48 protein-coding genes and 2 pseudogenes are annotated in these 52,914 nt (G+C 69.9%); 29 read left to right on the top strand and 21 right to left on the bottom strand.

Features of this window, described 5'->3' with window-relative positions:
* Positions 1 to 76: 76 nt before the first annotated feature.
* From QIS96_RS33995 to QIS96_RS34030, 8 genes are all read left to right on the top strand, one after another.
* Positions 77 to 721, top strand: coding sequence for an HAD family hydrolase (locus QIS96_RS33995; RefSeq protein WP_282546697.1), 645 nt, complete (start codon positions 77 to 79; stop codon positions 719 to 721).
* Between the two features lie 43 nt (positions 722 to 764).
* Positions 765 to 1,988, top strand: coding sequence for an MFS transporter (locus tag QIS96_RS34000; RefSeq protein ID WP_282546698.1), 1,224 nt, complete (start codon positions 765 to 767; stop codon positions 1,986 to 1,988).
* Positions 1,939 to 3,102: an acetoin utilization protein AcuC gene (locus tag QIS96_RS34005; RefSeq protein ID WP_282546699.1), complete on the top strand. Its 1,164-nt coding sequence runs from the start codon at positions 1,939 to 1,941 to the stop codon at positions 3,100 to 3,102. Before QIS96_RS34000 ends, QIS96_RS34005 begins: the two co-directional genes overlap by 50 nt.
* A 160-nt stretch (positions 3,103 to 3,262) precedes the next feature.
* Positions 3,263 to 4,078, top strand: a complete 816-nt coding sequence (locus QIS96_RS34010; protein ID WP_282546700.1) for a phosphatase — start codon at positions 3,263 to 3,265, stop codon at positions 4,076 to 4,078.
* A 157-nt stretch (positions 4,079 to 4,235) separates the two neighbouring features.
* Complete coding sequence (locus QIS96_RS34015) at positions 4,236 to 4,445, top strand: helix-turn-helix domain-containing protein (RefSeq protein ID WP_282517019.1); 210 nt, start codon at positions 4,236 to 4,238, stop codon at positions 4,443 to 4,445.
* Between the two features lie 131 nt (positions 4,446 to 4,576).
* Positions 4,577 to 4,675, top strand: a complete 99-nt coding sequence (locus QIS96_RS34020) for a 30S ribosomal protein bS22 (RefSeq protein ID WP_003948845.1) — start codon at positions 4,577 to 4,579, stop codon at positions 4,673 to 4,675.
* Between the two features lie 229 nt (positions 4,676 to 4,904).
* Positions 4,905 to 5,987, top strand: coding sequence for an NAD-dependent epimerase/dehydratase family protein (locus QIS96_RS34025; RefSeq protein ID WP_282546701.1), 1,083 nt, complete (start codon positions 4,905 to 4,907; stop codon positions 5,985 to 5,987).
* 14 nt (positions 5,988 to 6,001) lie between these two features.
* Positions 6,002 to 7,054, top strand: coding sequence for a lysophospholipid acyltransferase family protein (locus QIS96_RS34030; RefSeq protein WP_282546702.1), 1,053 nt, complete (start codon positions 6,002 to 6,004; stop codon positions 7,052 to 7,054).
* A gap of 92 nt (positions 7,055 to 7,146) precedes the next feature.
* On the opposite strand, the gene QIS96_RS34035 is transcribed toward QIS96_RS34030, so the two are convergent.
* The 3 genes from QIS96_RS34035 to QIS96_RS34045 form a co-directional block, all read right to left on the bottom strand.
* Positions 7,147 to 8,367 (bottom strand): DUF5667 domain-containing protein, encoded by a 1,221-nt coding sequence (locus QIS96_RS34035; protein ID WP_282546703.1) that lies wholly within the window; start codon positions 8,365 to 8,367, stop codon positions 7,147 to 7,149.
* 324 nt (positions 8,368 to 8,691) lie between these two features.
* Entirely contained in the window at positions 8,692 to 9,519 is an 828-nt protein-coding gene (locus QIS96_RS34040; RefSeq protein WP_282546704.1) for an ECF subfamily RNA polymerase sigma factor, BldN family, read from the bottom strand.
* Between the two features lie 409 nt (positions 9,520 to 9,928).
* Complete coding sequence (locus QIS96_RS34045) at positions 9,929 to 10,885, bottom strand: HAD family hydrolase (protein WP_282546705.1); 957 nt, start codon at positions 10,883 to 10,885, stop codon at positions 9,929 to 9,931.
* A 153-nt stretch (positions 10,886 to 11,038) separates the two neighbouring features.
* Between QIS96_RS34045 and QIS96_RS34050 the strand changes: the two genes are divergently transcribed.
* The 5 genes from QIS96_RS34050 to QIS96_RS34070 all read left to right on the top strand — a co-directional run bounded on the left by QIS96_RS34050 (position 11,039) and on the right by QIS96_RS34070 (position 16,794).
* Entirely contained in the window at positions 11,039 to 11,317 is a 279-nt protein-coding gene (locus tag QIS96_RS34050; RefSeq protein WP_282546706.1) for a glutaredoxin family protein, read from the top strand.
* A 344-nt stretch (positions 11,318 to 11,661) separates the two neighbouring features.
* Positions 11,662 to 12,489, top strand: coding sequence for a redox-sensing transcriptional repressor Rex (locus QIS96_RS34055; protein WP_282546707.1), 828 nt, complete (start codon positions 11,662 to 11,664; stop codon positions 12,487 to 12,489).
* Positions 12,486 to 14,156: a glutamyl-tRNA reductase gene (locus tag QIS96_RS34060; RefSeq protein WP_282546708.1), complete on the top strand. Its 1,671-nt coding sequence runs from the start codon at positions 12,486 to 12,488 to the stop codon at positions 14,154 to 14,156. Before QIS96_RS34055 ends, QIS96_RS34060 begins: the two co-directional genes overlap by 4 nt.
* A complete protein-coding gene (hemC, locus tag QIS96_RS34065) occupies positions 14,153 to 15,142 on the top strand; it encodes a hydroxymethylbilane synthase (protein ID WP_282546709.1) in 990 nt (329 codons plus the stop codon). The genes QIS96_RS34060 and hemC overlap by 4 nt, the downstream gene beginning before the upstream one ends.
* Positions 15,139 to 16,794 carry a bifunctional uroporphyrinogen-III C-methyltransferase/uroporphyrinogen-III synthase gene (locus QIS96_RS34070; protein ID WP_282546710.1) on the top strand — a complete coding sequence of 552 codons (1,656 nt, stop codon included), beginning with the start codon at positions 15,139 to 15,141 and terminating at the stop codon, positions 16,792 to 16,794. The genes hemC and QIS96_RS34070 overlap by 4 nt, the downstream gene beginning before the upstream one ends.
* Positions 16,795 to 16,867: 73 nt before the next feature.
* Here the strand turns inward: QIS96_RS34070 and QIS96_RS34075 are convergent, their stop codons facing one another.
* Positions 16,868 to 18,268, bottom strand: coding sequence for an FAD-binding oxidoreductase (locus QIS96_RS34075; protein WP_282546711.1), 1,401 nt, complete (start codon positions 18,266 to 18,268; stop codon positions 16,868 to 16,870).
* A 270-nt stretch (positions 18,269 to 18,538) separates the two neighbouring features.
* On the opposite strand from QIS96_RS34075, the gene hemB reads away from it, so the two are divergent.
* Entirely contained in the window at positions 18,539 to 19,531 is a 993-nt protein-coding gene (hemB, locus tag QIS96_RS34080) for a porphobilinogen synthase (RefSeq protein WP_282546712.1), read from the top strand.
* 33 nt (positions 19,532 to 19,564) lie between these two features.
* Here the strand turns inward: hemB and QIS96_RS34085 are convergent, their stop codons facing one another.
* Genes QIS96_RS34085 through QIS96_RS34095 form a run of 3 tightly spaced genes read right to left on the bottom strand, consistent with a single transcriptional unit; the run spans position 19,565 to position 21,653 of the window.
* Positions 19,565 to 19,963: a VOC family protein gene (locus QIS96_RS34085; RefSeq protein ID WP_282546713.1), complete on the bottom strand. Its 399-nt coding sequence runs from the start codon at positions 19,961 to 19,963 to the stop codon at positions 19,565 to 19,567.
* A gap of 50 nt (positions 19,964 to 20,013) precedes the next feature.
* Positions 20,014 to 21,330: a transglycosylase SLT domain-containing protein gene (locus tag QIS96_RS34090; protein ID WP_282546714.1), complete on the bottom strand. Its 1,317-nt coding sequence runs from the start codon at positions 21,328 to 21,330 to the stop codon at positions 20,014 to 20,016.
* A complete protein-coding gene (locus QIS96_RS34095; protein WP_282546715.1) occupies positions 21,327 to 21,653 on the bottom strand; it encodes a hypothetical protein in 327 nt (108 codons plus the stop codon). The genes QIS96_RS34090 and QIS96_RS34095 overlap by 4 nt, the downstream gene beginning before the upstream one ends.
* 132 nt (positions 21,654 to 21,785) lie before the next feature.
* Between QIS96_RS34095 and QIS96_RS34100 the strand changes: the two genes are divergently transcribed.
* Positions 21,786 to 22,994, top strand: coding sequence for an aminotransferase-like domain-containing protein (locus tag QIS96_RS34100; RefSeq protein WP_282546716.1), 1,209 nt, complete (start codon positions 21,786 to 21,788; stop codon positions 22,992 to 22,994).
* 259 nt (positions 22,995 to 23,253) lie between these two features.
* Here the strand turns inward: QIS96_RS34100 and argS are convergent, their stop codons facing one another.
* On the bottom strand, positions 23,254 to 25,017 hold the full coding sequence (argS, locus tag QIS96_RS34105; protein WP_282546717.1) for an arginine--tRNA ligase: 1,764 nt from the start codon (positions 25,015 to 25,017) through the stop codon (positions 23,254 to 23,256).
* 322 nt (positions 25,018 to 25,339) lie between these two features.
* On the opposite strand from argS, the gene lysS reads away from it, so the two are divergent.
* Complete coding sequence (gene lysS / locus QIS96_RS34110; RefSeq protein ID WP_282546718.1) at positions 25,340 to 27,133, top strand: lysine--tRNA ligase; 1,794 nt, start codon at positions 25,340 to 25,342, stop codon at positions 27,131 to 27,133.
* 99 nt (positions 27,134 to 27,232) lie between these two features.
* On the opposite strand, the gene QIS96_RS34115 is transcribed toward lysS, so the two are convergent.
* The 3 genes from QIS96_RS34115 to QIS96_RS34125 form a co-directional block, all read right to left on the bottom strand.
* Entirely contained in the window at positions 27,233 to 28,579 is a 1,347-nt protein-coding gene (locus QIS96_RS34115; protein WP_282546719.1) for a DUF2637 domain-containing protein, read from the bottom strand.
* A 222-nt stretch (positions 28,580 to 28,801) separates the two neighbouring features.
* Positions 28,802 to 29,689, bottom strand: a complete 888-nt coding sequence (locus QIS96_RS34120; RefSeq protein WP_282546720.1) for a DUF3558 domain-containing protein — start codon at positions 29,687 to 29,689, stop codon at positions 28,802 to 28,804.
* A gap of 165 nt (positions 29,690 to 29,854) precedes the next feature.
* Positions 29,855 to 30,865 carry a DUF3558 domain-containing protein gene (locus QIS96_RS34125; protein ID WP_282546721.1) on the bottom strand — a complete coding sequence of 337 codons (1,011 nt, stop codon included), beginning with the start codon at positions 30,863 to 30,865 and terminating at the stop codon, positions 29,855 to 29,857.
* Between the two features lie 294 nt (positions 30,866 to 31,159).
* Here QIS96_RS34125 and QIS96_RS34130 point away from each other — a divergent pair, with 294 nt between their 5' ends.
* Entirely contained in the window at positions 31,160 to 32,416 is a 1,257-nt protein-coding gene (locus QIS96_RS34130) for an RtcB family protein (protein ID WP_282546722.1), read from the top strand.
* Between the two features lie 307 nt (positions 32,417 to 32,723).
* Positions 32,724 to 33,122 (top strand): hypothetical protein, encoded by a 399-nt coding sequence (locus tag QIS96_RS34135; protein WP_282546723.1) that lies wholly within the window; start codon positions 32,724 to 32,726, stop codon positions 33,120 to 33,122.
* Positions 33,123 to 33,267: 145 nt separating this feature from the next.
* Here the strand turns inward: QIS96_RS34135 and QIS96_RS34140 are convergent, their stop codons facing one another.
* The gene (locus QIS96_RS34140; protein ID WP_282546724.1) at positions 33,268 to 33,480 is read right to left on the bottom strand and encodes a DUF397 domain-containing protein; all 213 of its coding nucleotides are present in this window, start codon (positions 33,478 to 33,480) and stop codon (positions 33,268 to 33,270) included.
* On the bottom strand, positions 33,473 to 34,312 hold the full coding sequence (locus QIS96_RS34145; protein WP_282546725.1) for a helix-turn-helix domain-containing protein: 840 nt from the start codon (positions 34,310 to 34,312) through the stop codon (positions 33,473 to 33,475). Before QIS96_RS34145 ends, QIS96_RS34140 begins: the two co-directional genes overlap by 8 nt.
* Positions 34,313 to 35,651: 1,339 nt before the next feature.
* On the opposite strand from QIS96_RS34145, the gene QIS96_RS34155 reads away from it, so the two are divergent.
* Together QIS96_RS34155 and QIS96_RS34160 are read left to right on the top strand one after the other, a co-directional pair.
* Positions 35,652 to 36,260 carry a DUF5753 domain-containing protein gene (locus tag QIS96_RS34155; RefSeq protein WP_282546726.1) on the top strand — a complete coding sequence of 203 codons (609 nt, stop codon included), beginning with the start codon at positions 35,652 to 35,654 and terminating at the stop codon, positions 36,258 to 36,260.
* A gap of 359 nt (positions 36,261 to 36,619) precedes the next feature.
* A complete protein-coding gene (locus tag QIS96_RS34160) occupies positions 36,620 to 37,003 on the top strand; it encodes a hypothetical protein (RefSeq protein ID WP_282546727.1) in 384 nt (127 codons plus the stop codon).
* A gap of 57 nt (positions 37,004 to 37,060) precedes the next feature.
* Here the strand turns inward: QIS96_RS34160 and QIS96_RS37945 are convergent.
* Together QIS96_RS37945 and QIS96_RS34165 are read right to left on the bottom strand one after the other, a co-directional pair.
* Positions 37,061 to 37,198, bottom strand: a pseudogene (locus QIS96_RS37945) (IS30 family transposase); the annotation flags it as partial.
* A 1,617-nt stretch (positions 37,199 to 38,815) separates the two neighbouring features.
* Entirely contained in the window at positions 38,816 to 39,274 is a 459-nt protein-coding gene (locus QIS96_RS34165) for a GntR family transcriptional regulator (RefSeq protein ID WP_282546728.1), read from the bottom strand.
* A 154-nt stretch (positions 39,275 to 39,428) separates the two neighbouring features.
* Between QIS96_RS34165 and QIS96_RS34170 the strand changes: the two genes are divergently transcribed.
* From QIS96_RS34170 to QIS96_RS34195, 6 genes are all read left to right on the top strand, one after another.
* Positions 39,429 to 39,899 (top strand): hypothetical protein, encoded by a 471-nt coding sequence (locus QIS96_RS34170; RefSeq protein WP_282546729.1) that lies wholly within the window; start codon positions 39,429 to 39,431, stop codon positions 39,897 to 39,899.
* A complete protein-coding gene (locus tag QIS96_RS34175; RefSeq protein WP_282546730.1) occupies positions 39,896 to 40,093 on the top strand; it encodes a hypothetical protein in 198 nt (65 codons plus the stop codon). Before QIS96_RS34170 ends, QIS96_RS34175 begins: the two co-directional genes overlap by 4 nt.
* The gene (locus QIS96_RS34180) at positions 40,090 to 41,517 is read left to right on the top strand and encodes an ATP-binding protein (protein WP_282546731.1); all 1,428 of its coding nucleotides are present in this window, start codon (positions 40,090 to 40,092) and stop codon (positions 41,515 to 41,517) included. Before QIS96_RS34175 ends, QIS96_RS34180 begins: the two co-directional genes overlap by 4 nt.
* A gap of 43 nt (positions 41,518 to 41,560) precedes the next feature.
* Positions 41,561 to 42,241 carry a SpdA protein gene (locus QIS96_RS34185; protein WP_282546732.1) on the top strand — a complete coding sequence of 227 codons (681 nt, stop codon included), beginning with the start codon at positions 41,561 to 41,563 and terminating at the stop codon, positions 42,239 to 42,241.
* Positions 42,242 to 42,460: 219 nt separating this feature from the next.
* On the top strand, positions 42,461 to 43,939 hold the full coding sequence (locus QIS96_RS34190) for a replication initiator (protein WP_282546733.1): 1,479 nt from the start codon (positions 42,461 to 42,463) through the stop codon (positions 43,937 to 43,939).
* The gene (locus tag QIS96_RS34195) at positions 43,936 to 44,157 is read left to right on the top strand and encodes a hypothetical protein (RefSeq protein ID WP_282546734.1); all 222 of its coding nucleotides are present in this window, start codon (positions 43,936 to 43,938) and stop codon (positions 44,155 to 44,157) included. The genes QIS96_RS34190 and QIS96_RS34195 overlap by 4 nt, the downstream gene beginning before the upstream one ends.
* Here QIS96_RS34195 and QIS96_RS34200 read toward each other — a convergent pair.
* Positions 44,150 to 45,751, bottom strand: coding sequence for a recombinase family protein (locus QIS96_RS34200; protein ID WP_282546735.1), 1,602 nt, complete (start codon positions 45,749 to 45,751; stop codon positions 44,150 to 44,152). The two genes, QIS96_RS34195 and QIS96_RS34200, sit on opposite strands and share 8 nt — an antisense overlap.
* A gap of 66 nt (positions 45,752 to 45,817) precedes the next feature.
* On the opposite strand from QIS96_RS34200, the pseudogene QIS96_RS34205 reads away from it, so the two are divergent.
* Positions 45,818 to 46,207 (top strand): annotated as a pseudogene (locus QIS96_RS34205) (RtcB family protein); the annotation flags it as partial.
* Positions 46,208 to 46,253: 46 nt separating this feature from the next.
* Here the strand turns inward: QIS96_RS34205 and QIS96_RS34210 are convergent.
* The 3 genes from QIS96_RS34210 to QIS96_RS34220 form a co-directional block, all read right to left on the bottom strand.
* Complete coding sequence (locus QIS96_RS34210) at positions 46,254 to 46,475, bottom strand: hypothetical protein (protein WP_282546736.1); 222 nt, start codon at positions 46,473 to 46,475, stop codon at positions 46,254 to 46,256.
* Positions 46,472 to 47,233, bottom strand: a complete 762-nt coding sequence (locus tag QIS96_RS34215) for an SDR family NAD(P)-dependent oxidoreductase (RefSeq protein ID WP_282546737.1) — start codon at positions 47,231 to 47,233, stop codon at positions 46,472 to 46,474. The genes QIS96_RS34210 and QIS96_RS34215 overlap by 4 nt, the downstream gene beginning before the upstream one ends.
* Before the next feature lie 369 nt (positions 47,234 to 47,602).
* On the bottom strand, positions 47,603 to 49,135 hold the full coding sequence (locus QIS96_RS34220; RefSeq protein WP_282546738.1) for an FAD-dependent oxidoreductase: 1,533 nt from the start codon (positions 49,133 to 49,135) through the stop codon (positions 47,603 to 47,605).
* A 169-nt stretch (positions 49,136 to 49,304) separates the two neighbouring features.
* Here QIS96_RS34220 and QIS96_RS34225 point away from each other — a divergent pair, with 169 nt between their 5' ends.
* Positions 49,305 to 49,973 (top strand): TetR/AcrR family transcriptional regulator, encoded by a 669-nt coding sequence (locus QIS96_RS34225; RefSeq protein WP_282546739.1) that lies wholly within the window; start codon positions 49,305 to 49,307, stop codon positions 49,971 to 49,973.
* 49 nt (positions 49,974 to 50,022) lie between these two features.
* On the opposite strand, the gene QIS96_RS34230 is transcribed toward QIS96_RS34225, so the two are convergent.
* Positions 50,023 to 50,859: a helix-turn-helix domain-containing protein gene (locus tag QIS96_RS34230; RefSeq protein WP_282546740.1), complete on the bottom strand. Its 837-nt coding sequence runs from the start codon at positions 50,857 to 50,859 to the stop codon at positions 50,023 to 50,025.
* Between the two features lie 88 nt (positions 50,860 to 50,947).
* Here QIS96_RS34230 and QIS96_RS34235 point away from each other — a divergent pair, with 88 nt between their 5' ends.
* On the top strand, positions 50,948 to 51,520 hold the full coding sequence (locus tag QIS96_RS34235; RefSeq protein ID WP_282546741.1) for a TIGR03086 family metal-binding protein: 573 nt from the start codon (positions 50,948 to 50,950) through the stop codon (positions 51,518 to 51,520).
* Positions 51,521 to 51,557: 37 nt separating this feature from the next.
* Here the strand turns inward: QIS96_RS34235 and QIS96_RS34240 are convergent, their stop codons facing one another.
* Positions 51,558 to 52,661 carry a magnesium and cobalt transport protein CorA gene (locus tag QIS96_RS34240; protein ID WP_282546743.1) on the bottom strand — a complete coding sequence of 368 codons (1,104 nt, stop codon included), beginning with the start codon at positions 52,659 to 52,661 and terminating at the stop codon, positions 51,558 to 51,560.
* Positions 52,662 to 52,914 lie beyond the last annotated feature (253 nt).

The raw sequence follows: 52,914 nt of genomic DNA on the forward strand, positions 1-52,914 counted from the left end.
ATTTGTTGGGGAAGCCCCGCACCTGATGGTGCGGGGCTTTCCTGTTTTCCGGGGTCTCAGGACTTACAGTCAAAGCATGCGCTATGACCTGGTGATCTTCGACAACGACGGCGTCCTCGTGGACAGCGAGCCCATCTCCAACGCCATTCTGGCCAGCTATCTCACCGAGTTGGGGCACCCCACGACGTACCAGGAGTCACTGCGGGACTACATGGGTGCCGCCATGCACCGGGTGCACGATCTCGTGGCCGAGAGAGGCGGAAAGCCGCTGCCGGAAGACTTCGAAGAGGCCTTCAACCGGCGCGTGTTCACCGCGTTCCAGGAGGAGTTGGAGCCCGTGCCGGGCGTCTCCGGCGTACTGGAGAAGCTCACGGCCGAAGGTGTTCCGTACTGTGTGGCGTCCTCCGGGAGTCACCAGAAGATTCGCGTCGGGCACCTCAAGACCGGGCTCGACGAGTGGTTCGAAGAAGAGTGGATCTTCAGCTCCGAGGACGTCGGGAAGGGAAAGCCGGCCCCGGACCTGTTTCTGCACGCGGCACAGCAGATGGACGTCCCGGCACACAAATGCGTTGTGGTCGAGGACAGTCCGCTCGGGCTTCAGGCGGCGCGGGCGGCCGGAATGGACGTGCTCGCGTTCACGTCGATGATGCCGCGCGACCGGCTCGAAGGGGCCACCGGCTACTTCTCCGACATGACCCAACTCCCGGAACTGCTCGGCTGATTCATCTACCGGTGGGTAGCGGGGCGTCGTACGCTGTGCCGCCATGACGGACGCGCGAATGCGGTACGGCAGGGGCGCCCTGGCGGTCAGTTTCTTCGTGCAGGGCGTGGCATTCGCGCTCCTGGTCACACGCATCCCGGCCATCCAGGACCGGTACGGGATATCCGACGGGCTGCTGCCCGTCTTCCTCGCTGCCGTGCCGATCCTGGCGGGGGCGGGCAGCGTACTCACCGAGCACCTCGTGAAAAGGGTCAGGCCCAGCGTCGTACTGCGGTGTTCGCAACCCCTCGTGCTGCTCGCCCTGCTCGGGGTCGGCGCAGGCAGCCGGATCTCGGAAGTCGCCCTCGCGCTCGGCCTGTTCGGGCTCGCCGTGGGCGCGCTCGACGCCTCCATGAACATGCTGGGCGTCAGCCTGCAGTCCGCGTACGGACGCAGCATCATGCTCGGGTTCCACGCCGCGTACAGCCTCGGCGGGATCGTCGGGGCCTCGCTCGCCTGGGTCGGGGCGCACTGGGAACTGACGCTGTTCCTGTCGTATCTGCCGGCCGTGGCCGTGGTGCTGCCCGCGGCGCTGATCGCCAGTCGGTGGTACGTGGACGGGGGAGAGTCGCCCAACAGCGTTGCTGTGGCGGGGAGTTCGGGGAAGCAGCCGGTCGTTTTCAAGGCGCTGTTGCCGCTGTGTCTGGTGATGACGTGTGCGTACATCGGGGACTCGACCGTCTCCAACTGGAGCGCCAAGTATCTGCAGGACGTCCTGGGGAGTTCGGAGCAGCTCGCGACCGTTCCGTACAACATCTACATGGTGACGACGCTGGTCGGGCGGGCCGTCGGGGACCGTGGGGTGCGGCGGTTCGGGGCGGTGGCCGTGGTGCGGGCCGGGACCGTGCTCGCGGCGCTCGGCTTCGCCGTCGTGGCTGTGGCCCCGGGGGCCTGGGTGGGGATGCTCGGGTTCACGTTCCTCGGGCTCGGGCTCTGCGTGGTGGTGCCGCAGACCTTCGCGGCCGCCGGCCGGCTGTTCCCGGGGGCCTCGGACACGGCCGTGGCGCGGTTGAACATCTTCAACTACGTGGGGTTTCTGATCGGTTCGCCGCTCGTCGGGGCGGTGGGGGACGCCTGGGACTACCGGGGCGCGATGCTCGTACCGATGGCCTTGGTGCTGGTGACGTTGGTGTACGCCCGGTCGTTCGCGTCCGAGGGCGACCGATACGGTGACGTGCATGAGCGGCCGCGCACAGCTGATGTGGGACGAGGCAGTAACGCGCTATGACTTCGGCGCCGGGCATCCGATGGACCCGGTGCGTCTGGCGCTGACCAGAGGGCTGGTCTCGGCGTACGGGCTCGACCGGGACCTGGAGGTCGTGGCGGCCAAGCCGGCCGGGGAGTCGACGCTGCGGCTGGTGCACCGGGAGGACTATGTGGACGCGGTGAAGGCCGCCTCCGCGGACCCCGGTGCGGCGACCGGTTCGTACGGGCTCGGGACCGTGGACGATCCGGCGTTCGCGGGGATGCACGACGTGTCGGCGCTGATCGCCGGGCAGTCGGTGGGGGCGGCCGAGGCGGTGTGGCGCGGGGAGGCCGTGCACGCGGTGAACTTCGCAGGTGGCCTGCACCACGCGATGCCCGGCGGAGCGTCCGGTTTCTGCATCTACAACGACGCGGCGCTCGCCATCGCGCGGCTCCTCGAACTCGGGGCGGAGCGCGTCGCGTACGTCGATGTGGACGTGCACCACGGGGACGGGGTGCAGGCGGCGTTCTGGGAGGACCCCAGGGTGCTGACGATCTCGCTGCACGAGCACCCGCGGACGCTGTTCCCGCAGACCGGCTGGCCCGAGGAGACGGGCGCCGCCGAGGGCAGTGCGGTGAACGTGGCGCTGCCGGCGGGCACGGGCGACGCCGGGTGGCTGCGGGCGTTCCACGCGGTCGTGCCCGAGCTGCTCGCCGAGTTCCGGCCGCAGGTCCTGGTCACGCAGCACGGCGCCGACACGCACTTCGAGGACCCGCTCGCGCACCTGGCCGTCTCGCTCGACGCGCAGCGGGCCGTGCAGCTCGCCTGCCACGACCTCGCGCACGAGCACGCGGACGGCCGCTGGGTGGCGCTCGGCGGTGGCGGCTACGCCGTGGTGGACGTCGTACCCCGCTCCTGGACGCATCTCGTGGCGATCGCCGCCGGGCGGGAGCTGGCGCCCGAGACGGAGATCCCCGAGGAGTGGCGGCAGGAAGTGTTCGCGCGTACGCGGGAGTCCGCGCCCCGGCGCATGACCGATGGGCGCACGCCGACCTGGGCCGACTGGGAGGCGGGGTACGACCCGGCCGACCGGCTCGACCAGGCGATCCTCGCCACCCGGCGGTCGGTGTTCCCGCTGCGGGGTCTTCTGCCGTAGCCCCGTACCGTACGGTCGAAAACTCCGTCCCGTACGGTCGAACTCGCTTGCCAGGGGCGGGAGTCGGGAGCCCCGGCGAAGTGGCGGAAGTTAGCCCGACGGTGGGGATTGTGCCGGGTTCCGCGGCCGCGGTGAGGGCGAATGCGCCAGCATCGCAGGCGTGTTGAGCACCGGCGCCCTGCGGGCGCACCTGCTGGCCGCCCGGCTCGCCGGGCCCGTGGCCACCTCGCGCGAGGAGAGCCTGCGCAGCTACCGCCTCTTCGCGGCCAGGGACCCCCGGGTGCTCCTCGGGCTCGATCCCCAATGGGCCTGGGACGACCGGGACTTGATCGCGCTCATGGCCGACAAGTGCGGAGTGTCGGCCGACCCTCGGCACACCAGCGGACCGGATGTGATCGATCCGGAACGGACGCTGGCCGGTCTGGACGCGTTCGCGGGCCGTCTGCGGCGGGCGGCCGAGCGGCGCGCGCCCGTGCTGTTCGGCACCGGTCACCCGCATCGACTGCTCGGTTTCTACGCCGAGTTGGCGGACGCGCTCTCGGCGGCCGGATGCAGGGTGCTCACCCCCGCGCAGGGCGTACGTGTCGACATAACGACCCGGTTCGGTCTACGCACGTATGCCCTGGACCATGTGCGAGGAGTTGCGTTGGTGCGCGATCCGGCCGGAGTGGGCGCGGGGCGCGCGGCGGGGGCGCACAGCCACTCGCCGCTCCCGGTGCGTACGGCGCTCGCGGCGGCGGTCGAGGCGGGCGGGCCGCTGCCCGAGCTGGTCGTCGGCGATCACGGCTGGGTCTGCGGTGCAGGTCAGCTCGGTGTGGAGGTGATCGGGCTCGCGGACACGGACGATCCGGCGCTGTTCGTGGGGGAGGCGGAGGGGCTGGTGTCCGTCGCCGTACCGCTCGACGATGCGGTGCGTTCCGACTACTACCGGCCGTTGACGCGCTATGTGCTGGGTCGGGCGGGTCTGTCACGGTAGGGGATCGAGGGGCCTGTCTGTCACGGTAGGCGGCCTGTCGCAGCACCTCTTCCCCACTCGTACCACCCGCCTCTACTCTGGGTGTGAGCGCGCAGCGACGAGGAGTTACCGGAAGGGGAAGCCGGTGCCCGTCATGTGCGGAAGGTTCAGGTGTGTCATGGCTGCTGAGCAGAGGCCTCTGAGCGAGGTGCAGTTTCTTACCGTGGCGGAAGTCGCCTCGGCGATGCGAGTGTCGAAGATGACCGTGTACCGCCTGGTGCACAGCGGTCATCTGCCGGCGATCCGGGTGGGGAGGTCCTTCCGGGTGCCTGAGAACTCGGTGCACGAATACCTTCGCGACTCTTACGTGGGGGTGGAGACGGCCTGAGCGGCCACCTCGATTACGGGCTCGGCGCTCGGGCGGGTAGGCTGTGCCGACGTAGGTCGTGTGGGCCCCGATTGCCCCGCACCGAGATTCCCGCGAAGCGGGGATGTTCCGAGAAGTGAGCGAGGGTAGTCGTGGGCTCTGTTATCAAGAAGCGGCGTAAGCGGATGGCGAAGAAGAAGCACCGCAAGCTGCTGAAGCGCACGCGCGTTCAGCGTCGCAACAAGAAGTAAGCGCAGTAGTACGCAGCGCCTGGCGAGGCCCTCCACCGGAGACCGGTGGGGGGCCTCGCCACATTCCGGAGCGGTGCGTCCGCCCGTGACGTACGTGTCCTCACTTCGTGCAGCGGCAGGTCATCACAGCGCAACATCCAGGCGCTAACGTGGCGCGTACGCGGATCGGGCAGGGCAGGCGCGGGCGCGGCGGGTCGTGGCGGTTCGGGGAAGAAGGAAGGCGCTGATCTTGGGCAAGGTCGTGCTCGTCACCGGGGTGGCCCGGCAACTCGGAGGCCGTTTCGTACGCCGGGTGCAGCGCGAGCCCGACGTGGACCGGGTGATCGCCGTGGACGCCGTGGCGCCGGAGCACCAGCTGGGCGACGCCGAGTTCGTGCGGGCCGACATCCGGCAGCCGACGATCGCGCGCGTCCTCGCGGAGCACTCCGTCGACACCGTGGTGCACATGGACGTCACCGGCACCCCGCTGGGCGGCGGCAGCCGTGGCTCGGTCAAGGAGACCAACGTCATCGGCACGATGCAGCTTCTCGGCGCCTGCCAGAAGTCGCCGTCGGTGCAGCGGCTCGTGGTCAAGTCCAGTACGAATGTGTACGGTTCGGCGCCCAGGGACCCGGCCGTGTTCACCGAGACGACGCCGCCGAAGTCGCTGCCGAGCGGCGGTTTCGCGAAGGACGCGGTGGAGGTCGAGGGGTACGTACGGGGCTTCGCGCGGCGCCGTCCGGACGTCGCCGTGTGCGTGCTGCGGTTCGCCAACATCCTCGGCCCGACGGCCGATTCACCGCTCGCGGACTACTTCTCGCTGCCGATCCTGCCGACCGTGCTCGGGTACGACCCGCGGCTGCAGTTCGTGCACGAGGACGACGTGATGGACGTGCTCAGGATCGCCGCGCGCGAGCCGGGGCGTGGCACGCTCAACAGCGGGACCTTCAACATCGCGGGGGACGGCGTGCTGCTGCTCTCGCAGTGCTCGCGGCGGCTCGGCCGGCCGACCGTGCCGGTGCTGCTTCCGGCCGTGAACTGGGCGGGCAGCGCGCTGCGCACCGTGGGCCTCACGGACTTCTCGCCCGAGCAGGTGCGGCTGCTCACCCACGGCCGGGTGGTGTCCACCCGGCAGATGCGCGAGACACTGGGATTCCGGCCGCACTTCACGACGGCGGAGACCTTCGCGGACTTCGCCCGCAGCCGGGATCCCGGACTGCTGCCTCCAGAGGCCCTGGCGAAGGCGGTCGACCGCCTCGCCGCGCTGCCCTTCGCGGGCGGCGCGACCACCGGCGACGAAGCCGCACAGCACCCGACGCAGAGCGCCAACTGAGGAGCGCAGCAACGATGGCGGACGCCAAGGTCATTCCGTTCGACGAGGGTGCGGGGGACCGCCCGCGCGCTGAGCGCAGGCCCCGGCAGCGGACCGCGGGCCGCCGGAGGTCCGAGCCGTCGGCCGTGCGCGAGGTGCGCGCCCTGCCGGGCCAGGACGAGGGAGGCACGGACGTGCGGGCCGCTGCGGAGGACCCCGAGAGCCGGGCGGGGCAGCCGCCGACCGGCTCCTCCTTGGAGCGCCGGATCGCGGGCGGCCTCTCCTTCCTGCGCCGCCGCCTCACCGGCGAGTACGAGGTGGACGAGTTCGGCTACGACCAGGAGCTGACCGACCAGGTCCTGATGTCGATGCTGCGGCCCGTGTACGAGAAGTACTTCCGGGTCGAGGTGAAGGGCATCGAGAACATCCCGGCGGACGGCGGCGCTCTGATCGTCGCCAACCACTCCGGGACGCTGCCGCTCGACGGGCTGATGCTGCAGGTCGCCGTGCACGACCGGCATCCGCAGCAGCGGCATCTGCGGCTGCTCGCCGCCGACCTGGTCTTCATGTTGCCGGTGGTGAACGAGCTGGCCCGCAAGGCCGGGCACACCCTGGCCTGCGCCGAGGACGCCCAACGGCTCCTGGAGAGCGGGGAGTTGGTGGGGGTGATGCCCGAGGGGTTCAAGGGCATCGGCAAGCCGTTCAGCGAGCGGTACAAGCTGCAGCGGTTCGGCCGCGGCGGCTTTGTGTCGACCGCGCTGCGGGCCGGCACCCCGATCGTGCCGTGCTCGATCGTCGGGGCCGAGGAGATCTACCCGATGATCGGCAACGCGAAGACGCTGGCGCGGGTGCTCGGCTTCCCGTACTTCCCGATCACGCCGACGTTCCCGTGGCTCGGTCCGCTGGGCGTGGTGCCGCTGCCGACGAAGTGGACGATCCAGTTCGGCGAGCCGATCGCGACGGACGGCTATCCGCCGGAGGCGGCGGAGGACCCGATGCTGATGTTCAACCTGACCGACCAGGTGCGGGAGCAGATCCAGCACACGCTGTACAAGCTGCTTGTGCAGCGCCGTTCGGTGTTCTTCTGAACGTTCTTCTGAGAGCCGCCGATGCGTGAGCCGATACGTGAGTGGGGGCGCCCTCCTGACCGGAGGGCGCCCCCACTCACGTACGGACTGCGCTATTTCGTGGTGTCCTCGCCTTCGATGCCGAGGCCGGGCAGGAGGCCCGGGAGGACCGGCGGGAGCGTGATGTCCGGCTTGTCCGGGGTGGCCTTGCCGTCGGACGGGCCGGCGCTGTCGCCCTCGCCGAGGGGCGGGTCGAGCAGGTCGCCCGCGCCGCCGCCGATGAGGCCTTCCTCCTCGCTGCTGCTGGAGGACGGCTTCGGCTTGCTGTCGCTGCTGCCGCTGGGGCTGCTGCCGGTGCCGTCGTCGGGTGACTGCTCGGCGTCGTCCTTGCCGGTGGCGCCGGTGTCCGGGCTGCTGGAACCGCTGGTGCTGCCGCCGGTCTCCGGGCTACGGGGGAACAGCGACTTCAGCGGTTCGACCTCTTCGTCTATGGCGTCGAAGACGGAGCTGACTTCGTCACCGACGTCGGACAGCTGCAGCGGCAGGCGGTCGCGCAGGGCGCTCCAACTGTCGCGGTGCGCCTGGGAGAAGCTGTTCAGGGCCTGGATCGGAGCGATCGACCCGTCGCGCTGGTACGCCGCGTGCAGCAGGCGGTGGCCTTCGCTGGCGTCGTTGCGCACGCCGCCGAGGGTGCGGCGGACCTCGCTGAGCGACTCGTGGTCGAGCTCGCCGACGCGGCCGCGTTCCATGAGGCGGCGGGCTTCCTGGAGGCGGGTGGAGGCCTGGTTGAGGTAGAGCTCGCCGCGGGCCGAGTCGTCGTCGGCCAGGTCGAGCTTGAGGTCCTCCATGCCGCGCTTCAGCCCGTACAGGGAGTCGCCGGGCAGGGCGTCGGAGCTGGCGGCGGCGACGCCGCTGAACGCCCCGGCGGCCACGCCGACGGTGAGTCCGCCGGCCGCGATGCCCTTGGACAGGCGGGAGCGGGGGCGCAACTTGCGCAGCGGTCCTGCCCGGTGGGAGCCCTTGCCCTCGCGTTGTTCGGGTACCGAGGGGCTCACTCCGTCGCCTCCGGCGGCGGTGCCCTCTTGCAGCATCGCCTCCATCGCGGCCATCAGCTGGGCCCGCTGGACCACCTTGACCTCGGGGTCCAACTCGGGCTTGGGCAGCTCGCCGAGACCGCCGGCCAAGGCCAACATGCGGCTCCGCGCTGCCTGTTCGGCAGCGGGGGAGTCCTCTGTACTCTCTGGCTGCTCGGCCGCCGCGGCCTGGTCGGACTGCTCCTCCAGGGCCTGGGCGAAGGCGTTCGCCCGCCGGTGTGCCGAAACATTCGCGATCACTGGCGGCACCTCCTCTCGTCATCACGTCCGACTCCCCAGGGGGTCCTGAAGGTTGCCCGGCCTTGAGTCCGTCCACTCGATCGAGTGAGTGGCGCGGGGCAGGGAGTGACCACAGGGAGCCTGCATCCCGCACAACGACGGTCTCGGCACTTGGGTTACGGACGAAAGATGATCCGACCGCTTTCGGCATCGCCCAGTCACGGGAGGTGAGTTGGGGGTCACGATGTGTTGTCGGAAGGGCCGGAGTGAGGGGTGTGGGGGACAGAGCGGCGTAAGCGGAAAGTGGGGGACAGAGTGGGGGACAGAAGGTGTGGGACGGTTCGGTCAGCGGGCGTCGTCCGGCAGGAGCCGGGCGAGGGTGCGCACCGCGCGGTACTGGAGGGTCTTGATCGCGCCCTCGTTCTTACCCATGACGCGGGCGGTCTCGGCGACCGAGAGGCCCTGCAGGAAGCGCAGCGTGACGCACTCCTGCTGTTGCGGGTTGAGTCGGCGCACGGCTTCGAGCAGTGCGGCGTTGGAGAGGGACTCCAGGACGGAGTCCTCGGGGCTGCGCTCGACCTCGTTCGCGTCGAGCATTTCGCCGGTGGTGACTTCCAGGCGGAAGCGGCTGGACTTGAAGTGGTCGGCGACGAGGTTGCGGGCGATCGTCACGAGCCAGGCGCCGAAGTCGCGGCCCTGCCAGGTGAAGGTGCCGATGCGGCGCAGGGCGCGCAGAAAAGTCTCGCTGGTCAGGTCCTCGGCAGTGGCTTTGCCGCCGACGCGGTAGTAGATGTAGCGGTAGACGGTGTCGCTGTACTGGTCGTAGAGGCGGCCGAAGGCGTCGGCCTCGCCGGCCTGGGCGCGTTCGACCAGGTCCATCATGCGGGCGCTGTCGCTGTCCGCGGCGGGGCGGCGGGCGGTGGTCGACGTGGCGCCGGAGCGGCCGCGTCTGCCGGCGGCATGCCGGCCGTCGGGGCGGCGCCCTTCGGCGACGGCGGTGCGCGTCGGCCCCTTCCCGAGGCCCTCGGCCAGCGCGTAGCAGGGGGCGGTTGGTGCAGGAACGGCGAATGCGGGTACGGCGTACGCGGTGGGGACGAAGCCGCGCAAGCGGTCGGCGACCGTTGCGCGCAGCGTAGCCAGGCCCGAGGTGTCAACCCCGACGTGTGGGTACACGGGACTCCCAGAGGCAGAGCTTCCATCACGTGCAGTGTGGGACCGTTCACCCGTCGTAGCGACGTGTGGGGTCCTTAATGCGTCTGAGGAGAATAACGCTTCGTGCAGGGAGCGCTACACCCAGTTGCTCAAATCATCGATTCCGTCGCTTCTGTTACGGATCTTCGCTGCTTCAAGTACCGCAGAGTGAGCAGTTGTTGATCGGATTAGACCGTGATCTGTCTGAGTGCGGGGCGTGTTGTGGTCGAGTTCCCCGAACAGGACTGGCGGGCCCGGCAGGCGGGTAACAGGTACCGATCGGCTCGTACGGAGCTCAGGAGCGCGCCGTGCACGGACCGTGCACGGCGGCCGGGCCCCGCCGGTCACGGGGAGTACGCGGAGGTCGCGGGGTTCGAGGGGCAGTTGGGGCTCAGCGGCGGCGGCGGTGCAGGGCGACGGCGGCGGCCGTGCCCCCGGCGATCGCGCCCACGCCGGCGGCGGCCGGGATGCCGATCTTGGCCGCCTTGCGACCGGTGCGATAGTCGCGCAGCCGCCAGTCCAGCTCGCGTGCGTGCTTGCGCAGTTTGGTGTCGGGGTTGATCGCGTACGGGTGGCCCACGAGCGACAGCATCGGGATGTCGTTGTGCGAGTCGCTGTACGCGGCGCAGCGGCCGAGGTCCAGGCCCTCCGCGGTGGCGAGGGCGCGCACCGCCTCGGCCTTCGCGGGGCCGTGCAGGGGTTCGCCGACGAGCTTTCCGGTGTAGACGCCGTCGACGGACTCGGCGACGGTGCCGAGCGCGCCGGTCAGGCCGAGGCGGCGGGCGATGATCGTCGCGGTCTCGACGGGGGCGGCGGTGACGAGCCAGACCTTCTGGCCCGCGTCCAGGTGCGCCTGGGCGAGGGCGCGGGTGCCCGGCCAGATGCGCTCCGCCATGTACTCGTCGTAGATCTCCTCGCCGATGGACATCAACTCGGCGACGCGGTGGCCCTTGACGATGGACAGGGCGCTGTCGCGGGCGTCCTGCATGTGCTCCGGGTCCTCGACGCCGGCGATCCTGAACCACGCCTGCTGCCAGGCGAATCGGGCCAGCTCCTGGCGCTGGAAGAACTTGCGCTTGTAGAGGCCGCGGCCGAAGTGGAAGAGGGCGGCGCCCTGCATGACGGTGTTGTCGAGGTCGAAGAAGGCTGCGGCCCGCTCGTCGCCCACGACCGGGAACTCCGGTTCCGCGGGCGCCGCCGTTTCGGCGGCCTCGGCGGACTCCAGGGATTCCTCGGCGAGTTGCTCCTGCGAGGACTTGCGCGCTGCCTCCGCCGAGGCCTCGCCTGCGAGCACGCTGCGCGCGGTGGCGGAGCGCCTACGGGGGGTGAGCCATCCGAGAGCGGCCATGTCCGTGAGCATAGCGATTCTGTTCGGTGACGACGGAGTCGAGCGCGTTCGGAGCCTGTGAACTCTCCGCTACCGCACCGTTAATCACTGTGACGGCGGCCGGGTGTGGCCCGGGTGGCTCCGGTCCGTGCGCGGGCGCGCGAGAATGGCCGTATGAGTCCCATTTTTCGGCGTGCGGAGAAGAAGCGGCCCGAGGATCGCGTGGTGACCTTGATCGGTAAGCCGGGCTGCCATCTGTGCGATACGGCACAGGAAGTGATCGAAAAGGTCTGCGGAGAGACGGGTGCCGCTTGGGAGAAGAAGGACATCACGCAGGACGAGGAGTTGCACCGCAAGTACTGGGAGCAGATTCCCGTGATCCTTGTGGACGGGGCCCAGCACGACTTCTGGCGCGTCAATGAAGATCGTCTACGGCGGGCTCTGACCGCTTAGTTGAGGGCGGCCCCGACGTGGGCTCGGGCGGTCGCGGGGCGGTGTGAGCCGGGTCGCGAACTGACCGGCCAGTCTGAAATTCGATTACGATCGAGGGCGATTTGGTCTCGGGGGCTGAGAAATCGTGAGGAGTGTGTGCGGTTTTGCCCCCTTCGGGTCTTCAACGACGCAAGCGGCGTGCTGGTTCCAGTTCCGCGCACAACTGGCGCGTGACCCCGGTCACTTTGGCCGGACAAAACGGACACCATCTTTGTGCACGCGTTCACAAAGACATAGCCTGCATTCGACGGGGCGGTCTGGGGACTTCTGGCCGCCTACAGCCCCGCTCTACCCGCAGGAGCACCGTGGCAACTGGCCGAACTCACCGACCGGCGACCCGCAGCCGAGGGATTCCCGAGGCCACCGTCGCCAGGCTTCCGCTGTACCTTCGCGCGCTGACCGCACTGTCGGAGCGCTCGGTTCCCACGGTCTCCTCCGAGGAGCTCGCGGCCGCCGCGGGGGTCAACTCCGCGAAGCTGCGCAAGGACTTCTCGTACCTCGGCTCGTACGGCACCCGCGGTGTCGGGTACGACGTCGAGTATCTCGTGTACCAGATCAGCCGTGAACTGGGGCTCACCCAGGACTGGCCGGTTGTGATCGTCGGTATCGGTAACCTCGGCGCGGCGCTTGCCAATTACGGCGGGTTCGCGTCCCGTGGCTTCCGGGTCGCCGCACTGATCGACGCCGACCCGAACATGGCCGGAACGCCGGTCGCGGGCATGCCCGTGCAGCACACCGACGAGCTCGAGAAGATCATCGCGGACAACGGCGTCTCCATCGGCGTGATCTCGACCCCCGCGGGCGCGGCCCAGCAGGTCTGCGACCGCCTGGTCGCCGCGGGCGTCACCTCGATCCTCAACTTCGCGCCGACCGTCCTGTCCGTCCCGGACGGCGTCGACGTGCGCAAGGTCGACCTCTCCATCGAGCTGCAGATCCTCGCCTTCCACGAGCAGCGCAAGGCCGGCGAGGAAGCCGGTGCCGAGGCCGTCGTCGCGGACGCCGTCGCCGAGGCCGCGGCCGCCGACGTGACGGCCGCCGGGAGCGCCGCGGAGGCCGCGCCGACCGCAGCCCGCGCCGAGAACACCGATCGCAAGGGACCCGACGGGGACGTGCCCGCCGTGATGCCGGCATGAGTCTCCTCGTCGTCGGCCTCAGCCACCGCAGCGCCCCGGTCAGCGTCCTGGAGCGCGCCGCGCTTCCTGCGGACGCCCAGGTCAAGCTCCTGCACGACACCGTCGCCGCCGAGCCCGCCACCGAGGCCGCGGTGCTCGCCACCTGCAACCGCATCGAGCTCTACGCCGACGTGGACAAGTTCCACGCGGGCGTCGCCGAGCTGTCCACGCTGCTCGCCCAGCACAGCGGCGTCGGCCTGGAGGAGCTCACTCCGTATCTGTACGTGCACTACGAGGACCGGGCCGTCCACCACCTGCTCTCGGTGGCGTGCGGGCTCGACTCCATGGTCGTCGGCGAGGGGCAGATCCTCGGCCAGATCAAGGACGCCCTGGCCACCTCGCAGGATCTGCACACCGCGGGCCGACTGCTGAACGACCTCTTCCAGCAGGCCCTGCGGGTCGGCAAGCGCGCGCACTCCGAGACCGGCATCGACCGCGCCGGGCAGTCCCTGGTCACCTTCGGCCTGGAGCAGCTCGCCGACGGGGCGCCGGTGGACGAGTGGGCGGCGGGCAAGCGGGCGCTTGTGATCGGCGCCGGGTCGATGTCGTCGCTCGCCGCGGCGACGCTCGCGCGGGTCGGCGTGGCCGAGATCGTGGTCGCGAACCGTACGCAGGCTCGGGCCGAACGCCTTGTGGAGATTCTTTCCGAGTCCGGTACGGGCTGCTCCGCGAGGGTTGCGGAGATGGGCGCCGTGGGCGAGGAGCTGACACGAGTCGACGTCGTCGTCTCCTGCACGGGGGCCACGGGGCTTGTCCTCACCGGTGAGGCGGTCGCTGCCGCGGTTGCCTCCGGGGCTCGGCCTGATTCGGGGGCCGAGGCGCCCAGCCTTCGGGCTCCGGATGGGTCGTTGGTGGCTCGGCTTGCGGCGGCGGCTGCGCGGGATGGTCGTATCCCCGACGCCGGGTCGACCGTCGATGCCCCCGGCGTGGACTCCCTTGAGTTGCATGGCACTTGGGCCGGTAACGGGGCGGTGCTCGACAGCCCGGAGACGGGGCTGGACTCGTCCTCGTCCTGCCCGGTACCGGGGGCTGTGCCCACCCGTTCCGCCCCGGCGGAACGCATGCCCACAGCGGTACCGAAGGCCCGCCAGACGACCGGTGCCCCCGTGAAGCTTGCTCTGCTTGATCTCGCCATGCCGCGGGACATCGACGCCGCCGTGCATCGGATCGACGGGGTGCGGCTTGTCGACATCGAGTCGCTCGCCGAGGCCTCCGCCGATGCGCCGATGGCCGCCGACGTGGACCAGGTGCGCACCATCGTCGCCGACGAGGTCGCCGCCTTCGGGGCCGCGCAGCGGGCCGCGCACATCACGCCGACCGTGGTCGCCCTGCGCACCATGGCCGCCGACGTCGTGCAGAGCGAACTGGCCCGGCTCCACGGCCGGTTGCCCGACCTGGACGAACGGCAGCAGGCCGAGATGACGCAGACCGTACGACGCGTCGTCGACAAACTCCTGCACGCTCCGACCGTGCGGGTCAAGCAGCTCGCGGCCGAGCCCGGCGGCGCCGAGTACGCGGACGCGCTGCGCACCCTCTTCGACCTCGACCCGCAGACGGTGGCCTCCGTATCCCGGGCGGACTCGAACAGCAACGACGACACCGATGCAAGGAACCGGGGGCGAGCATGACTCAGACCCAGAAGACGCAGAAGGCGCTTCGGCTCGGCACGCGCCGCAGCAAGCTCGCCATGGCGCAGTCCGGCCATGTCGCCGATGCCGTACGGGAGTTGACCGGACGGGACGTCGAGCTCGTCGAGATCACCACGTACGGCGACACCTCGCGTGAGCACCTCGCGCAGATCGGCGGCACCGGCGTCTTCGTCACCGCCCTGCGCGACGCGCTGCTGCGCGGCGACGTCGACTTCGCCGTGCACTCGCTCAAGGACCTGCCGACGACCCAGCCGGAGGACCTGGCGCTGGCGGCGATCCCGCGCCGCGAGGACCCGCGGGACGTGCTGATCGGCCGTGACGGGATGACCCTCGCCGAGCTCACCGAGGCCGCCGAGGGCGGCGTCGTGCGCATCGGCACCGGCTCCCCCCGCCGCATGGCGCAGCTGAACGCCTGCGCGCGCCACCGCGGCCTGCGCCTGGAGACCGTGCCGATCCGCGGCAACATCGACACCCGTATCGGGTTCGTACGCAACGGGGAGCTCGACGCCGTGGTGCTTGCCGCGGCCGGGCTCAACCGCAGCGGCAGGACGGACGAGGTGACCGAGTTCCTCGACCCGGACCACGTCCTGCCCGCCCCCGGCCAGGGTGCCCTGGCCATCGAGTGCACCGCGGCCAACGCGGAACTCGCCGCCACCCTCGCCGAGCTCGACGACCCGCTGACGCGCGTCGCCGTGACCGCCGAGCGTTCCCTGCTCGCCGCCCTGGAGGCCGGCTGCTCCGCACCCGTGGGAGCTCTCGCCGACTTGCTGGCCGACGACCAGGTTGTCAAGGAAATGCGCCTGCGCGGCGTCGTCGGTGCGACCGACGGCTCCTCGCTGGTGCAGCTGTCCACCACCGGTCCCGTACCCACCACCCAAGACCAGGCCGAAGCGCTCGGCCGCGAACTCGCGGACGAGATGCTGGCCAAGGGTGCGGCCGGTCTGATGGGGGAGCGAGCACATTGAGCCCCACCACCTCTGTACCTCAGGCGTCCTTCGGACCCGGACACGTCACCTTCCTCGGTGCCGGTCCGGGCGACCCGGGACTGCTCACACTGCGCGCCGTCGAGGCACTGGCAGGCGCGGACGTGCTGGTCGCCGAGCCCGAAGTGCTGGACGTCGTCCGTGCGCATGCGCGGGCCGGCGCGGAGCTCTCGGGCACGTCGCAGCAGGCCGAGGCTGACGAGTCATCAAGCCCCGCGGATGCCGCCAATCTTGTCATGGCGGCCGCACGCGGCGGCAAGCGGGTCGTCCGTGCCGTGAGCGGCGACCCGGGCCTGGACGCGGGCGTCGGCGAGGAGATGCTCGCCTGCGTCGCCGAGGGCATCCCCTTCGAGGTGGTGCCCGGCATCGCCGCCGCCGTGGGCGTGCCCGCGTACGCCGGTGTGCCGCTGCGGGACGAGCACGGCGCGGACGTCCGGTTCGTGGACGCCCGCACCGCCTCCGAGCGCTGCTGGACCGAGGTCGGCGCATCGGACGGCACGGTCGTCGTCTCCACCACCCTGGAGACCGTGGCCGCCGCCGCCGGCGAGCTGGTCGCCGCGGGCCGCAAGCCGGACACCCCGATGTCCGTCACCGTGGCCGGCACGACCACCCGCCAGCGCACCTGGAACGCCACGCTCGGCACGGTCGCGCAGGTCCTCAAGCAGGCCAAGGTGCTGCCCTCGCCGCAGGGCCACCAGCCCGTCATAGCCGTGGTCGGCGAGCGTTCCGCGGCCGCGCTGCGCGACCGTCTTTCGTGGTTCGAGTCCAAGCCGCTGTTCGGCTGGAAGGTGCTCGTGCCGCGCACGAAGGAGCAGGCGGCCTCGCTCTCCGACCAGCTCGTCTCGTACGGCGCCGTGCCGCACGAGGTGCCGACCATCGCCGTCGAGCCGCCGCGTACCCCCCAGCAGATGGAGCGGGCCGTCAAGGGCCTGGTCACCGGGCGGTACGAGTGGATCGCCTTCACGTCCGTCAACGCCGTCAAGGCGGTGCGGGAGAAGTTCGAGGAGTACGGGCTCGACGCCCGTGCCTTCGCCGGGATCAAGGTCGCCGCGGTCGGCGAGCAGACCGCCAAGGCGCTCATCGCCTTCGGCGTGAAGCCCGACCTGGTGCCGTCCGGCGAGCAGTCCGCCGCCGGTCTCCTGGAGGACTGGCCGCCGTACGACCCGGTCTTCGACCCGATCGACCGGGTGTTCCTGCCGCGCGCCGACATCGCCACCGAGACCCTGGTGGCCGGGCTGATCGAGCTGGGCTGGGAGGTCGACGACGTCACGGCCTACCGGACCGTGCGCGCCTCGCCGCCGCCGGCGGAGACCCGTGAGGCCATCAAGGGCGGTGGCTTCGACGCGGTGCTGTTCACGTCGTCGTCGACGGTGCGGAACCTCGTCGGCATCGCGGGCAAGCCGCACAACGTCACGGTGATCGCCTGTATCGGCCCGGCCACCGCGAAGACCGCGGAGGAGCACGGCCTGCGGGTCGACGTGATGGCGCCGGAGCCGTCCGTGCACAAGCTGGCCGAGGCGCTCGCCGAGTTCGGCGCCGCGCGTCGCGCCGCGGCCGTCGAGGCCGGCGAGGTCGTGACGCGGCCGAGCGAGCGCCGCCCCGGAGCACGGCGCCGGCGCGCGGCGACCAGCTGACGCGAGCAGGGTTCTTGGAGTCGGGCCCCGCATCCCTTCCCGGGGTGCGGGGCCCTTTCGCGTACCCGGTGCTCTATCCGGGCGTGACCGTGTGCCCGTAGCGCAGCAGGTCGGCCGGGTCGTAGGTGGCCTTGTCGTGGCGCAGGCGGTCGTAGACCTCCGCGGTCCAGGCGCGGGCGCGGTCCGGCTGGTCGTGCGGGGTGCCGTGCAGATTGACCATGGTGTGGCCGGTGCCGTACGGGGCCATGGCCGCGTACAGGGAGCTGAGCGCCGCCTGGACCGGGGCCGCGGCCTCCGGGACCGGCAGGACGGCGACGGCCTCCAGGAAGTACGCGGCGTCGCGGGCGCAGATCGCGTCCTCGGTCGGCGCGGGGCGGGCCAACGCGCCGCCCATGTGGCGCAGTTCGACCATCAGGAGCGGGCAGTCGGCGGCGCTCGGGCCCACCTGGGCGAGGAACGCGGCGCGCGCCTCCGGCGGCAGCTCGCGCAGGAGCGCGCACGACTCGGTCGCCGGGAGCGGGTCCTGCGGGTCCATGTAGATGCGGTCCATGGCCGCGTACGGCATCTCCTCGACCGTGTCGACCACGACGGGCGCGGCGGCGCGGATCGGGGCCAACAGGCGTTCGCCCGCGGCCGGTTCGCCGGTCCAGGCGAGGACGACGCGAGCCCAGAAGCCGCCGCGCAGCGGCTCGGGGATCTGCGGGATCGGCGGGAGGCGGAGCAGCCCGAAGGAGCTGCACATCTCGTCGGGGACCTGCTCGGTCCACTCGGCCCAGGCCTTCAGGAGCGCTTCGGCGTGCTCGCCGGGGCAGTAGATCCCGCCGCCGAGGACGCGCGCGAGGGGCAGCAGGCCGAAGGTCACGGAGGTGACGACGCCCACGTTGCCCTTGCCGCCGCGCAGCGCCCAGAACAGCTCAGGCTCGCTGGCGGCGGTCACCTCGCGCAGGGCGCCGTCGGGTGTGGCCAGCTCGAAGGAGCGGACCAGGTCGGCCGCGTAGCCGTAGGCGCGGCCGAGGACGGGCAGGCCGCCGCCGAGGGTGTAGCCGACGACGCCGGCGTCCGACGAGGAGCCGTTGAGCGTGGCGAGGCCGTGCGGGGCCGCGGCCTCCAGGACGTGCCGCCACTTCGCCCCGGCGGCGGCCGTCGCGGTGCGTGCGGCCGGGTCGACGCGTACGTCGGTCATGCGGGCGGTGCTGATCAGCAGGCCCTGGTCGATGGGGAAGTTGGCGCCGTGCCCGGTGGCCTGTACGGCGACGGGCGTGCCGGTGGCCGAGGCCCAGCGCAGCGCCGCCACGACGTCGTCGGCGCAGGTCGCACCGACGACCACGTCGGGGGTGTGCAGGGCGGCGAGGTTGAATCCGGTGACTTCCTCGGCGTAGCCGTCGTCGCCGGGGCGCAGCACGGGGCCGCGGATCTCCGTGAGGGCGGCCGGGGCGGGTTGCGCGGCCGGGGCCGGTTGGCGGGTGGTGGTCATCGCATCCTCCGCAGTGGTGCGTACGGAGGGCCGGGGCGGACTTCGGTCAGGCACCGGCGTGCGGTTCATGCGTCGACGTGCGGCCGAATCATGCCTCGGCGTGCGGCGGATGAGAGAGAGGCCGTCGAGGTCCCTTTCTCCCAGGATGACCCCGGGCGCGGGGGCGCGCATGCGGGGTGGCTCCCCTCGTCCCCCGGCGCCGGCGGCCGGCGTCCGGGTCCGACGGGCAGTCGGCAAATCGGGTGTCCGGGCGGGCGTAGCGTAGGCGGCATGACGAAGTACGGAGCCTTTCCGGGTTCGCGGCCGCGGCGGCTGCGGACCACGCCAGCGATGCGCCGCATGGTCGCCGAGACGCGGGTGCATCCGGCCGACCTGATCCTGCCCGCGTTCGTGCGCGAGGGGATCGACCAGCCGGTCCCGATCGAGGCCATGCCGGGGGTCGTGCAGCACACCCGCGAGACGCTGAAGAAGGCCGCCGTGGAGGCGGTCGAGGCCGGGGTCTCCGGGATCATGCTGTTCGGAGTGCCCGAGGACGCCAAGAAGGACGCCGCGGGCACGGTCGGCACCGACCCGGACGGCATCCTGCAGGTGGCGATCCGGGACGTGCGGGCCGAGGTCGGCGACGACCTGGTGATCATGTCCGACCTGTGCCTGGACGAGTACACGGACCACGGCCACTGCGGTGTCCTGGACGCCGACGGCCGGGTCGACAACGACGCGACGCTGGAGCGGTACGCGGAGATGGCCCAGGTCCAGGCCGACGCGGGCGTCCATGTGGTGGGCCCGAGCGGCATGATGGACGGCCAGGTCGGCGTCATCCGCGACGCCCTGGACCAGACCGGGCACGAGGACGTGTCGATCCTCGCGTACACCGCGAAGTACTCCTCGGCGTTCTACGGCCCGTTCCGCGAGGCCGTCGGCTCGTCCCTGAAGGGCGACCGCAAGACGTACCAGCAGGACCCGGCCAACGTCCGTGAGTCCATGCGGGAGTTGGCGCTCGACCTGGAGGAGGGCGCCGACATGGTGATGGTCAAGCCGGCCGGCCCCTACCTCGACATCCTCGCCAAGGTCGCCGAGTCGGTCGACGTGCCGGTCTCCGCGTACCAGATCTCCGGGGAGTACGCGATGGTCGAGGCCGCCGCGGAGAAGGGGTGGATCGAGCGGGACAAGGCGATCCTGGAGACCCTCACCGGCATCAAGCGCGCCGGTGCGAGCACGATCCTCACCTATTGGGCCGTGGAGGCCGCGCGCGCCCTGCGCTGAGCGGGCGCGCGCGACGCACGGGAGCCCGGAGGCTCAGGCCTCCGGGACCTCCTTGTGCACGGCCTCGATGTTGTTGCCGTCGGGGTCCGAGACGAAGGCGCAGTAGGCGCGGTACTCCGGCCACAGCCGGGGCGCGTGCCGCTCCTTGCCGCCGTTCGCGAGCGCCGCCTCGTAGAAGGCGTCCACGGCGGCCCGGTCCTTCGCGGTGAACGCGAGGTGCACCCCGCGCGTCACGTCCTCGCCCGGCTGTGCCGGTCCCACGGCGAAGGACGGGGTGTCGATGCCGTCCTCCCAGTACTCGATGCCGCCCGGGTCGCGGTCCCCCGCGATGACGCCGAGCGGTGCGAGCACCGCCGTGTAGAAGGGCTCGCTCGCGTCGAAGTCGCTCGCGAGTAAGGTGATGTGGTGGATGAAGGGGTACGGCGCGGTCATGACCCCGCACCCTAGGGCGTGAACTCCCGTGTCCGCCACAGCATTTGGACCTACAGCGCCCGGCGGGCCGAGTCCAGGTCGCGCATGAAGTCGCGGCCGTACCCTTGCGCGTCGTCGCTCTCCCAGTACGGGCCGCCGTTGTAGCGGGCCGCGAGCTCCTGGTACTGGGCGTCCGTCAGCTGCTCCGCCGGTACGTCCGCGAACTCGCTCTCCGCCTTGAGGCGTGACAGGTACTCGGAGGCGATGAACACGTTCTGCGTCGGGTCCCTGACGGCCGACTCGACCTCGTCGCGCTGAGCGTCGGTGAGCTCCGCCGGGTCGTAGCCGAGGACTTCGGCGGCGCGCCGGATCTGGATCTGCATCGGGCCCATCGACGTGCGGTCCGCGTCGCCGCCGATGCCCAACTGCCGGGCGGTGTCGGTGACATCGTCGATGACGCCCGGGTCGCCGTCGACCTCACGCCAGGCGATGCCCGCGATGACGTCCGGGGGCAGGCCGTTCTCCTTCGCGGCGGCGCGGATGGCGGCGCTGTTGGCGTCGATCCACTCGCGGCGCTTCTCGTCCGAGGAGCCGGGCAGCCAGTAGCCGGTGTCCTTGCCCTCGGGCAGGGACTCGCTCAGCTCGCGGATGCGGCGCAGGGCGGGCGAGACGGTGACGTCCGGGCCGACCCGCGGGAAGAAGTCCGTCTTCGAACCGCCGCCAGGCAGGCGGGTGTTGGGGTCTGAGCTCGCCTGCACGGCCTCCTCGCGCAGGTCGCCGACGCGGTCGAGGAGGGCGGCGGCGTCCTTGTGGTCGCTGCGGAACTCGGGGATCAGGGCGCGGGCCGCGTCCAGGTCCTTCATCGCGTCGTCGCGCACCGACTCCTCGGCGGCGCGGGCCCGCCGGAAGGCGTCCGAGGCGTCCTCGTACCAGCGGTTCGCCTCCTCGCGGATGTCGTCCACGTCGCCGGGCGCGGTGCGGTCCTGGACCCAGTCGACGACGCCGGAGGAGTCGCGCAGGTCCTCCCAGCGCTTCATGGCCTCGCCGTCGCCGTCCCCGACGAGCTTGCCGAGCCGCTCCGCGCAGTCCGTGCCGGTGTTCAGGTGCTTGTGCGCCTCCTCGACGGCGTCGGCGTACCGCAGGAGCGCCTTCCAGGCGGCCTCGAAGCCGTCCTTGAGCCCGGCGACCAGGGTGCGCACATCGCCGAGGCGGGCGTCGTACCGCTCGCGCGAGGCGCTGACCCAGTGCGTGTCCCCGGCCTTGGCGACGGCCGGGCCGACCGAGTCGAGCAGGTCGCGCATCCGCTTGAACTCGGCCGCGTTCCGCTCTATCAGCGCCGGGTTGCAGTCCTCCAGATACGCGACGTCCGCGTAGTACGTGACGCTCACTTGCTCAACTCCGCACCGTCGAGGAAGGACTTGAAGCCGTCACGGGTCGCGCGGTCCACCCGGGTGTACTCGCCGCCGGTGGTCCGCAGGGCCGTGGACAGGGCGGTGAGCAGGGTGACCAGGTCCTGGTGCTGGTCGGCCGCGTGCCGGGCGAACTGCTCGGTCTTCGCGCCGAGTTCGGGGTGCACGGCGGGGGTGCGGGCGAGGGTGCCGAGGTCGGCGTCGAGCCGGCCCTCATACAGCAACCCGGCTGTCTCGGTGAGGAGATGGGCGCTTCCGTCTATGGAGTGCGGGTCGGCGGCGAAGCCGCTTCCGTCCGTCATGGGGCTCCTCGTGGGGGGAAATCGTGGCGGGTCCGGGTGCGCAGCATCGTAGGCGTCCGTATGCCGAAACAGCGGGTGTAGGGGCCATCTACCTGTCTAGGGTGCGGGAACAGCCGCCCCGAAGGAGTCGCCGTGACCGTGACCGAAGTCCCCGCCGCCACCGCGCCCGTGCCCCCGCTCGCCGCGCGCGCCACCGCCGTCGGCGGTTCGCCGGTACGGGACATCCTGGCGGTCACCGCACGCCCCGAGGTGATCAACTTCGCGGGCGGCCTTCCCGCGCCGGGGCTCTTCGACCGCGAGGGCATCGCCGCCGCCTACCGCGCGGTGCTCGACGAAGTGCCCGAGCGGGCCCTGCAGTACTCCACCACCGAGGGCGAACCGACGCTGCGCGCCGCACTCGCCGCCCGTACGACCGTGCGCGGGCTCGCCACCGAGGCGGACGGCCTGGTCGTCACCACCGGTTCGCAGCAGGCCCTCTCGCTGCTCGCGACCGCGCTGATCGAGCCCGGCGACACCGTCCTGGTCGAGAACCCCTGCTATCTGGCGGCACTTCAGGTCTTCGCCTTCGCGGGCGCGCGCATCGTGCCCGTGCCCTGCGACGCGTCCGGCATCGACCCCGAGGCCCTGGACGAGCTGGTCGCCCGCGAGCGGCCCAAGCTGCTCTACACCGTGCCCACGTTCCAGAACCCCACCGGCCGCACCCTGCCCGCCGACCGCCGCGCCGCCGTCGCCGAGGTCGCCGCCCGCCGCGGCCTGTGGCTGATCGAGGACGACCCGTACGGCGAGCTGCGCTTCGAGGGGGAGCGGGTGCCGTGGCTCGCCTCGTACCCGGGGGCCGAGGACCGCACCGCGCTGCTCGGCAGCTTCTCCAAGGTGCTGGCGCCCGGCCTGCGCCTCGGCTGGCTGCGCGCCCCCGCCGCCCTGCGCCGCGCCTGCGCGGTCGCCAAGCAGGCCGCCGACCTGCACACCCCGACCGTCAACCAGCTAGCCACCGCACGGTACTTGGCCGACAGCGACCTGGACGCCCACGTGGCGCGCGTCGCCGCGGTCTACGGCGAACGCCGCGACGCGATGCTCGCGGGCCTCGCCGACGCCCTGCCGGAGGGCTCCCGTTGGGGGAGGCCCGAGGGCGGCATGTTCCTGTGGGTCCGCCTGCCCGAGGGGTACGACGCCACGGCCCTGCTGCCCGCAGTGGTGGAGCACGACGTGGCGTACGTCCCGGGCGCCCCGTTCCACGCCGCCGAGCCCGACGTGGCGACCCTGCGGTTGTGCTTCGTGACGCAGACCCCCGACGAGATCGCCGAGGGTCTGCGGAGGCTGCGCGCGGGCCTGGCCGGCTGAGGGCAACCCGCACGGGGTGCCGTCGTTAGGTTCGGGGGTACTCGGACGCGGGCTTCGGGGAGTCCGATGACTGGCTGGCCGACCCCGGTGACGTCGAGCTCGTCGTCGAGGTCGTGTCCAAGGGCAACAGCAGGACGTTCCGCTCGGCGGCCTCGTGAAGATCGCCACGACCGAGTTCGCCCGCTACGAGTGACCGAACGCCCGACGGCCCGCCGGAATGCACTGCCGGCGGGCCGTCGGCACGTATGCGGGCGCCGAGTCAGAGGCGCTCGGGCGTGCGGATGCCCAGGAGTGCCATGCCCTGGTGGAGGGTGCGGGCGGTCAGGTCGCAGAGGAACAGGCGGTTCTCCGCGACCTCCTGCGCCGGGCGCGGCTTGATGACCGGGCACTGGTCGTAGAACGTCGTGTACAGCGACGCCAGCTGGTACAGGTACGCGGCCAGCTTGTGCGGTGCGTACTCCGCCGTGGCCTCCGCGAGGAGCTCGCCGAACGCGTCCAGGTGCAGGCCCAACGCCCGCTCTGCCGGGGCGAGTTCGAGCTCCGGGTGGGCGACGGGGCTCGCGCCCTCGGCGAGCCGCAGGATCGACCGGATGCGGGCGTACGCGTACTGCAGGTACACGCTGGTGTCGCCGTTCAGGGACACCATCTGGTCCAGGTCGAACTTGTAGTCCCGGCTGGGCGAGGTGGAGAGGTCCGCGTACTTCACGGCGCCGATGCCGACGTACCGGCCGTTGGCGACGATCTCCTCCTCGGTCAGGCCGACCTTCTCCGCCTTCTCGCGCACCACCGCCGTGGCCCGCTCGACCGCCTCGTCGAGCAGGTCCTCCAGGCGGACCGACACGCCCTCACGGGTCTTGAACGGCTTGCCGTCCGCGCCGAGGACCGTGCCGTACGCCATGTTGTGCGCGGTCACGTCGTCGTTCAGCCACTCGGCCCGGCGGGCCGTCTCGAAGACCATCTTGAAGTGCAGCGACTGGCGCACGTCCACGACGTAGAGCAGCGACGTGGCGTCCAGGTCGAGGACACGGTCGCGGATCGCGGACAGGTCGGAGGCCGCGTAGCCGAAGCCGCCGTCCTTCTTCTGCACGATCAGCGGGACCGGCTGGTCGTCCTTGCCCTTGATGTCGTCGAAGAACACCACGAGCGCGCCTTCGGAGCGGACGGCGACGCCCTTCTCCTCCAGGATCCGGGCGGTCTCGGCCATCATGTCGTTGTACGCGGACTCGCCGACGATCTCGTCGTCCCGGATCTCCATGTCCAGCTTCTCGAAGACCGAGTAGAAGTAGACCTTCGACTCGTCCACGAACCGCTGCCACAGGTCGAGCGTCTCCTCGTCGCCGGACTGCAGCGCCACGACCCGCTTGCGGGCCCGCTCCTTGAACTCCTCGTCCGCGTCGAAGACGGCACGCGAGGCCTTGTAGATCCGGTTCAGCGTCGACATGGCCTGTTCGCCGTCGGCGTCCGTGGCGGCCGGCAGCTCGTCCGGGTGCTCGATGACGTACTGGATCAGCATGCCGAACTGGGTGCCCCAGTCGCCGATGTGGTGCCGGCCGATCGTCTTCTCGCCGGTGAAGTCGAGCATGCCGCGCAGGGCGTCGCCGATGACCGCCGAGCGCAGGTGGCCGACGTGCATCTCCTTCGCCACGTTCGGCTGGGCGTAGTCGACGACCGTGACGCCCGGGTTCTCCTTCAGCGGTACGCCGAGCCGGTCGCCGTCGGCGGCGCGCGCGGCGAGCGTCTCGATGATCGCCCGGTCGGTGACCGTGATGTTCAGGAAGCCCGGCCCGGAGACCTCGACCTCCTTGAGCAGGTCGGCCGCGTCCAGGGCGTCGGTGACCTTGGTGGCCAGCTCACGCGGGTTGCCCTTGGCCTTCTTGGCCAGGGCGAGGATGCCGTTGGCCTGGAAGTCGGCCCGGTCGCTTCGTCGCAGCAGGGGGTCCCCGACGGTCTCCGGCAGGGCGGCTGCGAGGGCGTCGGCGAGGCGCTGGTTGACGTTCGAAGCGATCGAGGTGACCGGTGCCATGGGTATGGGCTGCCGTTCTGGTCGGGGTCGGATTTCAGATTCCGGCCAGTATCCCACGGGGCGGCAAAGGGGTTTTTGGGCGCGTGGCCGGGTGCGGGTCTCGTCGTGGTCGCTCGCGCCCCGCGGCGGAGCCGCTGATGTCACAGCCCCGCGCCCCTGAAGACATGCGCTGCGCGCCGTCTTCCCGGGGAGATGCCGCACGGAGTGCGCATCTCAGGGGCGCGGGGAACTGCGCGCTCAGCCCCCACCGGGCCGCAGTCGCGTACGCACCGGCCGCCCCCTCTGGTAACGCGTTTTCGCCGAGCCCCGGTTAACTGGGACAATGGGACGGCGGGAGGACCCCGCCCCACACCCCGATCACGGAGAGAAGGACGAACCCACCGTGGCCCAGAGCACCGGAGCGGAGACCCAGGACTGGGTCTCCCGATTCGCGGACGATGTCATCGCCGAGTCGGAACGTCGCGCCCCGGGCAAACCCGTCGTGGTCGCGTCCGGCCTCTCCCCGTCCGGCCCCATCCACCTGGGCAACCTGCGCGAGGTCATGACCCCGCACCTGGTCGCCGACGAGATCCGCCGCCGCGGGTACGAGGTGCGGCACGTCCTGTCCTGGGACGACTACGACCGGTACCGCAAGGTCCCGGCCGGCGTCGCCGGCACCGACGAGTCCTGGGCCGAGCACATCGGCAAGCCCCTGACCTCCGTCCCCGCCCCGGCCGGCTCCGCGTACCCGAACTGGGCGGAGCACTTCAAGGCCGCCATGGTGGACGCCCTGGAGCAGCTCGGCGTCGAGTACGACGGCATCAGCCAGACCGAGCAGTACACCTCGGGCGTCTACCGCGAGCAGGTCCTGTTCGCGATGAAGCACCGCGGCGACATCGACGCGGTCCTCGCCCAGTACCGCACGAAGCCCAAGGCCCAGAAGAAGTCCCAGAAGCCGCTCGACGAGGCCGAGTTGGAGGCCGCCGAGGGCTCCGGCGCCGCCGCCGAGGACGACGGCTCGGGCTCCGGCGCGGAGTACTTCCCGTACAAGCCGTACTGCGGCGCCTGCGAGAAGGACCTGACGACGGTCACCGCGTACGACGACGCCACCACCGAGCTGTCGTACGTCTGCCAGTGCGGCCACGCCGAGACGGTCCGGCTCTCCGAGTACGACCGCGGCAAGCTGGTGTGGAAGGTCGACTGGCCGATGCGCTGGGCGTACGAGGGCGTGATCTTCGAGCCGTCCGGCGTGGACCACTCCTCGCCCGGCTCGTCGTTCCAGGTCGGCGGGCAGATCGTCGGGATCTTCGGCGGCAAGCAGCCGATCGGCCCGATGTACGCCTTCGTCGGCATCTCCGGCATGGCCAAGATGTCGTCCAGCAAGGGCGGCGTCCCCACCCCCGGCGACGCGCTGCAGATCATGGAGCCCCAGCTGCTCCGCTGGCTGTACGCGCGCCGCAAGCCCAACCAGTCCTTCAAGATCGCCTTCGACCAGGAGATCCAGCGGCTCTACGACGAGTGGGACAAGCTGGAGGCCAAGGTCGCCGACGGCACGGTCCTGCCCGCCGACCAGTCCGCCTGGTCCCGCGCGGTGCGCACCGCCGGGCGTGAGCTGCCGCGCACCCCGCGCCCGCTGCCGTACCGCACGCTCGCCTCGGTCGCCGACATCACCGCAGGACACGAGGACCAGGCGCTGCGCATCCTCTCCGACCTGGACCCGGCCAACCCGCTGGCGTCCCTGGACGAGGCACGGCCGCGGTTCGACCGCGCCGAGTCCTGGATCAACACCCAGGTCCCGGCCGACCAGCGCACGATCGTGCGGGACTCGGCCGACACCGAGCTGCTCGCCGGCCTCGACGAGCAGTCCCGCGAATCGCTGCGCCTGCTCCTCGAAGGCCTGGACGAGCACTGGTCCCTGGACGGCCTGACCCACCTCGTGTACGGCGTGCCGAAGGTCCAGGCCGGCTTCTCGGCGGACGCGACCGCCAAGGAGCTGCCGCCGGAGATCAAGGTCGCGCAGCGCACCTTCTTCGCGCTGCTCTACCAGCTCCTGGTCTCCCGCGACACCGGCCCGCGCCTGCCCACGCTGCTGCTCGCGGTCGGCGCGGACCGGGTGCGCAAGCTGCTCGGCGCGTAAGCGCGTCGGTCTTCGGCTTTCGGTTTTCGGTTTTTCGGCTTACGACGAGGGCCCCCTCCCGGTGCGGGAGGGGGCCCTCGTCTGTGCGGTGCGGGCCGGTTACGCGATGTGCTCCGCGTCCAGCTCTTCCTGGTAGCGCCTGCGGAATTCCTTGACGTACGGGCGCAGCGTCGACTCGCTCAAGGGGCCGCCGGTCTGGCCGGTGACCCCGTAGAGGTCGACCAGATAGGTGCCGAGCTGGCGGGCGTTGGGCATGTCCTGGTACTCGCTGACGTACTTGCGGAACGCCCCGAAGTACGCCTCCTCCCGGCTGATGTCCTCCGGGAGCTCGTAGGGCGAGGGGGCGGGGCCGTCGAAGCGGGGTTCCTCCTCGGGCTCTTGCTCGGGTTCCGGTTCGGGTTCCGGTTCGGATTCCGGTTCCGGCAGCTCCTCGGCGCGCGGGCCGGGGATGGTCAGGGCGCGGGTGCGACCGGGCCCGGCGGGCACGGGGAACTGCGGGTCGGTGGCCTGCCCGTGCGGCTCGCCGCTCTCCTGCGCGTACTCGGGGTCGTAGTCCGGGTCGTAGCCGCCCTCGTACGGGACCTGCTCCGGGGGAGGGGCCTGGAACCAGGGGCTGGGCTCGGGCTCGGCCCCGTCCGCGGCGGGGGCCGGCGCAGGGGCGGCAGGGTCTTCCGGTACGGGTTCCGCTTCGATGGACTTCCGTAGTACGGGGGCGAGTTGGCGCTGTTCCGGGGCCGACTGCACGGGCGCGGGCGGGAGCAGCGTCGGCTCGATCCCGGCGGCGGCGAGGCCCGCTGGCGCGGTGTCGGCGAGCGGCACCCCGTACTTCGCGAGGCGCAGCGGCATCAGGGACTCGACGGGGGCCTTGCGGCGCCAGTTGCGGCCGTAGCGGGAGCGCAACCTCGCCTGGTAGACGAGGCGTTCCTGTTCGAGCTTGATGACCTGCTCGTAACTGCGCAGCTCCCAGAGCTTCATGCGGCGCCAGAGCAGGAAGGTCGGGCCGGGGGAGAGCAGCCAGCGCGTGATGCGGACGCCCTCCATGTGCTTGTCGGCGGTGATGTCCGCGATCCGGCCGATGGCGTGCCGCGCGGCCTCGACGGCGACGACGAACAGGACCGGGATGACCGCGTGCATGCCGACGCCGAGCGGATCGGGCCACGCGGCCGCGCCGTTGAACGCGATCGTCGCCGCGGTGAGCAGCCACGCGGTCTGCCGAAGCAGCGGGAACGGGATCCGGATCCAGGTCAGCAGCAGATCGAGGGCGAGCAGCACGCAGATGCCCGCGTCGATGCCGATCGGGAAGACGTAACTGAAGTTGCCGAAGCCCTTCTTCAACGCCAGTTCACGCACGGCCGCGTAGGACCCCGCGAAGCCGATGCCGGCGATGACCACCGCTCCGGCGATCACGACACCGATGAGTATCCGGTGCGTGCGTGTCAGTTGCATCGCGGCCACCCGCGAACCCCTCCCTGTTCGGCTTGTTGCGTCGCACAGCCTGGCACATGCGTACGAGCGGTCGCGGGCGGGTAGGCGGCGGGCCGGTCCGTTGAGGTTCTGGGGTGGGCGTGCGAGGAGCCCGGACGCTTCCGCGTGTCCGGGCTCCTCGGGGTTTCGCGTGGCCCGGCCGTGCTGCTGCCGACGCTGCTGCCGACCGGGCGTGACGCGGCGTCAGTGCTTGCTGGGCCGCTTCGTGGTCTTGCCCGAGTCGCTGTCGCTGTCGCTGTCGTCGTCGGAGCCGGAGCTGCCGCCCGAGCCCGAGTCGCCCGAACTGCCCGCGGACGAACCGGTCTTGGAGCCGCTGCCCGTGCCGCTCTTGTCGCTCTTGTTGGCGTCCTTGACGGCGGCGATGGCCTCCTCGGCCGCCTCCTGCGCGTCCTTCGCCATCTCCTTGGAGTCGGGGGCGCCGGCGCCGGCCAGGCCCGCACCGTTGTAGTCGATGACGACGACGGCGTTCTCGACCCGGGCGACCACACGGTGGTTCTTGAAGTCGCCCTCCTTCTTCTTCTGGTCGAAGGTCACCAGGGTGGCCTCGTCGCCGACGCCGTCGAGGACCTTCGTCTTCACGTCCTTGGCACCGTCGAGGTTCTTGGCCTCGTCGATCTTCTTGGTGAGCTGCGTCTGCGCGAGCTTGTCACCGGTGCCGAGGGTGGCGTTGGAGTCGTAGCGCACCAGGCCGACGTTGAGCCAGCGGAACTGTGAGCCCTTCGTGCCGTTGCTGTCGAGGCCCGTCCAGGAGCAGGAGGAGCGCGCCGAGGCGTCCTCGGAGCTGGCCGACTTGCCCGACTTGTCGTCGACCTCGGGGACGAGGTCCTCGATCGTGTCGCCCTTCAGCGTCTCGCAGGCGTCGGGCAGCTCGCTGAACGCGGCCTTCTCGACGGTCGCGGGCTTGTTCTTGCCGCTCGCCGCGGAGGAGGAGCTGCTGCCGGAGTCGCTCTTGCCTCCGCCGTCGCCCTTGCTCGCGTCCGTGTCGGAGGAGCAGGCAGCTGCCGTGAGGATCACGGGCACGGCTGCGCAGGCGGCGAGTATGCGGGTGAATCGCGGTCCTTTTCGGTGCATGGTTCCTTCGCTCATCAGTCGTGCAGTTCGGTGCCGGTACGTGCGGCGGCTCCGGTTCCGTGCGGATTCCGCTCAGCCACGGTACGCGGAAGGTGCGTGGGTCGTGAGGGATACGTAAAGGCGGCAGGGGGTGCGGGGGTGGTTCCGGGGCGGGCCGCGGGAGGGTCAGTCGGCGAATTCCTCGGCGAGCCTGCCCGCCAGTTCCCGGGCCTTGTCCTGCAGTTCCTTGCTGTCGGGCAGCTCCGTGCCACGCGCCGGCTGCTCGTCGTACTGGACGGTCACGACGACGTTGGACGTGCGGAACACCACAGTCACGGTCCGGTTCCGAACCGTCGAACCGGCCGACGTGAGGCGGTCGTCGACGAACGCCTCGTCGCCCAGGCCGTTCAGGACGCGGGGCAGCAATTCGTCCGGAACGACCGCTTCACCCTCGCCGTTGGCCCCATCTGTCCCGTCGGTCCCGTCTGTTCCGCCTGTTCCGTCTGTTCCGTCTGGTCCGGCGGTGTCGTCGGCGGCGGATGCGTTCTCGCCGTCGCTGTTCTTGCCGTCGTTCTTGCCGGGGGTCTTACCAGGGTTCTTGCCGTCGCCGGTCTTGTCGGCGGAGTTCTCGGGGGACTTGGCGTCGTCCGCCGCGTCCGCGGCCGTGCCGCCGGAGGAGGATGAGGCGCCGCCGGAGGGGGAGTCGGACTCGCCGTTTCCGTCGGTCTCGGCGGTCTCCGTGCCGGGGGACGGCTCAGGCAGGTCGGCGGCCTTCTCCTTCTGCCCGTACACCTCCATCGCCCGCGCGTCGTCGCTGACCGCGCCGTCGTACGACACCACGCGCTCGAAGTCGACGTCGAGGTGGTGCGTGGAGTCCGGCGACTCGACCTTCCACGAGCAGCCCACGCGCCGGTCCGTGTCGTACGTGACGGCGGCGGAGCCCTCGTACGCCTTCGCCCGCTGCTCCCGGTCGAGTTGGCTGAGGCCGGGCAGCATGCGGTCGAGCGTGCTGTGGTCGACGGCGCGGCAGGCGTCCGGCAGCGTGCGGTACCGGCCGGGCTCGGCGGTCTGCGTCGCGGAGACCTCGCCGGGCTTGGCGTCGTCGGTCGGGTCGTCGGCCCCGGTCGCGCCCGAACATGCGGTGAGCAGTACCGCGAGGAGAGCGGCTGCGCCCGGGACGTACCCCCTACGCTGCACGGTCGCGGCTCCCTTCGGGTCGGTTCGGGTCGGTCGGGTCTGGTCGCGCGTGGTGATGCCTGGTCGTGCGCGGGTCCTGCCCGGCCGGACGAAAAACGGTTGCCGCCGGGAGGCGGCCGGTGAACACAATGTGTATCGCAAGCGCAGCCGCGAACGCCGGTCGGGCGTCCTGTTTGCAGGCTTTCAGCCGGGTTTTTGCGCGCACAGACTTTTCGGCCCCGGCAGGCCGTCGGACGAGTGGACCTCTCCATGACTCCGCACTGCCGCTGGGGATTTCGGGGGATTGAGGTAGCTATGTCTTATGTAGAGGTTCCCGGCGCGAAGGTGCCGATCCGGATGTGGACGGACCCGGCGTCCGTCGAGGACGTCGCGCTCCAGCAGCTGCAGAACGTCGCGACGCTCCCGTGGATCAAGGGCCTCGCCGTCATGCCCGATGTGCACTACGGCAAGGGCGCCACGGTCGGCTCCGTGATCGCGATGCACGGCGCGGTCTGCCCGGCGGCGGTCGGCGTGGACATCGGCTGCGGGATGTCCGCGGTCAAGACGTCCCTGACGGCCAATGACCTGCCCGGCGATCTGTCGCGGCTGCGCTCGAAGATCGAGCAGGCCATTCCGGTCGGCCGCGGCATGCACGACGACGCGGTCGACCCGGGCCGGCTGCACGGCTTCCCGACCTCCGGCTGGGGCGACTTCTGGGCGCGATTCGACGGCATCGCCGACGCGGTCAAGTTCCGCCAGGAGCGGGCCACCAAGCAGATGGGCACGCTCGGCGGCGGCAACCACTTCATCGAGTTCTGCCTCGACGAGTCCGGCGCGGTCTGGCTGATGCTGCACTCCGGTTCGCGGAACATCGGCAAGGAGCTCGCCGAGTTCCACATCGGCGTGGCCCAGAAGCTGCCGCACAACCAGGGCCTGGTCGACCGCGACCTCGCCGTCTTCGTCACGGACACCCCGCAGATGGCGGCGTACCGCAACGACCTCTTCTGGGCCCAGGAGTACGCCAAGTACAACCGGGCGATCATGATGGGCCTCTTCCAGGACGTCGTCCGCAAGGAGTTCAAGAAGGCCAGGCCGACCTTCGAGCCGGTCATCTCCTGCCAGCAGGAAGATGCCGAAGGTCAGATGAGGACGGTCGAGTACCGCCCTGGTGTCATCAGCTGTCACCACAACTATGTCAGCGAAGAGCGGTACGACGGGATGGATCTCCTTGTCACCCGTAAGGGAGCGATCAGCGCGGGCTCGGGGGAGTGGGGCATCATCCCCGGCTCCATGGGCACGGAGTCCTACATCGTGCGCGGCCTGGGCAACCCGAAGTCCTTCAACTCGGCCTCGCACGGTGCCGGCCGCCGGATGAGCCGGAACGCGGCCAAGCGGAAGTACTCGGCGCGGGACCTGGAGGAGCAGACGCGGGGTGTGGAGTGCCGTAAGGACTCCGGCGTCGTGGACGAGATCCCGGGCGCGTACAAGCCGATCAGCCAAGTCATCGAGCAGCAGCGGGACTTGGTGCAGGTGGTGGCGAAGCTCAAGCAGGTCATCTGCGTGAAGGGCTGAGCGCAGCACTACAGGTGAACGACAGGCCCCGGACCGGGCGAGGTCCGGGGCTTTGTGCTTGCAGCCGGGCGGCAAGGGTCTTGTGCCGTCAGGACAGAGCAAGATCATTCACTACTTGGTGGCGACGCAACGTTTCGGCATGTCCCGGTTTGCGACCCGTTCTGCGATCGTCACTGTCGTCGTCGGGCGTCCGGGTTGTAGACACCCAGAGCCCGTAGGCGCCCTGATCACTCACCTCGCCCCCGACTCGCGGCGCAACCCCCGTGCCCGCTGTCTTCGGGCTTCCTCTGATGCTCTCTGGAGTGCCATGTTCCTCACCACGCTGGCCCGTTCCGCCGCCCTTGGCGTCGGCTCGATCGCACTCGTCGCCACGTCGGCAACAGCTGCTTCCGCCGACGCTTACGCCCCGTACGCCCAGGCCGCCGCCCATGTGTCGTCGAACGGCACGCTCCTGAAGTCCAAGAACATCGACAACGTGACCTGGAGCGGCGGTGGCGTCTACTGCGTGCACGTCTCCGACCCCCGCATCGACCTTTCCGAGAGCGTCTTCACCGCGACCCTCGGAAGGTTCGCCAGCCGGGGCGGAACCGTGCAGGTCTCCATGGGCCGCTCCGAGTGCGGCAACGACCCGCGCACGATTCCCGTGATCAGCGGTGACACCAACGGGAACTTCGCGCCCAACGAGTTCTACCTCACCATCCAGTAGTGCTGCGCCCGCCGGGGCGACCTGCTCGCGGCCTGCGGGCTCCCGCGCTCAAGGGCGGGACATGACGAAGCCCCGCCGTACTCCCAACTCGGGTGTATGGCGGGGCTTTTGATGTGAAGCAGTGGGCCGGCATTCACGAGGGCGACTAGGAAGTGCCCAACTCTCCACCCTTGACGCCCATCACGAAGGACGCGAACGCACCAGTGGCGAACATCAGGTTCGGGCCGTGAGGGTTCTTCGAGTCACGGACAGGAACCTTGCCAGTGGCGGACGCGTAGCTCGGTGCCCACTCCACACAGGAACCACCGTTGTTGCTGTAGGAGGATTTGACCCAGCGCAGGGTCTCGGGCTCAGTCATCGGTACCTCGTAACTGGTGAATCATGTCCACAGACGCAGTCTGCGACAGCGAAACGGCCTGTAGTTGATGGTAGGCCTTCACTAGTGGCAGCACGGAAGCCAGTGTCCGGTCCAGGTTCCCTTGGGTCTCTGATTCGACGTAGGAGACTACGGACCGGTCTTGCAGGGTGAGCAGGTTCACCAAGCGGTCAAGAGGCCGGTACTCGCCGACCGCGTAGGGCACGATCTGGAGCATGGTGTGCGGCTGCTCCGCGAACTCGGTCAGACTCGCCAACTGCGCGTCCATCACGGCCGAACCGCCGACGGGACGACGGACACAGCTCTCGTCCAGCACCGCGATCACCAGGGGCGGCTGCGGGCGCACCAGCTTGGCCTGGCGTTTCATGAGAAGCGAGACTCGTTCGTCGGCTTGATCGGGCGTGATGAGCCCCCGCTTCACGGCACTGTCGGCCAGTGCCTGTGCGTACTCCCGTGTCTGTAGCGGACCGGGAATCAGTCCCACTTCAAACAGCCTGACCTCCGCTGCGTGGGCCTCTTGCCCCAGGTACTCGGGAAAGCCCTCCAGCAAGATGCCGGTGCGGATCTCTCCCCAGGTGCGCTCGAACGACTCTGCGGTCCCGGTGAACCCGAAGGCGGCATCAAGGGCGCGCGAAAATCGCAGAGTTGGAGGTCGCCGACCAGTTTCGGTGGCGGATATGTGCTTGTCCGAGTAGCCCGTTCGCTCGGCCAACTCGTCCTGTCTCCAGCCCCGTTCCTCCCGCGACTTGCGCAGTCGGGCACCGAACGCGGCTTGCGGACTCGCCTCGGGGTTCAGCTCCCTGACGTTGGACAAGGTGCTCTCCTCCGCTCGTACGTTGAAGACGCTCTGACTGTAGGTCACTCTGAATCGCCCCGGTAGCGGAATGGCTACAGAGAGGAGTGGTCGTCATGCGCGCCAAGAGCAGTGCCGCCTCGAAGGAGCACCCCCACGCCCTCGACGGAGCGCCCGAAGTCGGAACCCTTGTGGTCGACACCGTTCGCGATCAACTCGGCTTGTACTGCGGCGAGTTGGGTGAACGCTGGACGTTGCGGCCTGTCGTGGGCAATGCGACGTGGCAGGCCGACCCCAGGAGCGTTCGGACGCCCACCATGCGGGAGCGGCTGAGGGCTGGCACCGTACGCGCGAACGCCCGAAGCCGCGGTGAGCGACTGTGAATCCGGGCCTGATCCCGGATCAGCCGGCCAGCTTCGCCTGCGTGGTCCTGGCGGTGGGCCCCGTATACGGCAGTCGCGAAGTCGTCTCGTACGTCCTCGACAACTTCGAGACGATCTCGCCCGTACTCGCCGTGCGTTGGCTCCGCAGTCAGGCTCGACGGATCGCGGACCGCCTCGACCCCGACCCGGTGCGATCGATGTGGGTGCAGCCTCACATGCAGAGACCTGCCGGGCCCGACTCCGACGGCCCCGAGCGGCTTCGCGCCTGGCTGATCGACAACACCGAACGCGCCGCCCGCGAACGCATCAAGGCGGGGGACGCGCTGTCTCTCGCCGCGCAGGACGCCGGTTGCCTCTACGCCTTCACCATCCAGCCCACCGGCGAAATCCGAAACCAGCAACCACGCTTACGGAGCGGCGGACATGACGACGCAGAAACCGATGGATCACCGCGAGACGTGCGCAACCGTCGCGGAAACCGAGGCAGCTCGTGGAGAGTTGGCGGAAGCTCTCGCGGCTGTGGGAGTCCAGCTGCCCTCGCTGAGGGTCGACACGGTCCCGTACGCCAATGAACCGTCCTTCCCGCTGGTCGATTTGGGGCGCTGCAACGCGGAGACCGCCCTCGCGCTCGCCGCCGCACTGAGGGGCAGGCAGGGGTAGGCGCACGAGCCCCGCTGCTACCGACTGCTTCTCCGCGCGAACACCCCCATGCGTTCGTGCGGAGAAGCGCCCGCCTGCCCCGTGACGGTCCCCCCGGCCTGATCTGGGCAGGCGGGCAACCCAATCTCTCGTGCAGCCCTACCGAGCCGGGGTGCACGAGGGGCGCCGCCCTCTTGACTGGGGAGCAGAGGGGAGCGGCGCGCCCTGCCATGGCCGCACCCGGACGGTTCAGTCCGCCTGTTCCTGAACCGACTGCGCGGAGCGGCCTGGCAGGGCCTGAGATGCAGATCAACCCCACTGATGACAAGGAGAATCCCGTGACCACTACGCAGCCTTGGTCCACGATGCTGGCTGAGGGCGTCGACACGGTGCAGGACAACTTCCTGAACCTCACCCGCCGCACCACGACGAGTAGGCACTACCTGACGGGTGTGGTCTGGGGGAATCTCCAGACGGCCGACTACGCGCGGGCCATGTTCCGGGCCTGCGAAACGATCTTCCCCGTGCCTGGTGACATTGAGGCTGCCGTGGCCAAGCGAGTTGCGCGGGGTGACCTGATCGGTAAGGACGGCCGCGAATACCACGTGGTCATGCGCGCCCCGGCGCTCAAGACTCGCTTTGCCGGGATGGACGACGACGTGGTGCGCGGGCAGCTCACGCGCCTGAGTGAGGCTCTCGACCTCCCCGGGCTGCGTCTGGGCATCATCCCCGACCGTGCCGATCTCAAGACCTTCCCCGGAACGTCGTTCTCGATCCTTCTGGACGGCAGGCAGGTGCAGATCGAGACGCACAGTGCCATCCACATCATCAGCGACCCGGACGAGATCGGCGTGTACGAGCGGGCCCATGCCGGCCTCGCGGAATCCGCTGTGTACGGCGACGAGGCCCGTGCGCTGATCGACGCCGAACTCGCGGCCATCGCCTGACCCTTATCGCACACGCACAGCGCCGTTCCCCGCCTGGGGAGGCAGCAAGAAGCCCCGTCGCTCCGGCGAATTCCAGGGGTCGTTGCAACACAAGTGATCAACTGGCTGGCCAGGAGCTTAGCCGGACGTTCGGCTGGGGCTTCCCAGCCGAACGTTTTGCGCGGTCGCCCCTTGAGTTCGGCGCGGACGACGGTGGCCACCGGCTCGACCTGTGTGATTCCCCCGCTCGGGTTGAAATCGACGAACTCGACGACGGCAGACCGGTCTGTTGTTGATCTTGTCTTGCCTCTTGATCATTCTGGGCCGCATCGCTCCGCCGTCGGGAAGGCCCGGCGGGGAGTCTGGTCAAGGAGAAGATCGTGCGAAAGATCGCCATGGTCGTCGCGGCCGCTGCCGCTCTCGTCGGTGCCGCCGGTGTTCCGGCCGTCGCCGACCAGGACCCGATGAACACGCCGAACGCGCAGGCCGCCGCGCGGGTCTCCAGCGCGGGTGAGCTGCTGTCGGACAAGAACATCGTGAAGAGCTGGAAGGCGGACACGGGCAAGTACTGCGTGACGGTCGCGGACTGGATCGACACCGGCAAGACCATGGCTGTGGCCAACACGGTTTCTGGCAACAACACCAACGCGTGGACGAGGCCCACCTCGGTGTGCGGCAACGCCGAGCACACGGTGACCGTCTATGTCACCAAGACTTCAACGGATGAGTACAGGGACTCCGCGTTCCAGCTGGCAGTCCTCTGACGTCTGAATAACGAAGCCCCCTCCCTTGGTAAATTCGAGGGGTCATTGCAACGGTGATCAACTGGCTGTGGCCAGGAGCTTAGCGAGACGCTCGGCTGGGGTTTCCCAGCCGAGCGTTTTGCGTGGTCGGCTGTTCAGCTCAAGCTCCTGGGCGGGGTTCCTGTGTGCCGCAGATGACAACGCGGGCGGCCGGAACGGCTTTGGCCGGTGTCCTGTTCGGGTTGGGGTCGGGCATGGTCAGGGGGCCGTACGCTTCCCGGCAACTCGGGCAGGCTTTGGTGCCTGCCCTTGTTTGGCACGAGTGGCCCCCTGTCCTTGCCCGACGCGGGCCCCGGCCCGAACAGGTGGCTAAAGCCGTGGAGGCCGTCCGCCCCAGCCACGGAGCCTCGGCTGTCATGAGTGGGCAACTTGGCTGGTGGGCCTGGCTGTTCGGTCCTCTGGGCGTGCGCGGCCTGGTCGTGCCGAGCCTCGATGGTGTGGCTGGCTGCGGGGTGTCGTGCTGTCTGGCTGCGGACTGTCGTAGCTCTCTCTACTCGAACTGGTGTACGTATCGCATGGCTTGCGGCGCGAGCGGCGGGGCCGTCGCGGAGCGGGGCGCGAGACAGGAGCGGTGCGGCGGTACGGCCGCCGCGCCGCGCGGCCCGCGATAGCGGGCCGCCTTGATCAAGTAGAGAAAGTCTTAACAGCCCTGCTCGCTTGGCGGCTTCGGCTCCGCCGCTCGCCTGCCGCTCCGGCGTGGTCGGCATCGTCACTGTGCTTGCGCAGCCAGAGAGATCCGCCTAAGGCGCGGCCCTGTTGGGCCTGTTGGTGTCGATTCATGAGTATTTGCGGTGTCCTGTTCTTCGGGTCGCCGAAACTTATCCACAGCCCGTGCCTGGTGAAGTGGCCTCAGTCGCGTTCGGCGAGGGAGCTGCCCGAAGTCGTCCGCAGAGAAGGGGCGTTAGTGATGCGGGTCACATCTCACGTGGGGCGGTCACGTACGACGGCCTCTGGCTCCTTGGGGCTGTTGTACGCGCGAAAACGTGAAGGTGAAATGAGACAAGGGTGGCTAAAAAGCGCTATTGAGCGAGTTGCCTGGTAGTCGTGAGACTTCCATTCCAGGAAGCAAGTTCCGTCTTGGGCCCGCTAGTTCGCATCGTCCGCGCACTTGTGCCTTGTATGGGCGCGACGGGCGGCTGGCGTGCGACAGGGCGACCGAGATTTCTGAATCGCCGCGCCGAACGGACTGCTCGGCGGGCCTTTATCACGGAAGTCCCGGTTACCGAAACCGGGGATTGTCCGGATGGTTGTGGTCACGAGCGCGGCCGGTCGGCCTCGTGGTGAGCGAAAGGGGGAGGTGCGAAATGGCGGCGAAACATACCCGACGATCGCCGGTTGGCCCAACCGGCCTTTCTCCGGACCCTGGTTCCTGTCGATGCGGGGTGTCCGGCCCCGTGGTGAGCGGAAGGAGGCGGCGTGTGGTCCGCCAGGCGGGACGTGGAGGCAAGTCGTTGTGCCGTGGGGCGGGATATCCGCGTGCTTCAGGGCCGGTGTCCGCTTTCGCGGCCAGGGTGGTGAGTGCGGCCGTGGGCGTCACTCACCACAGCACTTACCGAGGCCGCCGTAACTGAACTGTCATGCGCCAGGCCGGATTTCGGTGAGCGGGGTGGTGAGTGCACCGAGCTGGAATGGCGCGCATATCGAGCAGGACGCGTAGCAAAAGGGAGACGAACGCGGTGAGTGAGGAAGTGGCGGGACTGCTGGCGCAGATCTCGGAGCGGGTCGGGGTCTTGCGCAGTCAGATGTGGGAGATCCACGAACAGGCGGAAGAACTCAACGCTCGTCTTGGCGCTCTAGCTCCTCGACCTTCCCTTCAAGAGCGGACACCTGATGCCTGAGCTGTCCGACCTCCGAGGTCAGCTCGTCCAATTGGCCCAGCACATTCCGAAGAGTCTCGGTGAGGGGCGTGTCCTGAGGGGCCTGGTCCTCCGACGTGGACGGGCCCTTGGTCGGCGCAGCGCTCGCGGTCCACCACGCGGGCTGCCCGCCCTTGGTGGTGGCGGGGTCCATGACGAAACTGCCCCGCCCCTGGACGGTGTAGATCAGTCCGTCCTCGCGCAGGACCCGCAGGGCACTGCGAGCGGTCATGTTGGCGATCTCGAACCGCTCTTGCAGCTCGCGGTAGGACGGCATCTGGTCGCCCGGCTTGAGTCGGCCGGCGGCGATCTCTTGCCGTAGGACGTCAGCGACCCGCTTGTAGGGCGGGCGGTCGTCCGTCGTCGGCTTCGTCATGCGCTCAGAGTAGCCGCGCCTAGCCGACCTAGCACAGCCATTCCCTGAATCCACACAGCTAAGCGACAGAGCCCACTTGACACTGCTAGCAGTGCTGGGTATTACTTGATCTCGCTCCGGTCGAACAAGCGGCCGGTGAACGAAGGAGTTACTCATGCCCATGCCTCGTATCCCCTACCGCCTCTCCTCGCTGGCGATGGCCGTGGTCGGCACAGCGCCCTCTCCGCGCATGGCGGACCGCGAGAACGGCGTGATCGCCACCGACTGGGAGACGGGTGCCGAGTTCTGGCAGCTCACGGTGATGATCATTGATGAGGGCCGAGCGGAGTCCATGCAGATCCAGGTCCCCAACACGGGCCTGCCGCAGGGAATGACGGTCGGTTCCACGGTGCGGCTGACGAACCTTGTGGCCTCCCCGTGGGCGCGGGCGAGCCTGGACAACCGGGGCCAGGCCCGGCTGTCGGAGGGCTGCAACTACCGGGCGGACAGGCTGGACCTGCTTGCCGCTGCTCCGATCCAGGCCGGTGCCCCGGCTGCTGCGGCATCCGCCCCGGACACCTCTGCTGAGGCGGCCCCGACTGCGAACGCCGACACCACGTCGACCTCGAAGAAGGCGGCGTGGTGACGGCCGACATGAAGGTGTATCCCCTCGTGCAGGGTTGCGGGTCCCGCTTCACGGTCGGGCTGCTGCACGACGTGCGCACGGTCCTTGAGGACCACGGCTACCCGGAGATCTCCAACGGCCTGGACCTTCTCGATCTCCAGATGGCTCTGTACGGATTCCTGTATGGCAACGGTGAAAGGAGGGCGGGGGAGTGAACCCCATCGACCTCATGGACACCTACGGCCCCGTGGTCGTGGGGCTGGGCCTCGCGTTCTTCGCCGTGTGGGGCCTGGTGCTGGCCGTGCGCTACGTGCGGGCCGATACGGACCTGCGGGCGAGCATGCGTCAGGCCGTACGGGTGCGGCGGACCTGGCCGCGTCTGGCGGAGATGGCGGGCCTGTGCGTCGTCGACCGGAAGCCCACGCTTTCCGCGCAGATAGCTAGGGAGTTCAGCACCGAGCAGACACGTCCGATCGAGCCGCGCACGCTGACGCCAACGATCAAGGTCAGGCCGGACCGGTTCGGTGTGGTCGTCACAGCGAAGTGCCTGCCGAAGGTCTCGTTGAAGGAGTTCCAGAAGGCAGCCGAGTACCTGGCCGATGCGTGGGGCTGTGTGCGGATCTCCGTCACCCCCGCCAAGAAGCCCGGTCAGGTCGTCATCCGTGGTGTGCGGCATGACCCGCTCGCGGAAATGACCACGCATGTGCCCACAGGGGAGCCGCCGGCCAACATCACCCGCATGATCCTGGGCCTGGACGAGTACGGCGTTACCGCCTTCCTGGCGCTGAAAGAGGTGTCGGGCGTGGTCGGTGCCGGTCGGCCCGGCACGGGCAAGTCCTCAGTGATCAACAAAGCAATCGCGGACTTCAGCCCCTCACCGCTGGTGCAGTTCGCTGTCGTGGACGGCAAGGCCGAAGCCGTCGGCGAAGGCGACTACGCCGAAGTCGCCGACCGCCTGTTCCGCTACGTCGGCGATGACGTGACAGCAGCGAACCGCTTCTTCAGGGAGATGGTCGAGCTGCGCCGTGCCCGCGTGAAGGCCGCGCGGGGCGTCTTCGGTACGCAGGACATGTGGCACAAGGGCCCCACCGCGGAATGGCCGATCGTGGTCCTGATCATTGATGAGGCGCACACGTTCTTCCGCGACTACAAGGGCAGCGACCGGGAGACCAAGCGTCTGGCCGCGCTCACAGCGGAGAACGCTCGGCTGGTTGAGGACCTGGTCAAGAAGGGGCGCTCCGCAGGAATCATCACGTTCGTGATCACGCAGAAGGCGACGGGGGACGCGATCCCGACGTTCATCCGCGACAACTGCGCGGTCGGCTTCTCCTTCGCCCAGCGCACCACCGAAGCCTCCGTTGCGGCCCTCGGTGACAACATCCGCGAGTACCCCGACATGGACCCGGTCGAGCTTCAGGACCCCATGTTCACCGGCGTCCTGGTGATGAAGGCCCCGAACTCCAAGGGCTTCATCCGCGTACGTACGCCCTACGTGTCGGCTGAGCACGCGGCCCAGGTAGCTGCCGAGACGGCGCACCTGATGCGCGACCCGTTCCAACTCCTCGCGGCTCTCACCGGAAGGCGCATCACCGTCCGCCTCGACAAGCCCGAGCCTGGCACGGATGGCCTCGCAGCCTGAACTCCCCTCAACCATCGATGACTTGGAATGGAGGTGATTCCCCATGGGTGAAGAACGGGTGACGCAGCGGACCGTAACGGTCGTGATGGCGACGATTGCCGCCCTGGCCTTCGTGTTCTCCTTCGGCAACGTCTGGTCCCTGGCGCTCCGCCTCGGCGTCCCCCGCCCCATCGCACCCTTGATCGCCCCCATGGTCGACCTGTCCGTCCTCGGGCTCCTTGTCGGCCTGCGGCACCTGTCCCTTAAAGGGGTGGACCCCGCAGAGCTCAAGGGCGCGGTGCGGCTGATGCACCTGTCCGGGCTGCTCACCCTCGCCCTCAACATTGCCGAACCCATCGCCGCCGAACACTATGGCCGCGCCGCCCTCGACGCCGTGGCGCCGCTCCTGCTGCTCGGCTGGGGTGCCGTCGGGCCGCAGATGCTCCGCCACTTCCACACCCTCACCGCCCCCGAGCCTCGCTCCGTCACAGTGGAAATCCCGGGTACTGAACCGGTCCCCGAGACGGTCCCGGCTCCTGACTCAACCCCGACGAGACAGCCTGCCGAGTCTGCGGCCCCGGCTCCGTCGTCGGCCCCGTCTGTCCCGGCTTCGCTCCTGGAAGCGGCCCGCACCATCGCCGCCCAGCACCACACCGCGACCGGACAGACCATCACCCCCGCGCAGCTCAAGACTCGCCTGGGCGTCCCCATGCCCCTCGCGTCCGCCGCGCACGCCCAGCTCTGAACCTGGGCTCTTTCCTCCGCCGGCCTCCCGGCGCGATTCCTGACCATAGCCCTGCCTGGGCTCGGTCACCCATGACCCGAACCGCACCCTCAACTCACCCTTGCCCGGGTGCGGTTCGGGGCCCCACCCCCTGTCCTCCTGTGTCACGAGAGGACCACCGCCTTGCCCGCCCCCTCCACCGTGGCGACCCCAGCCCGCTCCAGTGCCCCGGACAAGCGCGTGGACCTGTCCCACGTGGCTAGCCCCGCCCTGCGCGAGCTGCTCACTCACCTCAACGACGGCACCTTCGATGCCGTACGCCACGGGGTCGAGCAAGCCCGTGGCTGCACCGCACCGATCCAGCTCGCCGGATGGACCGAAACCGTCCACGCCGTTACTGGCCGGGCCTTGCGCTCCTTCAACACGGCCGACACTCCCACCGGCCGCATCCTCATCGCTTGCAACAACCGCCGCGCCTCACGCTGCCCCTCCTGCGCGCGTCTGTACGCAGGTGACACCTACCAGCTCATCCGTGCCGGAGTCGTCGGCGGTAAGAACACCCCCGAGCAAGTCCGCACCCACCCAAGGGTGTTCGCCACCTTGACTGCCCCTAGCTTCGGGACCGTCCATGGTCGCGTCTGGCGTAACCGCCCTGGCTGCGTCTGCGGCACCCACCACGCCGACGATGACCCCGTACTCGGCACTCCCCTTCACCCGAGTCGCTACGACTACACCGGGTCCGTCCTCTTCAACGCTCACGCCGGACAGCTCTGGGGACGCTTCACCACGTACCTGCGCCGCTACCTTGCCCGCCTCCTGCACATGACGCAGAAGGATCTGGCCGCAGAGCTGCGCGTCTCCTTCGCCAAGGTCGCCGAGTATCAAAAGCGCGGCGTAGTCCACTACCACGCGATCATCCGCCTCGACGGTCCCGACGGCGGCACCACGCCCCCGCCCGACTACGCCACCGCCGCCCTGCTGGCCAAAGCCGTCAAGCTCGCTGCGCGCCACGTCACCCTCACCGTGCACGCCACTCAGCTCGGCGAGCGGACCTTCAAGTGGGGGCGGCAGATCGACGTACGCCAGATCGCCGCAGACGACGGCAAAGGCCGGCTGACCGCCGAAGCTGTCGCCGGATACATCGCCAAGTACGCCACCAAGGGTGCCGAAGACTCCGGCATGGTCGACCGCCCCGTCCGCTGCGGAACCTGCAAGGGAACTGGCACCACAACCACCCCGCACGATGACGTCACCGACCCGTGCGACGCATGCACGGGGACTGGCCGTGAAGCCCTCACGGACTTGCCCGTCGACACCCACGTCCGGCAGATGATCCGCACGTGCTGGGACCTCGGTGCTGTGCCCGAACTCGACGGGCTCAACCTGCGCAAGTGGGCTCACATGCTCGGCTTTCGCGGCCACTTCTCCACCAAGTCCCGCCGCTACTCCACCACCCTCGGCGCACTCCGCGAAGAACGCCGAGCCTGGCGACAGGCCCAGCGCGAGCCCCTGGAACTCGAAGACTGCGAACAGCCTGCCGATGCCGCAGACGGCCAGGCTGAAGAGCCCACAACCCTTGTCGTCTCCGACTGGACGTTCCTCGGTATCGGCTACACCCCCGGAGAACAACTCCTCGCCGCCCAGGTCCGCCATGAACGCCAACAAGCCCACGAACAGAAACAACGCACCAAGACAGAAGGGGAGCTGTGGCAGTCATGACCACGGTCGCAGAGCCCCTGAATCTCTCGTCCGTTGAGCCGCCTCCGATCTCCGTGTGCAGGGCAAGGCAAGACGCCTCGGCCGAAACCGAGGCGTCACAGGCTGAGCTGACGGATGCCGAACAGGCTTGGATAGCAAAGTGGTTGGAGCGGTCGCCCGAGTGGAGCGCCGAGAAATGGAACGCGATGGGCCAAGTCCTCGGCGTCGAGTTCAGCTAGCCGACTCTTCCTTCCACACGGGAATGATCGTGTCCGGGTCGAACTTGTGGGACCCCTTCACGCCCGGAAGGACGATGACCGCCTCCAGGGCGTCGAAGATGATCCGCCGCTTCTGCTGTAGGTCCAACCTGTCGTCCTGCCACTGTGCACGCACGTCGGTGACCTTGTGCTTCCGAGTCTCCTGACGTGCGGCCCACGCCTTCCGCTCGACGCCGAGACGCTTGATCTCCAGCTCCACCTTCTTCAGGAGTGAGAAGAACGTGGAGTCGCTGATCTCCTCGGCGTGCCACTGGTCCGCCAGTGCCGTCTTTCGCCGCTGTGCAGCCTCCATCTTGGCCTCGTCGGCCCAGACCTCCTCGACCGGCTCACGCTCAGCGTTGCGCTTCTCCAGTTTGGCGAGCACAAGTTCAGAGATCAGCTTGTCGATAGCCGGGCCCTGGCGGCTCAGCTTGTCGCAGCCCCCGTCAAGGACAGACCTGCACCGATACTTGTGGGTCTTCCGGGCGGGGGCGCCGTGCATTTTCGCGTGGCAGGTCTGGCCGTCCTCCAGCTTCTTGCCGCACCGCAGAAGACCGGTCAACAGGTACTTGCGCGGGGTCCGCTTGCCGTCTCCGGACCCGTCCCAACCGCCAGCGCTGCGGTTCTTCTCCAGCAGCGCCGTGACGGCGTACCACTCCTTGGGCGTGCAGATCGGCTCCCACTTGCCGACGACCGGATTGCCCTCGGAGTCGGAGACCAGCTCACCCTTGAGCTTTCGGAAGCCGCAGATCCGAGGGTTTCGCAGGATCTGCTTCACCGTCTGGAGCTGCCAGCTGTTGCCCATCGTGGATGTCAGCCCGGAAGCCACGAAGTTCCGTGTCACAGTCGTGATGCTCTTGCCCGCGAGGAGATCGGTCACGCCCTGGCGGACGACCTTGGACTCCTCGGGGTGCAAGGTCAGCTTGTCGGCGTTCCAACCGAAGGGCCGACGGCCCGCGACCGGCTCTCCCCGCTCCGCTCGGGCAAGGTGGTTCAACCGTGCTCGCCGCTTCTTCTTCTTGGTCTCCGAACGGGACGCGGCCACTCCGAGCAATCCGCGGTACTCGGCACCGTCCCCGTAGAGGTCGTGGCCGCCGGTGTCGTCGGCGTAGATGCGATCCGGATGGGCCGTGAACGAGTCCACAAAGCGCTCGTACGCGTGCGCGCCTCGATAGAGACGGTCGTCGGCAACGCACACCACGCCGTCGACCGGGTATCCGTGATCGGTCGTCCCACGCTCAAGGGCGTCGATCATGCTGTCGAAGTCGTCCCGGGTGACGCTGGCCTTCGACGCCGACTTGTCGTTGTCGATGTAGTGCTGCACAACAACAGAGCGGGTCCGCTCCGCGATACGCGCACAGTGCCGTGTCTGGTCCTCGACTCCGTGGCCGTCCCGCTTATGCGCGTCGTCGGAGATCCGGCAGTAGGCCACAACGAGGTGCCAGCCCTCTGCACGGAGGGCTTTGGCCTCTTCTAGGCTCGGCGTCCCGGCCGGCACCCCGCGTAGGCGGTTGACCAGCCGTTCTACCTCGGCGGCCGTCATCTTCTTCCTCGGCTGCTCCTCGGCAAGTGTCAACGTTCGTCCCCTCCTAGCCCATGAAGCCGCTATGCGAGCGTCATATGAGATTGGCGGTTCTTCTGACACCACAACTACGTGGCGGAGGAGCGGTACGAGGGGATGGACCTGCTCGTCACGCGTAAGGGCGCGATCCGGGCGGGCAGCGGCGACTACGGCATCATCCCCGGTTCGATGGGCACCGGTTCGTACATCGTGCGCGGCCTGGGTAACCCGGCGTCCTTCAACTCGGCCTCGCACGGCGCCGGCCGCCGGATGAGCCGCAACGCCGCCAAGCGGCGCTTCTCCGCGAAGGACCTGGAGGAGCAGACGCGGGGTGTGGAGTGCCGTAAGGACTCCGGTGTGGTGGACGAGATCCCGGGCGCCTACAAGCCGATCGAGCAGGTCATCGATCAGCAGCAGGACCTGGTCCAGGTGGTCGCGAAGCTCAAGCAGGTGGTGTGTGTGAAGGGCTGACTCCGGTCGGCGGGCCCCGGTGCGGCATGCGCGCACCGGGGTCGCTTCACTTCGCGTGCGTGACCGCGTAGATCATCACGAACGCGACCAGGTGGATGCCGAACAGGAAGTACGCGAGGTACCACCACACCATCCGCTCGTTCTTCTTCTCCTGGACGAGCCGCTGCTGTTCGGCCGACTTGGCTTCCGGCGTGGTTTCCTGCGTGCTTTCCTGCGCGGGTGCCGACGCAGGTTCCGGTGTCGGGTCGGTGTCCGGGGTGGTGTTCACCGCAGCTCCCTGTGGACCTTGGTGTTGGAGGCCTGCGCGCGGGGGCGGACGACGAGCAGGTCGATGTTGACGTGCGGCGGGCGGGTCACCGCCCAGGTGACCGTCTCGGCGACGTCCTCCGCGGTCAGAGGTTCGGCGACGCCTTCGTACACCTTCGCCGCCTTCTCCGTGTCGCCGCGGAAGCGGGTCGTGGCGAACTCTTCCGTCTTGACCATCCCGGGCGCGATCTCGATGACGCGCACCGGCCGGCCGACGATCTCCAGCCGCAGCGTCTCGGCGAGCACCCGGGCACCGTTCTTCGCAGCCACATAGCCGGCCCCGCCCTCGTACGTCGCGTGGCCCGCGGTGGAGGAGAGGACGACGACCGTGCCGTCCCCGCTCGCGGTCAGCGCGGGCAGCAGCGCCTGCGTCAGGTTGAGTACGCCGATCACGTTGACCTCGTACATCTGGCGCCAGTCGGCCGGGTCGCTGGTGGCCACCGGGTCGGCGCCGAGCGCTCCGCCCGCGTTGTTCACGAGGACGGCGATCTCCCGGAAGGCCGTCGCGAAGGAGTCGACCGCCTCGCGATCCGTCACGTCCAGGCCGTACGCCATGGCCTGGTGGCCCGCCGCGTTGATCTCGGCGGCCACCGCCTCGAGGCGGTCCTTGCGGCGGGCCGTGAGCACCACGCGGTAACCGGCGGCGGCCAGCTGGCGCGCGGTGGCGGCACCGATACCGCTGCTCGCTCCGGTGACGACGGCGATCGGGGCGGAGGCCATGTGCGGTGCTCCTCGTGCGTACGTACGACAGGACGGGTCCAAGCCAGGATAGGCGGGCGGAGGGTGATGACGGTCCCGGAGGGCGATGCCGGGCCCGGAGGGCAGACCGGCTCCTGAGTCCGGCCGGCTGGGTTCAGGAGCGCGACCGGCCGCCGGCCTTTGGGGTCGGCCGGCTAGCCGGTGAGCTCCCGGCGCTGCCTCCCGGCTCGGGGGGCTCGGAGTGGCCCAGGCTCCGAGGTGTCCCCGGGTTTGCTTCGGGGCGTAACCCGAGCCTTCGGGCCGGGCCTTGAGCCTTCGGGCCGGGCCCCGGCCCTTCGCGCTGGCCCCGGGCCTTCGCGCTGGCCCCCGGGCCTTCCGGGGGCCGTCCCCTTACGCTTCCGTCCGCTCCCGCACCGCGGCGAGTATCTGCTCGGGGTGGGCGTTCTCGGCGGCCCAGGCGATGTATCCGTCGGGGCGGACCAGGAGTGCCGTGCGGCGGGGGCCGGACCAGTGGGTGAGCGTGGCCCGCAGCTCGTGGCCTTTCCCGTCCTTCGCCTCGATCTGCACGTCGGCCGGAGTGACGAGGACGAACTCGCCGGCGCGCAGGGCTTCGTGGAGCCGCGTGCCCGCCGGGCTCTCGGCCAGCGCCAGGTCCGGGGCACGGTGGCCGACGAGTGGGTGGGTGCCGCGGGGTGCGGCGTATGCGTACCCGATGCCGGTGATCTGGCCTAGTGCCTTCTCGCGCGCCGGCCGCACATGCTTGAGCACGGCCGTGAGCAGCGAACGCAGCGCGTACTGCGGGCGGTTGTGCGCCATGGCCAGGCGGACGATGGCGCCGCTGCTGCGCAGGACGGTCCGGCCCACCGGGTGTCGTTCGCTCTGGTAGGTGTCGAGCAGGGCCTCGGGGGCGCGGCCGCGCAGAATGGCGGCGAGCTTCCACGACAGGTTGGCGGCGTCCTGCAGTCCGGTGTTCATGCCCTGCCCGCCGGCCGGGCTGTGGGTGTGCGCGGCGTCCCCGGCGAGGAAGACCCTGCCCGTGCGGTACGACCGGACCTGGCGCTCGTCGCTGTGGAAGCGGGAGATCCAACGGGCGTCGTGCATCCCGAGATCGGAGCCGAAGGCGCGGCGGGCGATGTCCTTCAGCTCGTCGAGGGACGTGGGGGCGGAGTCCGGGATGTCGGCCCGCTCACGGTTCCAGCCGCCCACCCTCCAATACCCGTCGCCGAAGGGGATGACGAAGGCGAACGCGTCCTTCGAGCCGCTGACGGCGACCGTGCGCTCCGGGTCCTCGGGGAGTTCGACGTCGGCCAGGACGATCGAGCTGATGACGGGGCGGCCGGGGAAGGACTGGCCGATCGCCTCGCGAACGGTGCTGCGCACGCCGTCGGCGCCCACGAGGTAGGCCGCGCGGAGCGAGGCGGTGATCCCGTCCTCGTGGCGCACCTCGACCTCGACCCCGGTGGCGTCCTGGCGCAGTCCGGTCACCTCCGTGCCGTGGCGGAAGGTGACGCCGTGCTCCGTGGCGCGGCGGCGGAGCAGCTTCTCCACCTCGTACTGCGGGGTGGAGAGGAGGAACGGGAAGCGCGAGCGCAGCGCCGAGACGTCGAGCGTGAGGTCGCCGAAGAGCCGGATCGTCTCGATCCGCTGTCCCTGCGCGACGAGTTCGTCCGCGAGGCCCCTGGCGTCCAGCTGCTCCAGCGTGCGGGCGTGCACGCCGAAGGCGCGGGTGAGGTTGCTGATGGCCGCCGGCCGCTTCTCCAGGACGGTGACGGGGATGCCTGCGGCGGCCAGGTCCCCGGCGAGCAGCAGGCCGGTGGGGCCCGCGCCGACGACGAGCACGGAGGCTTCGGTGCCGGGGTCCGTGTGCGGGTTCGCGTGGGTGCTCGTGACGGTGTGTGCGCCGGTGCTCGTGCTGCCGTTCATTGCGGCCTCCTCGATGCCCATGCCTGTCTGCCTGGTCTGCCGGCGCTTACCGCGGGCTGTCGCATGAAAGGTCAACAGCCGTTGGTCAACGCTTGTTGGCGAATCTAGGGCCGTCGCCACCGGAAGTCAACACTTGTGGGCCAACGGGTGTTGGCATAGTCTTGGCGGCATGTCCGACACCGCGCAGTCCTCCCGACCGGGCGAGCGTGCAGGGGTGGAGGCGGGCGCGCCCGCCGAGAAGCCCGCGCGCCGCTCCGACGCCACCCGTGCCGCGATCCTCGCCGCCGCCCGCGAACGCTTCGCCGCCAGTGGGTACGAGCGGGCGACGATCCGTGCCATAGCGCAGGACGCGGGCATCGACCCGTCGATGGTGATGCGCTATTACGGGAACAAGGAGGGGCTCTTCGCCGCCGCTGCCGAGATCGACCTCCGTATGCCCGACGTGAGCTGGCCGGACGAGAGAGAGTCGGCGCTCCCCGTGGGTTCCGGGCACGGGGCGGGCGGACAGGCCGGACTCGCCCTCGTCGAGCACTTCCTGGATCTGTGGGAGAACAGTGAGATCCTCACGGCGCTGCTCCGGGTCGGCGTGACCAACGCGTCCGGTGCCGAGCGCATGCGGGAGATCTTCGAGCAGCAGCTGATCCCGGTCGCCGTGAAGCACTCTCCGGACCCGCAGTCCGCGCCGCGCCGTGCCGCGCTCGTCGCCTCGCAGATCCTCGGGATGGCCCTCGCCCGGTATGTGCTGCGCTTCCCGCCCGCAGTCGAGATGAGCAGACAGGAAGTGATCGACTGGCTGGGGCCCACCGTGCACCGGTATCTGACGTCGCCGGACGCGTAGGCCGCTCGGTCGACTCCCTTGCTGCCGCCCCTTGTTACCGGCCCGTGGCTCAGGCTCCCGTTGCGTAGGCGGTCGGCGGTACCCCGACCGTCGCGGTGAAGTCCCGTACGAGATGGGCCTGGTCGGCATAGCCGAGGTCGGCTGCGACGGCCGCCCAGTCGACGGCGGCGCCCGTCTCCGCGAAGTTCAGGGCGTCGTGGATGCGGTAGCGGAGGATGACCCACTTGGGGCCGACGCCGACGTACGCGGAGAACAGCCGCTGCAGGCTGCGCGTCGACAGGCCCTCCGTGCGCGCGAGTTGATCGACGCGACGCATGGAGCGGTCGGTGCGGACGCGGTCGACCAGGGCCATGGCGAGATCGGCCTGCGGATCGGGCTCGGGCCCGAGGGACAGCAGGAAAGCGTCGAGCGCGGCAACGCGGGTGTCCTCGTCGTCCGGAGTGAGCACGGCCCGCGCCGCACCGTCGGCGGCCCCGGCCGGGAACGCCTCGGACAGCGCGGACTGCCGCCCCGTCCAGTCGCTCACCGGCCGTGCCGGGGCGAATGGCCGGAAGCCGCCGGGGCGGAACTGCACGCCGCAGACCCGGCCCAGGCCTTCGAGTTTCTTGGTGAACAGCTCGAGGCCGATGCCCGCGACCTCGCCGAAGCCCTCGGCGGGCTGTGTTCCGGAGCTGCCGGCGGCTTCGGAGCGCTGGAAGACGACGTTCACGGAAGGGTGGGGAACGACATGTGATGCGTACGGCTCGGGCAGGTCCCAGTCGATCAGCCAGTAGTGCTCGAGATACGGCCGCAGCGCCTCGGCGGGCTCGCGGCGGCGGAACCGCACGCGGGAGAAGAGCTCGGCGGCATCGACGATGCCCTTGGTGTCACGGCGTGGAGCTGCCATGAACGGAGTCTAGGACGGGGGTGAGGTCAGGGTTCGGCTGTCGCGTTTGTTCAAGGCGTACGCACCGCTCGCGTTCTACGGTCGGCGCATGACGAAGAGCATCAGCGAACTCCTGGACACGGCAGGCGCGCAGGCCACCGCCGTCGTCCGAGGCATCGAGGACGGACAGCTCGGACAGCGCACACCGTGTTCCGAGTACGACGTACGCGCCCTGGTGAACCACCTCACGCAGGTGGTCGTGCAGTTCCAGGCGCTCGCGGCGAAGCAGAACTCGGAGTTCGGGGAGACGCCTGACGCGGTCGGCCGGGGCGACGACTGGCGGGAGCGGTTCGCCGAAGAGGTCCGACGGCTCGTCGCGGCCTGGGGCGAGCCCGGAGCGGAGGAGGGGACGACGGGGGCGATGAACTTCCCGGCCCGCACCGTCGGCCACATGGTGCTCGGCGATCTCGCCGTCCACGCCTGGGACTTGGCCCGCGCCACGGGTCAGGAGCACGCGATCGAACCGGTGGTGCTCGCCGAGGTCGCGACCGCCTACGAGGGGCTCGCCGGACCCGCGCGGCAGGCAGGAGTGCTCGGCGACCCCGTGCCCGTACCGGCGGATGCGCCCGAGCAGGACCGCCTCCTCGGCGCCCTGGGCCGCGACCCGCACTGGCGGCCCTGAGGGGACCGGGGCGCTCGGGGCCGGGCGTCGATCCCGTCTACAGCCAGCCCTTGCGGCGGAGGGTTCGGTGGAGGAGGAGGCAGGCGAGGACGGTGATGACTGCGACGACCGGGTAGCCGTAGGGGGACTTGAGCTCGGGCATGTGCTCGAAGTTCATGCCGTAGACACCGCAGACCATGGTCGGCACGGCGATGATCGCCGCCCAGGACGTGATCTTGCGCATGTCCTCGTTCTGCTCGACCGTGACCTGGGCCAGGTGGGCCTGGAGGATCGAGTCGAGCAGGGCGTCGAAGGACGCTATGTGCTCGCTCGTTCCGGCCAGGTGATCGCAGACGTCGCGGAAGTACGGCTGGATGTCGGGATCGATCAACGGGTTGGCGCGCGTGGCCAGGATCTCGAGGGGGCGGCTGAGCGGGGAGACGGCCCGCTTCAGCTCCAGGAGTTCCCGCTTCAGCTGGTAGATCCGTCCCGCGTCGGCGCGGCCGCCGGAGCGGTCGGGCTGGGCGGCGAAGACCTGGGACTCGACGTCGTCGATGTCCTCCTGCACGGCGTCGGCGACGGTCAGGTACTCGTCGACGACGTGGTCGGCGATCGCGTGCAGCACGGCCGACGGGCCCTTGGCCAGCTGTTCCGGGTCGGCCTCCAGGGCTTCGCGGACCGGGCCGAGCGAGCCGTGCCGGCCGTGGCGCACGGTGATGACGAAGTCCTGGCCGGTGAAGACCATGATCTCGCCGGTGTCGACGACCTCGCTGTTCGCGGTCAGCTCGTCGTGGTCCACGTAGCAGACGGACTTGAAGACGGCGAACAGCATGTCGTCGTACGACTCCACCTTGGGGCGCTGGTGGGCGTGCACGGCGTCCTCGACGGCCAGCGGGTGGAGGCCGAACGGCTCGGCGAGTTCGGCGAGCTCGTCGGGGGTCGGCTCGTGCAGCCCGATCCAGACGAAGCCCTCGCCCTCCTTGCGTACGCGGGCCAGGGCCTGGGCGGCCGAGACGGCAGCGGGGCCGTCGGTGCGCCGCTTGCCGTCCTGGTAGACGACGCAGTTCACGACGGCACTGCCGAGCGGGGAGCGCGCGGGGTGGCTGAGGTCCACGGTGCGGCGCGTGGCACGGCCGACCATGCGGCGCAGCTTGCGGATCATGGGCACGTCCGGTCTCCCTCCGGGTCGACGTGTCAGTGTGCCATCGGAGGCAGGCGGCGTTACAGAGCCGGCGGGCCGGAGCCACGTACCCCGACGAACCGAACCGCGCCGAACCCAGCCGCGCCGAACCGAGTCGAACCGCGCCGCGCCGAGCCGAGCGGAACCCGACCGAGCCGCGCCGAGCCCAGCGGAACCCGGCCGAGTCGAACCGGATCGTCTCGCCCAGAACGGGCAGCGGGCCCGTATCCGCCTT

This window comes from Streptomyces cavernicola, assembly GCF_029968035.1.
In the GTDB taxonomy this organism is placed as follows: Bacteria; Actinomycetota; Actinomycetes; order Streptomycetales; family Streptomycetaceae; genus Streptomyces; species Streptomyces cavernicola.

Bases quoted from the DNA above. Each gene is read 5' to 3' on its own strand.
- QIS96_RS33995 (WP_282546697.1), top strand. From the start codon at position 77: ATGCGCTATGACCTGGTGATCTTCGACAACGACGGCGTCCTCGTGGAC.
- QIS96_RS34000 (WP_282546698.1), top strand. From the start codon at position 765: ATGACGGACGCGCGAATGCGGTACGGCAGGGGCGCCCTGGCGGTCAGT.
- QIS96_RS34005 (WP_282546699.1), top strand. From the start codon at position 1,939: ATGAGCGGCCGCGCACAGCTGATGTGGGACGAGGCAGTAACGCGCTAT.
- QIS96_RS34015 (WP_282517019.1), top strand. From the start codon at position 4,236: ATGGCTGCTGAGCAGAGGCCTCTGAGCGAGGTGCAGTTTCTTACCGTG.
- QIS96_RS34030 (WP_282546702.1), top strand. From the start codon at position 6,002: ATGGCGGACGCCAAGGTCATTCCGTTCGACGAGGGTGCGGGGGACCGC.
- QIS96_RS34045 (WP_282546705.1), bottom strand. From the start codon at position 10,885: ATGGCCGCTCTCGGATGGCTCACCCCCCGTAGGCGCTCCGCCACCGCG.
- QIS96_RS34050 (WP_282546706.1), top strand. From the start codon at position 11,039: ATGAGTCCCATTTTTCGGCGTGCGGAGAAGAAGCGGCCCGAGGATCGC.
- QIS96_RS34060 (WP_282546708.1), top strand. From the start codon at position 12,486: ATGAGTCTCCTCGTCGTCGGCCTCAGCCACCGCAGCGCCCCGGTCAGC.
- hemC (WP_282546709.1), top strand. From the start codon at position 14,153: ATGACTCAGACCCAGAAGACGCAGAAGGCGCTTCGGCTCGGCACGCGC.
- QIS96_RS34075 (WP_282546711.1), bottom strand. From the start codon at position 18,268: ATGACCACCACCCGCCAACCGGCCCCGGCCGCGCAACCCGCCCCGGCC.
- hemB (WP_282546712.1), top strand. From the start codon at position 18,539: ATGACGAAGTACGGAGCCTTTCCGGGTTCGCGGCCGCGGCGGCTGCGG.
- QIS96_RS34085 (WP_282546713.1), bottom strand. From the start codon at position 19,963: ATGACCGCGCCGTACCCCTTCATCCACCACATCACCTTACTCGCGAGC.
- QIS96_RS34095 (WP_282546715.1), bottom strand. From the start codon at position 21,653: ATGACGGACGGAAGCGGCTTCGCCGCCGACCCGCACTCCATAGACGGA.
- argS (WP_282546717.1), bottom strand. From the start codon at position 25,017: ATGGCACCGGTCACCTCGATCGCTTCGAACGTCAACCAGCGCCTCGCC.
- lysS (WP_282546718.1), top strand. From the start codon at position 25,340: ATGGGACGGCGGGAGGACCCCGCCCCACACCCCGATCACGGAGAGAAG.
- QIS96_RS34115 (WP_282546719.1), bottom strand. From the start codon at position 28,579: ATGCAACTGACACGCACGCACCGGATACTCATCGGTGTCGTGATCGCC.
- QIS96_RS34120 (WP_282546720.1), bottom strand. From the start codon at position 29,689: ATGCACCGAAAAGGACCGCGATTCACCCGCATACTCGCCGCCTGCGCA.
- QIS96_RS34130 (WP_282546722.1), top strand. From the start codon at position 31,160: ATGTCTTATGTAGAGGTTCCCGGCGCGAAGGTGCCGATCCGGATGTGG.
- QIS96_RS34135 (WP_282546723.1), top strand. From the start codon at position 32,724: ATGTTCCTCACCACGCTGGCCCGTTCCGCCGCCCTTGGCGTCGGCTCG.
- QIS96_RS34140 (WP_282546724.1), bottom strand. From the start codon at position 33,480: ATGACTGAGCCCGAGACCCTGCGCTGGGTCAAATCCTCCTACAGCAAC.
- QIS96_RS34165 (WP_282546728.1), bottom strand. From the start codon at position 39,274: ATGACGAAGCCGACGACGGACGACCGCCCGCCCTACAAGCGGGTCGCT.
- QIS96_RS34170 (WP_282546729.1), top strand. From the start codon at position 39,429: ATGCCCATGCCTCGTATCCCCTACCGCCTCTCCTCGCTGGCGATGGCC.
- QIS96_RS34185 (WP_282546732.1), top strand. From the start codon at position 41,561: ATGGGTGAAGAACGGGTGACGCAGCGGACCGTAACGGTCGTGATGGCG.
- QIS96_RS34195 (WP_282546734.1), top strand. From the start codon at position 43,936: ATGACCACGGTCGCAGAGCCCCTGAATCTCTCGTCCGTTGAGCCGCCT.
- QIS96_RS34215 (WP_282546737.1), bottom strand. From the start codon at position 47,233: ATGGCCTCCGCCCCGATCGCCGTCGTCACCGGAGCGAGCAGCGGTATC.
- QIS96_RS34220 (WP_282546738.1), bottom strand. From the start codon at position 49,135: ATGAACGGCAGCACGAGCACCGGCGCACACACCGTCACGAGCACCCAC.
- QIS96_RS34225 (WP_282546739.1), top strand. From the start codon at position 49,305: ATGTCCGACACCGCGCAGTCCTCCCGACCGGGCGAGCGTGCAGGGGTG.
- QIS96_RS34230 (WP_282546740.1), bottom strand. From the start codon at position 50,859: ATGGCAGCTCCACGCCGTGACACCAAGGGCATCGTCGATGCCGCCGAG.
- QIS96_RS34235 (WP_282546741.1), top strand. From the start codon at position 50,948: ATGACGAAGAGCATCAGCGAACTCCTGGACACGGCAGGCGCGCAGGCC.
- QIS96_RS34240 (WP_282546743.1), bottom strand. From the start codon at position 52,661: ATGATCCGCAAGCTGCGCCGCATGGTCGGCCGTGCCACGCGCCGCACC.